The sequence below is a fragment of the Bacillus sp. SH5-2 genome, from assembly GCF_008368905.1.
In the GTDB taxonomy this organism is placed as follows: Bacteria; Bacillota; Bacilli; order Bacillales; family Bacillaceae_G; genus Bacillus_A; species Bacillus_A luti.
This window is the reverse complement of record NZ_QOSD01000005.1, coordinates 115,343-173,013: the sequence shown is the minus strand read 5'-3', so window position 1 is coordinate 173,013 and position 57,671 is coordinate 115,343. Positions and strand designations below refer to the sequence as shown.

Sequence of the window (57,671 nt, the reverse complement as noted above, 5' to 3'; positions counted from 1 at the left end):
TTGGAACATTCCAGCAGAGTGGAGCTTAGTAGGTCAAATGCCATTTGGTGAACCAAACGAACAACCAGCAGAAAGAACGTTCTTGCCTACTGAAGATGTAGTGAAATTTTATTAAGAAATAGAATATGTAACGAGAAGGAAGCTGTGCTTAAAAACAGCTTCCTTTTTTGTAGTGGTGTTAATTTATGCGCATTTAGGGAAGAAATATAAGAAATAATCCGGTGAGAAGGGAATTAGAAAAATGAATGATGAGAAAAAATATACAGTGGTAGGTACTGATGTTGAGGAAGTAAAGCGTTTAAATAAAAATTCAGGGTTAACTTATAATCAGGTAAAGGAATTATTAGCAAAGCGAATGCAAAAAAATGATTAGATTGAAATAATTAAATTTTTTATTTAGCATTTTGTCTAGAGAGTTACGGATAATATAACTCTCTTTTTCAATATAAAGAAGCTATAAATGAGCAACTTTTAGAGTGGAGGAAGCAACATGAAGAAATGGGTAAAGATAATGTTGTCTATCGCTAGAGGCATTGTCTTATTAGCGTGTGTCGGTGGATAGTATATGTATAAAAATTATTTTCCAAAGAAACCTGAGCGTATTATATATGATAAAGAAAGAGTGTTAAAACCGATACATAATCAGCTTAAAGGGATCAATATAGAAAATATAAAGATAAAAGAAAAAGAAGTTGTAAATGCAACTGTGGATGAGCTACAAAAAATGATCGAGGATGGAAAGTTATCGTATGAAGAATTAACGAGAATCTATCTTTTTAGAATACAAGAACATGATCAAAACGGAATATCATTAAATTCTATTACAGAGATCAATCCTGATGCGATAGAAGAAGCAAGAAAGCTAGATGAAGAGCGAGGAAGAAACAAAAAGTCGAACTTATACGGCATGCCTGTTATCATAAAAGATAATGTGCAAACGGCAAAAGTGATGCCGACAAGTGCAGGAACTTATGTATTAAAGAATTGGATTGCAGATGAAGATGCCACTATGGTGAAGAAGCTGATTTCAAAAGAATCTAACAATCTGAAAAGAAAAAAAGGATTCTTCCCAATTAGTAAGAAAGATTGTCTATAGAAGTTCATAAAATGTAATAGTATTACAATGAATACGTACGTTTTGTAATATGTTCAATTTCCATCCACTGAAGGGGGAGGTTAATTCTTAATGAATGAAGTGAAAAATTTTTTTCGAAGTAGAGGGTTTCAACGGTTTCTCGTTTTAATAATAGTAGCGCTTGTATTATATGGGTTAAAAAGTATGATTAATTTAATATTAATTACGTTTATACTGACATTTTTAATGGATCGGTTCCAACGTTTTATATCAAAAAAATTGAATGTGAATCGAAAAATTGTTATCGCATGTTTGTATATAATATTAGTGTCCTTTATCGGCACAACATTGTATAAATACTTACCAGTACTAACGATACAAATTTCACAATTGATTTATCAATTTAAGCTCTTTTTTCAAAATCCACCTGATAATGAAATCATTAAATATGCACTTTCAACAATTAATGGAATGGAAGTATCAAAATATATAGAACAAGGTGTAGATGTTATATATCAATCGATAGCAAACATAGGAAAGGTAAGTTTACAAATATTATTGTCTCTAATTTTAAGCTTATTTTTCTTATTAGAAAAAGAGCGTATTATTACATTTACTTCCAAGTTTAAAGATAGTAGGCTAAAGATGTTTTATGAGGAGATTGCGTATTTTGGTGAAAGATTTGCAAGATCGTTCGGTAAAGTAATTGAAGCGCAGTTTTTAATTGCGGTTGTAAACTGTATTCTTACTGTTATTGCATTAATCGTTTTAGGATTTCCACAGCTACTCGTATTAGCTGTTATGATTTTCCTACTAGGATTGATTCCGGTTGCAGGTGTGATCATTTCTTTGTTTCCGCTTTGTATCATTGCTTATAATGTAGGTGGAGTTATCTACGTAGTATACATACTTGTGTTCATTACAGTCATCCATGCTCTTGAAAGTTATTTTTTAAATCCGAAGTTCATGTCTGCGAAAACAAATTTACCGATTTTTTATACATTTATGATTCTCATCTTTTCAGAGCATTTCCTCGGAATATGGGGACTTATTATCGGGATACCAATCTTTATCTTTTTCTTAGATGTACTTGATGTAAATAATGAAGAAGCGATTAAAAAGTAATAAAAAATAACCGGTGTTTTCAAGGGACGAAAACATCGGTTATTTTTTATCTGGAAACATGTTAATTGATAGAAGATAATACAGTGAAAATGGACGGAATGCTACTGATTTAAGCGTCACTTTATTCTTTCTTAGCTGGTGGAAGTTTAATGAATGTATTGGCTATTAAGGCTATAATAACAGCAGTAAAAAGAAATAATGCGATTATGCTAATTCCCATACCTGTCCACCCACCGACAAGGAAGATACTTATCGGTATTGTTAATAAGCAAATAATAAGTAGAATGAATCCGAGGTTTTTGTCATATTTTTTAGTTGGAAACAGGGTTCTAATGATTAAAAAGAGGAAAAGTATTAAGGATGAAATAGCTAATAAAAGGATTACAATTGTCCAAGAATCATTCATCAAATCACTCCTTTCTATTATGGATAGTATTATGTTTTAGAGTGAGGATGAACAATAAAAAATATAAAAAAGCAATCCAAAGTAAATTGGATTGCTTTTTTGAATATAAGATTAAAGAACCGGAGCCATTGTTTCTTTTAATACTTGGACAGAGTGATCGAATTTTAATTCTTCGTCTTCACTTAATTCTACTTCTAAAATTTCACGAACACCACCGCGATTTAAAACAGCAGGTACGCCAATATAAACGTCTTTTTGGCCGTATTGACCTTCTAAGTATGCTGAGACCGTTAATACACTATTTTCATCGTTTAAAATTGCTTTCGTAACACGTAGGAGTGACATACCAATACCATAATAAGTTGCACCTTTTCGTTCAATAATATGGTAAGCTGCATCACGAACGTTTATGAAAATTTTGTCTAAATCTTCTTGCTTATATGTGTTGTCTCTATCAAGAAGCGTTTGTAGTTTTTGGATACCAACCGATACATGACTCCAAACTGGGAGTTCAGTATCGCCATGTTCTCCAATAATATAAGCATGAATGTTATGTGGACCAATATTGAAGTACTCACCTAACATGTAACGGAAACGAGCAGAATCAAGTGTTGTACCAGAACCGATTACGCGTTCTTTCGGTAAGCCAGATTCTTTCCAAGTTACGTAAGTTAAAATATCGACAGGATTTGTTGCGATTAAGAAAATACCATCAAACCCGCTATCCATAATGCTGCGAACGATTTGTTTAAAGATTTTAGCGTTTTTTTCAACTAAATCTAAACGTGTTTCGCCTGGCTTTTGTGGTAATCCAGCTGTAATGACTACAAGGTCAGCATCTTTACAATCTTCATAGCTGCCTTTCCATACTCTAGTTGGAGCTGGTGCAAATGGAACAGCATGACTTAAGTCCATTGCTTCCCCTTCAGCTTTTGCCTCATTTACATCGACTAAAACAAATTCTTCAGCTACGGCTTGGTTAATCATGCAGTACGCATAACTACATCCAACTGCTCCTGTTCCTACTAATACAACACGGTTAATACCTTTTTTCATTTCAAAATTCCTCGCAATTTCATTGATTTTATTATGTAAGATAATACGTCTTACTTCTATAGAGTCATATCTAGTTTATTACATTTTATAAAAGATATTCAAGTATTTGAAAATGTATCCGTGCAATTCCTTGCACAAAACATAGGAAGCAAGTTAACCGAATATAATTCAGTAAAATCCTTTATAAAAGGGGAAAAGGGTATGCTGAAGCCATTAACGATAGAAAAAATGCTTCATATCATCAATGTAGGACTCGTAAAAACGAATAGGCCCAAACACATTATAATTGCTGGTGCAGGGATTTCTGGTTTAGTCGCAGCATCCTTATTAAAAGAAGCGGGCCATACAATAACGATAATAGAAGCAAATAACCGAATAGGTGGCAGAATATATACGATTCGTGAACCATTTAGTGAAGGTTTATATTTTAATGCAGGACCGATGCGAATTCCTGAAACTCACGCATTAACTTTAGCTTTCATTCGTAAATTTAAACTACCGTTAAATCTTTTTATTAATAAAACCTCTTTAGATATCATTTATACAAATCATATTAGAACGAGATTGAGTACGTTTGAAAACGATCCAAGTATACTTAAATATCCAGTTTTAGAAAACGAAAAAGAAAAAACAGCAGAAGAGTTAATGTTAGAAGTATTAGAACCCATACTTAATTTCATTAAAAAAGATCCTAATAAAAACTGGATTATCGTTGAAAAAAAGTATAAAACATATTCACTTGGCTCATTTTTAACAGAGTATTACTCAGATGGAGCAATAGATATGATTGGGGTACTTCTTGATATGGAAGCGTATATGGGAATGTCTTTAATTGAAGTATTACGTGAAATGATCTTCTTTACTTCAACGACGAAATATTATGAGATAACTGGCGGGATGGATGCATTACCAAAAGCCTTTTTACCGCAGTTAAATGAAAATATAATTATGCAGTATAAGGTTAGGAAAATTATACAAGAAGATAACAAAGTGACGATGCAAGTAAACCATGAACAAACGTTAGAGCAATATACAGTCACAGGTGATATTGCAATTGTTACCATCCCATTTTCGGCGTTACGTTTTGTTGAGATTCAACCTTATGATTTATTTTCTTATTTTAAAAGACGGGCAATTCGTGAATTAAACTATATAGCTGCGACTAAAATTGCGATAGAGTTTAAAAGTAGATTTTGGGAAAGAGCGGGACAGTGTGGTGGGAAATCTATTACAGATTTGCCGATTCGATTTACATACTATCCAAGTTATGGGTTTCATACGCCAGGACCAGCTGTAATTTTGGCTAGTTATACGTGGGCGGATGAGGCGTTAACATGGGATAGTCTTCCGCAAAGAGAGCGTATTCGTTACGCATTAAAAAATTTAGCGGAAATATATGGTGACATCGTCTATAGTGAGTTTATTACAGGTACATCATTTAGCTGGAGTCAAAATCCGTATTCTTGCGGAGCATTTACAGCTTTTGAGCCGGGGCAAGAGCTAGAGTTATTTCCGTATATTGCGCCGCTAGCTGGCAAAGTGCATTTTGCAGGTGAGCATACGACATTAACACACGGATGGATGCAAGGAGCAATTGAATCTGGAATTAGAGTTGCGTATGAAGTAAATGAACAGTGAATCTAGTAGTTGTATTTACAAATGATTGTTCTTTTAATAAAATGATAAATATAAATCGTAATTATTACGCTTTGAATACGTTTGAAATAAAGAAATGGATGGTCGGTCGAATGAATAAAGTAGAAATTCATATATTAGGTGGTTTTTTAGGTAGTGGAAAATCAACATTATTACAAAATCTATTGTTAGCGGAGAAAAAGAAGAATAGAAAAGTTGCAGTGTTGATGAATGAGATTGGTGAATACTCAGTAGATACAGATATTATTGGAAAAGAGAATGTTTTAAGAGAGCTACTTAAAGGATGTATTTGTTGTACATTAAAAGAAGAGCTTGAAATACAGCTGCATTCGTTATATCAGCAAGAAAGACCAGATGTAATTTATATAGAAACGACAGGTGTAGCGCATCCAATTGAAGTGTTAGATGCATGTGTATCACCAATTTTAGCACCTTTCCTAGAAGTAAAATCAATTGTAGTTGTTTTAGATGCAGTAAGATGGTTAAATCGAAGTATATTAAGTGCAAACGTTCAGCAATTGTTGCATGAACAAATGAAGTTTGGTAGCCACATTTTAATTAATAAATCAGATTTACTAACAGAAGCAGATAAAAACAAAGTATTTGAAGATGTGAAAGCAATAAATAATCATGCGAAATTGTTTGAAACAAAGTATTGTAATATATCTTTAAAAGATATAGAAGAAGCTGAATTTATGAATGATGGGGAACACGAGACCTTGCATGTAAAACAGCATCTACATATACAAACGATGACATATCAATTTACGAAATCAATTGATCAAGACGAATTATATGAATGGCTTTCGAATTTATCAGATAGTATTTATCGTGTGAAAGGTTTTGTGAAATTCCATGGAGATAAATACCCACACTTATTCCAATATTCGTTCGGGGTACCAACTTTATTGGAACAAGATTTCGGTTTCCCGACTAACTTGGTAGTTATAGGGGAAGGGATAGATAAGAAGCAATTGGTTGAAGGATTAGCGAAGGTAGAAAATAATTAAGTGCTTTTTAGGTAGGCTGCAAATAATTGACTTAATAGCTTAAGTCAATTATTTGCAGTTTTTTCGTGGTGAATACTGTCATGAAACAGTAATTTCATTTGAAAAGCAGAATATATATTGATTGTATGTCCGTTTCCATTTAATAGGAAGGTGATTATAGATTTATGCCGAATGTAGAGGTTACTACAAGAGTTTTCCAATACAAATTTTGAAGTTGAAAAGTCATGATTACGGACAGGGGAATTTGGCGTGTTTGATTCTATCAGAAAGTAAAGTATGGGGAGGATCACAATGTCGACAAAAAAACGTAAATGGCTAAAAACGGTGGTTGCTGGTTGTGTTTTAGGATCGCTATTGGTAACAGCAGCTTGTTCAGGTAAGAAGACAAGTACTGAGGATGAAAAAACGATTAAGGTAGGGGTTCTTGCTTCATTAACAGGTCCATTAGAATCGTATGGAAAACAAACAGTGAACGGGTTTGAATTAGGATTAGATTATGCAACTGGTGGGACGGGAAAAGTCGAAGGGAAGAAGATTAAGTTTGTTGTAGAAGATACGGAAACGAAAGCAGATGTAGCAGTAAAAAAAGCTACGAAGTTATTAGAAGAAGAGAAAGTTGATTTTTTAGTTGGATCGTCCAGTTCAAGTGATACATTAGCAGTATTACCACTAGCTGAAGAATATGAAAAAATTATGGTTGTTGAACCGGCAGTTGCTGATAGTATTACTGGGAAGAACTGGAATAAATATATTTTTAGAACAGGAAGAAGCTCTTCGCAAGATGCGATTGCTGGAGCTGCTTCAATTGCTAAAAAAGATGTAAAGATTGCGACGTTCGCACCAGATAATGCTTTCGGTCGCGAAGGAATTGCAGCATTTAAAGCGGGAGCGAAGAAACTAGGTGCGAATATTGTAAATGAGCAATACGCAGATACGAACTCAACTGATTTCACAGCTAATATTCAAAATATCATTAGCTCAAAACCAGATTATTTATTTATCGTTTGGGCAGGTGCAAATTCGCCATGGAAACAGCTGAAAGATATGAATGTGGAAGCACAAGGTATTAAAATCTCTACTGGCGCGCCAGATATAGCAGCGTTAAAAACGATGGATGCATTAGTAGGAATGCAAGGTTTTTCTGTATACTATCATAAACTTCCTAAAAATAAAGTGAACGATTGGTTAGTTGAAGAACATAAAAAACGTTTTAATGGAGCAGTCCCCGATTTGTTTACAGCAGGAGGAATGTCAGCGGCAATTTCTATTGTGGAAGCTTTAAAGAAAACAAAAGGTGATACAGATGTAGATACGTTGATTAAGAAAATGGAAGGAATGGAATTTGATACACCGAAAGGAAAGATGAAGTTTAGAGAGAAGGACCATCAAGCAATGCAGACACTTTATTCTATCACATTGAAAAAGCAGGATGGTGTGGAGTATCCAGTCCCTGTTTTAGAGAGAGAATTAACAATGAAAGAGACAGAACCACCAGTTCAGAATAAATAGACTGAATTTTCTGTTGTTTTTGTATAAAGAGGGGATACCCTCTTTATACGTATTTCTTTCATACTCAAATCTTTAAAGGGAGGGATTTTGTGACGCATTTGTTAGAAACGAAAAATCTTAGCGTATCTTTCGGTGAACATCATGTTATTAAAGATGTAAATTTAAAAGTACAAAAGGGAAAGCTCATTTCTATTATTGGACCGAATGGTGCGGGAAAGACAACATTGTTTAATTTACTAAGTGGCCAGATTTCTCCATCAAAAGGTGCAGTGTATTTTAAGGGCCAAGATATTACAAACTTATCGATTTCAGATCGAACGCGCTTAGGAATCGGTCGTTCTTTTCAGCTTACAAATATATTCCCAGAGTTAACGGTACTTGAAAATGTTCGTTTAAGCGTTCAATCATTTGTTCAAGATTACTATAGTTTCTTTCCTAATTCCTCACGTTTGAAACAGCAAATCGGAGAGGCGCGACGGTATATAAAGACAGTACTACTTCATGAGAAAGAGAATATATTAGCGAGAGATTTAGCACATGGGGAAAAAAGAAAACTTGAGCTTGCGATGTTATTAGCCTTAAAAACGGATGTGTTACTACTTGATGAGCCGACAGCAGGTATATCAGTTGAGGAAGTACCTGCTATTTTACAAGTGATTGAAAATATTAAGAAACATCCAGAGAGCACCATTGTACTTATCGAACACAAAATGGATATGGTAATTGATTTATCAGATCATCTTATTGTTTTATTTCATGGAGAGTTATTGGCGGAAGGTTTGCCGGAAGAAATTATGCAAGATGAGCGCGTACAAAGTGCTTATTTAGGGGGACTATACAGTGGCACTATTACAGGTGAATAACATAGAGACGTATTTAGATCAATTTCATATTTTACAAGGGGTAAATCTCACTGTTGAGAAAGGGACGATTACTGTACTGTTTGGAAGAAACGGGGCAGGGAAGACTACGACATTACGATCGGTTATGGGATTTCACCGGATTGCAGGTGGTGAAATTTATTATGATAGTGCACAAGTAAATGGATTATCTACACATTTAATTTCAAGAAAAGGTATAGGTTATGTACCAGAAAATCAAGGTATTTTTCATGATTTAACAGTAGAAGAAACATTTGCTCTTGCTAGGGGAAAGGGAGAAGAGGCGGAAGAGAAAATAGATTGGATGCTCGAACTATTTCCGGATTTAAAGGAGTTTTGGAATAAAAAAAGTGGGCTTTTGAGCGGAGGACAAAAGCAAATGTTGGCCATTTCAAGAGCGTTTATTAATAGTGCTGGATTATTATTAATTGATGAACCGAGCAAAGGGTTGGCCCCAATTATGGTAGAGAAATTAATGGTAGCCATTTTGAAGATGAAAGAGAAAACCACAGTTTTACTTGTCGAACAAAATTTTATGATGGCTAGTCAAATTGGGGATTATTTTTACATTATGGATAATGGGAAAATTGTGCATAACGGTTTCATGAATGAATTACGCGAGGATAAGGAAACATGTCAAAAATATTTAGGGATTTCTTAACATTGATACGGGGGGATAGAACGTGGATGTGTTAATTAACTTATTTGTAAATGGCGTTTCGACAGGGATGCTTATATTTTTATTAGCATCTGGTCTATCACTTATTTTCGGATTAATGAGTGTATTGAACTTTGCACATGGTGGTTTATTTGCATGGGGAGCTTTTACAGGCGTTTGGCTATTTAATATGACAGGCAGTTATTTTTTAGCATTAGTTGGAGCGGTAGCTATGGGAATGTTACTTGGTTTTATTTTAGAAAGATTTCTTATCAGGCCTGTGTATGGAAATCATGTTCGGCAACTGCTCGTTACGCTCGGAGGAATGCTCGTTCTAAGTGAATGTATCAAAATATTTTGGGGACCCAATCCAATTAGTGCAAAATTACCTATATGGCTACAAGGAAGTTTTACATTCGGAGGCGTTATATTAATTAAATATCGTCTGTTCGTTATTGCAATCGGGATACTTATTTACATTGCATTACTATTATTACTCAAAAAAACAAAGATAGGTCTTATGATCCGCGCTGGTGTAATGGATAAAGAGATGGTTCAAGCGCTCGGTATTAATGTAAAAGCGATATTTTCTTTCGTCTTTTTATTAGGAGCAGGGATGGCAGCTTTGGGAGGATTCTTATTAGCACCGTATTCGGGCGTTATTTTCGCCGAGATGGGCATGCAGTATGCAATTTTAGCTTTTATAGTAGTAATTATCGGAGGGTTAGGAAGCGTCCAAGGTTCAGCTATTGCTTCTTTAATTGTCGGATTAGCTGGTGCTTTTACAGCGTATTTTATACCAGATTTATCACTTGCAATTAATATGTTAATGTTACTATTTTTCTTAATAGTGAAGCCAACTGGACTTGTTGGTGAAAAGGGGTGAAATGGTGAACGGCACATCGGACCGAATTAAAGTATACTTCGGAGTATTTATGCTCATTTGTTTAAGTGTATTTCCGTTCGTAAATGATTCACGGAGCCTGTTAATTTTATTCACTCAAATTTTCATCTTTGCTATTTTTGCAATGAGTTTTGATGTATTGCTTGGGTATACAGGAATTGTATCGTTCGGTCATTGTATGTTCTTTGGGATAGGAGCATATGGGGTAGCGCTTTTATTTGATCGACAAGGCGTATCAATAACGAACTTTTTAATTGGAATAGTAGCTGCAATTATCGTTTCAGCAATCGTTAGTTATATAATTGGTTTGCTTTCTTTACGATTGAAAAGTCATTTTTATGCAATGTTAACACTTGCTATTTCACAGTTGTTTTTCGTACTTGCCGAAAAATGGCGTGGGCTTACCCATGGAGGAGATGGTTTTACATTTGGTGTACCAGATGTATTCCGTGATCGTTTTACATTTTATTATGTAACATTCATATGTCTAATTACTATTTTCATTGTGTTGCGTCTTTTCACAAAATCATCTATTGGAAAAGTATTGAAGGCGATCTCACAAAATGAACAACGTGTTGAAGCGCTTGGGTATAAAGTTCTTCATTATAAAATAATCGCGAGTGTAGTGGCGGGAGTAGTAGCTACAATTAGCGGTGGGTTATTTGTTATCACATTGCGCTTTGTAAATACGACAGTATTTTCAATTGAAATGACATTAAATGCATTGTTGATGACAATGATTGGAGGAGTTGGAACATTAATAGGAGCCATTGCTGGAGCTGGCATAATTGAATCGCTGAAATATTATTTATCAGAACTAGCGACAGAGTATCCGATTTTTGAAAGATGGACGATTATTCTAGGTTTATTGTATATTATCGTGCTACTCGTTTTTCCGAAAGGATTGGTTGGGACGGTTAAGAAATTGAAGAGTTTTAAAAGGAATAAGAAGGAGAAAAGTACAGAAGTGGAGCAAAACGTGTGAAAAATCAATTGTATACAAAATAAAAATCCCTCTTTTATATTCGTTAAAGAGGGATTTTTATTTTGAAAAAAGTTTGTAATCAAAGTCATTTTATTAATCAAATAGTTCATCAGGGATATGCTTTCTAAAGGTTTGATTCGTAAAAAAATGAACAGCTAAATTCTCAAGGGGAACATCTTCAATTATTACTAATGTATCATTTTTAATCGGTAAAAAAGCTATTCCTTTTCCATCATTAATAAACTCTTCCATAAGCGAATAAGAGTCCAACTGTTGAAGTTGCCGCTGAGATAGATTGTTTTCTTTTAGAAATTGTATTGTCTTATTCCTAAAAGGGCACTTTTTGTCATTGCTAACGAAGAAAATTTCTTTTGAATAATCAATGGTACATTTTTCTTTCGCTTTTAATAAGCCTACAGAAATTGAGGTTGTGAACACTTTTTTAAACGATGCGTCAGGATAATCCTCATAAGTTATGACCATATCAACTTTTTGTTGCTGCAGTAATTTTTGCAAATGACTACTACTTTCTACATATATTTGATAATTTCTGAAATTCACTTTAATACGCTTACTTAAATAATTTGTCAAAATAGATTGTGACGTCGCTATTACATAAGAAGTACCGCTCGTTTTAATTTCATTTTTTGCTTCTTCTAATAGAGTTAATATTTTATTCGTGTAGTCTAATAAAATGTCACCAGAAGGTAACAGAGAAACACCTTTGTTATCCCTATGTAGTAAAGGAGTTTCTAACTCTTGTTCTAATTTTTTGATTCGCTCAGTTACGTTCGGTTGAACATACCCTAACTCTTTAGCAGCTTTACTAATAGAACCTGCACTAGCTACGGTTTTGAATATGATAAGATCATTAATTTCCATGTATCTCATCCCCTTTACGGTATCATTATAAATGATACCAAACATAATTTATACTTATTTTACGTCGGCCAGTCATCGATTTATCATTATGGATATAAGATCGAAAGTGAGTGATAATCATGATTGGAATGCAATATAAGGTCATTTTACCAAAGGATTATGACATGGAAATTATTAAAAAAAGGGTAAAGGATAATGGGTATAAAACAGATGGTTTTCAAGAATTGAATTTTAAGGCGTATTTAATTACTGAGGCAGGTAAAGATGGGAATTTCTATAACTGTTATGCCCCTTTATATATTTGGAATGGTCATGAAGGGATGAACAAGTTTATATTTGAAGGGTATTACGATAATATTTTACAATCGTTTGGGTGGCAGCAAATAAATATAGGTGTTCCTTTAGTTGTTAACCTAAATAATGATTTTAAAAAAAGTAGGTATGTTGTTGAATATGCAGGGAGTATTTCTCAAAAGGAATCATTGATTGGGAATCAATTTAACAGTTCGAATCATAATATCCAGAATACAGAAAATTGCTTGGGAAATGTGATAGTATATAATCCAGATAAATGGGGATATAGTCAGTTTCATTTTTATGAAGAGAAGCCTGAAATTGAAGAAATGAAGGATATTACAATATATGAGATAGTATATGTATCACAGTAATTATGGATTTGAAGTGAAGGTTAATTCCCCTGAAATATGATTATTCTGTTTTATAAAATATTGAAAGATAAATTATAAATCTCTTGAATTTTGATCAATCTTTGTTCGAAATTCAAGGGATTCTTTTTATGATGAAATGAATCTACGCAGTAACTCTTTAAACAAAATTTATTTTTAAGTCAACATTTTAATAAAGCCAAATTTATTAGTTCAAATAGCGACTTAGAATAGGGCCTTATGCAAGTATATGGGAGCGAGCTTAGAAGTAGAGGTATTTGTAGATTTAAATTAAACTTCATGTGTGTACCAAAAAGAAAAATTTATTTATAATAATATTAATACAAAGATGATTAAGAAGGGACAATCAAAGTGAAACCTACAATTTATGATGTTGCTGAAAAAGCAGGTGTATCAATCGCGACTGTATCCAAGGTAATTAATCAAACAGGGCGTATTAGTGAAAAAACAATAAACAAAGTAAATAAAGTAATGGATGAATTAGATTATCAGCCAAGTAGTGTAGCAGCAGCGTTAACAGGTAAAAAAACATATACGATTGGGGTACTTGTTCCAGATATCTCAAACTCCTTTTTTGCAGAAGTAGCAAGAGCTTTTGAAAATAGTGCACGAGAATCAGGGTATACACTCATTTTATGCAGTACAGACCATCAAACAACACGTGAGCATGAATATATTGATTTACTATTTAAAAAGCAAGTAGATGGTATTATTATTGCAACGGAACTAAATGATTATAAACTAGTTAAAAAAATAGTAAATCGAGATTTACCACTTGTTTTATTTACTGTAGATCATCCTTCCATCACAACTCATGTAGTGACAACTGATGATATGAGGGGAGGCTATCTAGCTGGACATTATTTAACACAGAAAGGTCATAAATCTTTAACGATTATGATGGAGAAAGATAGAAAGAGTAGCATAGGGAGACTAAGTGGTTTTAAGCAGGCTCTTATGGATTCTGGGGTTTCCTTAAATGATGATGCTATAATTAGCTGTTATTCTACAGTTGAAGATAGCAAACGTGCGAGTAAAGAATTACTTAAGTTACCTAATAGACCTACAGCAGTATTTGCTTGTACAGATCTAATTGCTATATGCCTAATGAATGAAGCAAGAAAACAAGGGCTTTCGATTCCAGAAGATTTATCAATTATCGGCTTTGATAATACTATTTATGCTGAGATTGCAGATCCTGGGTTAACAACGATTGAACAGCCGATTAAACAAATGGCATCTTGTACGTTTGAACAACTGCTAAAAACGATGGAAGTGACGGCCCATGCTAAGCAAAAAATCACAATTATTCCGCAATTAGTAGAGCGCTCCTCGGTAAAGGATATTACATGATAGCTGTTTTTAGTATCCTATTTGAAAGTAACAAAAAAGGCATCGTAACTATGTGCAGTTATGATGCCCGTCTTTCTAGTAAGAACTTATACAGAGTATTGCTCTCCACCTTCAGTATTTAAATCTTGTCTAATTTTATTTTCTTTCGGAATAGTAAGGAAATGAGTTAAAAATGCACCAAAGAAGTATAAACCAGCAAAGATCCACATAACGCCGCCTACACCTAATGGGCCGATGAATGCGGTTACAACTAATGGACCAACAAAGGCAGATAATCCTGAACCTAAATTTAAAACAGACATTGCGGCCCCTTTATTTTCAGGAGCTAAAGATGGTACTAAAGCTGTAAGAGGTACATAGCCAGCAAGCGTTGCTCCATAGCAACATGCAACAAATAATATTACCCAATAGTTATGTCCTACGAGTTGTGGTACATAATAAAGTGCGAGTGTCACAATTCCGCATCCTACTCCCCCGAACCATTTAATCGTATTGACCCAACCGAACTTGTCTCCAACAATACCAAAAATTATATTAAACACCATATTTACAAAGAATAGAGTACCCCAAATTTGAAGCCATTCAGTCATTGTAAAATTAAATTTCATCATATAAGTAGGTAGGAAAACGACAAATCCAAATTGAGCGGCCGAGTTTATAATTTTAACAATACCACCTATACCAACTTTAGGATTTTCAAATGCGATGGTAATGCCTTTTAGTAATTCGCTTGATTTGTTAGCGCTTACGGGTTGTTTTTTAAATTTGTCTTTATTTACAACAATTGAGAATAGTCCCCCGACAACAACAAAGATTAAGGCGCTCCATAAAGTAGCAACTTCCCCGATTTTAGGAACCATATAGCTAGAATAAAAGGCTCCTATAACACTTAAACCAAGCTGGAATACGAACCAGAACCATCCGACTGCCCTTGAAAGCATTTGTTGAGGAGTGCTGTAAGATACCCAAACTAAGAAAGAATAAGCAAATAGCGGATAACCAAATCCTCTGAGAGCGTAGCAAAGTAATATAACGGGATAATTCATGCTTTCAATGCCTATACCTATGAAACCAATTGAACCTAAAATGAATGATACTAATCCAAATGTCATTACTTTTCTTGGTCCCCACATTTGTACAAATACCCCTGAAAACCAAGAAGAAGCAGATACAGTAATTCCATAAATGGTAAATAAAAAAGCAGCGTGCTCTAACGTTAAACCTTTTTCAACGAGATAAGGGGATAACCATCCCTGCTCTAAACCGTCCCCGATCATAAAAACAATAATTCCTATGTATCCCCAAGTTAAATTAGAAGGGATACCAATCTTGTCCATAAATGTTTTGTTTGAACCAATTGCGTTCATTCTCCCACCACCGATTATTTTTTAGGTTAAGCGCTTAATTACTTTTGATAAAAAAAGTATACGCTTACATAAGAGGAGCGTCAACAAAATTTTTTGACAATTTACAACTTTCTTTCACAAAGGTGCAACCTATATGCTTATTAGGTACTAAAATAATCGTAAGTATGAACAGAAATTAATAACTTAAAGATGGGAATTTACTATATAAAGGGTTTAATTCTCTTTGTTATATCGGTGTTTTTTAATGGATTACTTGTAATTATTTAGATTCTCCTTTCTTATTATAAATTTTCAAACGAATTGTAGTACTGTTGTACAGGAAATTTGTAATTTGGATAAAAAAATAAAATTGTTTGAATTTTAGGATTTAGTATGTATAATGAAGAAAAGTAGGGAAAGCGCTTAACTAAAAATAATACGCTGAACCTTATAGACTTTCATTTCGTTTCTTAAATTTAAATGAAGAGGGAGAAATCATATGAATGTTTTAACGATTGGGATTATTGGTGCTGGACGAATTGGAAAATTACATGTTGATAATTTACAGCTTATGCCACAAGTGAAAATTAAGGCGGTTTCAGATGTAGTAATTAATCATTTAGAAAAATGGGCTCAAGACAAAGGGATTTCCACTTTGACAACTAGCTATCAGGATTTATTAGCAGATCCAGAAATTGATGCTGTATTTATTTGTTCACCAACAAATACTCATGCGCAAATTATTAAAGAAGCGGCTCTTGCAAAAAAACATATCTTCTGCGAAAAACCTGTTAGTTTTTCCGTAGAAGAAACATTAGAAGCATTAGAAGTGGTAAAAGAACAAGAAGTATCTCTTCAAGTAGGTTTTAACCGTCGTTTCGATCCTAACTTCAGGAAAGTGTATGATCTTATTCAACACGGAGAAGTGGGACATCCACATATTTTAAAAATTACGTCTAGAGATCCACAGCCGCCAAGTATTGAATATGTTCGCTCTTCAGGTGGATTGTTTATGGATATGATGATTCACGATTTTGATATGGCGAGGTATGTGATGAATAGTGAGGTTGTTGAAGTATTTACTTATGGAACAACATTAATTGATCCATCCATTCAGGAAGTAAATGATGTTGATACGGCAATTGTCACATTAAAATTTGCAAATGGAGCTTTAGGGGTAATTGATAATAGCCGCCAAGCTGTTTATGGATATGACCAGCGTATTGAAGTGTTTGGTGAAAAAGGAGCAGTCTCTGCGGATAATTGCTGCCCAACAACAGTACAAGTGTCAAAAACAGAAGGTGTTGTAAAAGATAAGCCGCTTTATTTCTTCTTAGAGCGTTATACGCAGGCTTACATTGAAGAAGTAACACAATTTACAAAGTCAATTATAGAAGGACAAGCTGTTATTTGCAGTGGTAATGATGGGTTACAAGCAGAACGAATTGCGAAAGCTGCGAAGGAATCTTTATTAACAGGAAAACCTGTTCAAATTGAACATAAACAGCCCGCATTAAATCAATAAAGAAAACGCTTAATTATGGGTGGTTAAAGAGTTGTGCATAGTATGGTCATCAAAAACTCTTAACCATTCCTTTACATAAAGAACGGGAGGTAGTAATAATGAATCCACTTATATTTAAAGAAGATTGCCCATTAGATCTTATCGCAGTTGGACGTTTATGCGTTGATTTAAATGCCAATGAAACACAACGTCCTATGGAAGAAACAAGAACGTTTACTAAGTATGTGGGGGGATCTCCTGCCAATATTGCGATAGGTACGGCACGTCTTGGCTTACAAACGGGATTTATCGGTAAAGTGTCCGATGACCAAATGGGCCGCTTTATTACAGGGTACCTTAAGGACAACAATATTAATACAGATCAGATCTGTATTGATCGTACTGGGGCAGTGACTGGTCTAGCTTTTACAGAAATTAAAAGTCCTGAAGATTGCAGTATTTTAATGTATCGTGACAATGTTGCAGATTTAAATCTTGATCCAACAGAAGTATCTGAGGACTATATTAAGCAATCAAAAGTACTCTTAATTTCAGGGACAGCTTTAGCAAAAAGCCCTTCTCGCGAGGCGGTATTTTTAGCGCTAGAATATGCGCGTAAGCATGATGTAGTCGTATTTTTTGATGTTGATTACCGCCCGTATACATGGCAGTCAGAAGCTGAAACGGCTGTGTATTACAATCTTGCGGCTGAAAAGTCTGATGTCATTATTGGAACGCGTGAAGAATTCGATATGATGGAAAAACTATTAAACTATGAACAATCTAATGATCAAGTTACAGCTGAAAGATGGTTTTCTCATCATGCGAAAATTGTCGTAATTAAACACGGCGGGGATGGTTCAATCGCTTATACGAGAGACGGTCAATCTCACCGAGGCGGTATCTTTAAAACAAAGGTATTAAAGACGTTCGGAGCTGGTGATTCATATGCTTCTGCATTTATTTACGGTTTAATGCAAGGGCTTGAGATTCCTCAAGCGATGCGATTAGGAGGGGCTTCGGCTTCGATTGTTATTTCCAAACATAGCTGTTCTGATGCAATGCCAACAAGGGCAGAGATTTCTGCATTCATGGAAACAGCTGAGGAAATTGTATAGAAAGTTCCAAAAACAATAATCTAGGAAGAGCGTATCTTAAGGACGCTTCTACATTAAATAAAAGGGAGAGAATTAATATGACAGTACAAACAACACAAATTGTAAAAAACTACATTGGCGGCGAATGGATAGAATCTTCTTCAACTAAGATGGAGGCTGTATATAATCCTGCAACAGGAGAGGTAATCGCTCAAGTACCACTTTCAACGAAAGAAGATGTTGAACAAGCTGTACTAGCAGCAAATAAAGCGTTCCAACTTTGGTCCAAAACAGCTGTGCCAAAACGTGCTCGTATTCTATTTAAATATCAACAATTACTAGTAGATAACTGGGAAGAGTTAGCGAAACTTATTACGATTGAAAACGGAAAAAGCTATAACGAAGCTTACGGTGAAGTTCTTCGTGGTATTGAGTGTGTGGAATTTGCAGCGGGTGCTCCTACATTAATGATGGGAAAACAGCTTCCTGATATTGCGACAGGTATTGAGTCTGGTATGTATCGTTACCCAATTGGTGTTATAGGCGGGATTACACCTTTTAACTTCCCGATGATGGTTCCATGCTGGATGTTCCCACTTGCAATTGCTTGTGGTAATACATTTGTATTAAAACCTTCAGAGCGTACACCACTTCTAGCGGCAAAATTAGCTGAATTAGCTGAAGAAGCAGGTTTACCAAAAGGTGTATTAAATATCGTAAATGGTGCACATGATGTAGTAAACGGTCTTCTTGAACATAAATTAGTGAAGGCAATTTCATTTGTAGGTTCTCAGCCAGTCGCAGAATATGTATATAAAAAAGGAACAGAAAACTTAAAACGTGTTCAAGCACTAGCTGGTGCGAAAAACCATTCTATTGTATTAAATGATGCGAATCTTGAACTAGCAACAAAGCAAATTATTAGCGCTGCATTCGGTTCAGCTGGTGAGCGTTGTATGGCTGCTTCTGTTGTAACAGTAGAAGAAGAAATTGCAGATCAATTAGTTGACAGACTAGTAGAAGAAGCAAATAAAATTGTAATTGGAAATGGACTGGATGAAGATGTGTTTTTAGGACCAGTGATTCGTGATAACCATAAAGAGCGCACAATTGGTTACATCGATTCAGGTGTGGAACAGGGAGCTACGTTAGTTCGTGATGGACGCGAGGATGCAGCTGTAAAAGGGGCTGGTTACTTCGTAGGGCCAACAATTTTTGACCATGTTACAAAAGAAATGAAAATCTGGCAAGATGAGATTTTTGCTCCTGTTTTATCAATTGTTCGTGTGAAATCATTGGATGAAGCGATTGAAATTGCGAATGAGTCTCGCTTTGCGAATGGAGCTTGCATTTATACAGATAGCGGGGCAAGTGTACGTCAATTCCGTGAAACAATTGAATCAGGTATGTTAGGTGTTAATGTTGGGGTTCCAGCGCCAATGGCATTCTTCCCGTTCTCTGGCTGGAAAGATTCTTTTTATGGTGACCTTCATGCGAATGGTACTGACGGCGTTGAGTTTTATACAAGGAAGAAAATGCTTACATCTCGTTGGGAAAAATAATGATTAAGAGAGAAGTAAAATCGCTCTAGTTGTTTGTAAGCGAAAGTAACGGAAGTATTAAAACATAAGAAGGAAGTATTAGGAGTCTAGCAAATTCCTAATACTCCTTTTTCATATGCAAAATGACTGATAGAGATGGAAAGGAGCAAATGATATGCAAACTGTTAGAATGACCACGGCGCAAGCCTTGGTGAGATTTTTGAACGAGCAGTATGTAGAGTTTGATGGAGAGCAACAAAAGTTTATTAAGGGGATATTTACAATTTTTGGTCATGGAAATGTAGTAGGCCTAGGTCAAGCTTTAGAAGAAGACGCAGGCGAATTAAAAGTATATCAAGGGAGAAACGAGCAAGGAATGGCAAATGCTGCGGTTGCTTTTGCAAAACAAAAACATAGAAAACAAATTATGGCATGTACTTCTTCTGTTGGTCCTGGATCGGCAAATATGATTACCTCTGCTGCAACGGCTTCTGCAAACAATATTCCCGTTTTACTACTTCCAGGCGATGTATTTGCAACGAGACAACCTGACCCTGTTCTTCAACAAATTGAACAAACGCATGACTTATCTATTTCTACGAATGATGCTTTTCGTGCAGTAAGTAAGTACTGGGACCGCGTAAATCGTCCTGAACAATTGATGACAGCCATGATTCATGCCATGCGTGTTTTAACGAATCCGGCAGATACAGGAGCTGTAACAATTTGTTTACCACAAGATGTTCAAGGAGAAGCTTGGGATTTTCCAAGTTATTTCTTCCAAAAACGTGTTCACCGTATTGAACGACGCCTACCTACAAAAGCCAGCTTAGCTGATGCGGTTGAAATGATTAAGAGAAAGAAAAAGCCAGTTATGATTTGCGGTGGTGGTGTAAGGTACGCAGAAGCGGCAGAAGAACTAAAACAGTTTGCCGAAACATTCCACATTCCATTTGGAGAAACACAAGCTGGAAAAAGTGCGATTGAAAGCAGTCATCCGTATAATCTTGGTGGCGTTGGGGTAACTGGAAATTTAGCAGCTAATACAATTGCAAAGGAAGCGGATCTTGTTATTGGGATCGGGACGAGATTTACTGATTTTACAACGGCATCTAAACAATTATTTCAAAATGAGGAAGTTGAGTTTTTAAACATTAACATTTCAGAATTTCATGCGAATAAGCTTGATGCATTGAAGGTTATAGCAGATGCGAAAGAAGCGCTTCTTGCTCTAATAGATGAACTGCAAGCAATTGATTATCAATCTAGTTATACAGCAGAAATCGCTGATGCAAAAGAGGCTTGGGAAACAGAATTAGTACGCCTACATAATATTCGCTTTACAGACCAAGATTTCAAACCAGAAGTTGAAGGTCATTTCGATGAGAACATAAATGAGTATGTAGACGCACTTGGTACACAATTAACACAGACTGCAGTTATTGGACAAATTAATACATTACTTGATGAAGATGCAATTATCGTAGGAGCGGCCGGAAGTCTTCCGGGTGATTTACAAAGAATGTGGGCATCGAGACAATCAAATACGTATCATATGGAGTATGGATACTCTTGCATGGGCTATGAGGTTGCGGGCGCACTTGGTGCAAAGCTAGCTGAACCATCGAAGGAAGTATATGCAATGGTAGGGGATGGTAGTTACCAAATGCTTCATTCTGAGCTCGTCACAAGCCTTCAAGAAAATAAAAAAATCAATATTTTATTGTTTGATAATTCTGGATTTGGCTGCATTAATAATTTACAAATGGGCAATGGAATGGGGAGCTTTGGAACAGAGTTTCGCTACAGAGACCAGGAAACTCGTAAATTAAACGGGGCTATTATGAAAATTGATTTTGCAGCTAGTGCGGCGGGATATGGTGTGAAAACATATCGTGTTACATCGATAGAACAATTACAGGAAGTGCTTGAAGATGCGAAAAAACAAACGGTTTCTACATTGATTGATATTAAAGTATTACCAAAAACAATGACAGATGGATATGAGTCATGGTGGCATGTAGGTGTTGCAGAAACATCTAATAGTCAAAGTGTACAAGCTGCGTACGAGAGTAAAGTAAGTAACTTGCGAAAGGCAAGATCTTATTAGAGTAGAACAAAAAGAGAGCTTTTTATCCACATGTATATTGTTCAGGAAGCTCTCTTTTTAACGAACAGATAAGAGGATTTAGTGGGATTTTATTACATTTACAAAGAGGAGAGATATGGGGATGTTCAAAGAAAACACGATTAAGCTTGGAATTGCACCAATTGCTTGGACAAATGATGATATGCCAGAACTAGGGGCAGAAAATACGTTTGAACAATGTATTAGTGAGATGGCACTAGCTGGATTTAATGGAAGTGAAGTAGGTAATAAATATCCGAGAAATACAATTGTATTGAAAAAATCTTTGGAATTAAGAAACCTGGAGATTGCTAGCGCATGGTTTAGCATGTTTTTGACAACGAAGCCGCTTGAAGAGACTATACAAGCATTTATTAAGCATAGAGATTTCTTGCATGATATGGGTGCAAAAGTCATCGTTGTTTCAGAGCAAGGACATAGTATTCAAGGCTTAATGGATGTACCGCTATTTAAAAATAAGCCTGTTTTTACAGAAGAAGAGTGGGATAAGCTTGCGGATGGGTTACATCATCTCGGTAAATTGGCTCAGGAAAAGGGGCTACATATTGTATACCACCATCATATGGGTACGGGTGTTCAAACAACGGCAGAAATTGAAAAGTTAATGGATATGACGGATCCAGAGCTTGTATCCTTGCTTTTTGATACAGGTCATCTTGTTTTTTCAGGAGAAGAACCGCTTTATATTTTGAAAAAATATTTGCCCCGTATTAAACACGTACATTTAAAAGATATTCGCCAAGAAGTAGTAGATGCCGTAAAGAAAAATGAATTAAGCTTCTTACAGGCAGTGAAGAATGGTGCATTTACAGTTCCTGGGGATGGTGTAATTGTATTTGATGAAGTGTTTACTATCCTTGCAAACTCTGATTATAAAGGGTGGTTTGTAGTAGAAGCAGAGCAAGACCCAGCTTTAGCAAATCCTTTTGAATACGCATTAAAAGCCCGGAAATTCATACAAGAAAAAGCAGGTCTTTAGTTTCCGTATTGTGAGATCATAAGTTCCAATGTCTTATAAAGAATATATAGTAGTAGGTAAAGGAGGTGTCATATGAAACCAACAATTTATAGTGTTGCGGAGGAAGCAGGTGTATCTATATCAACTGTTTCAAAGGTAATCAACCGGACTGGAAATATTAGTGAGCGTACGAGGAGAAAAGTACTTCAGGTTATGGATCAACTAAATTATCACCCAAGTGTCGTGGCATCTGCTTTAACAGGAAAACAAACAAAAATGATTGGTCTTCTCATCCCTGACATCTCCAATCCATTTTTTGCTGAAGTAGCAAGAAGTATTGAGGACCGAAGCTATGAACTAGGATTTCATGTGATGATATGTAATACGGATAATGATGCACAGAAAGAAAAGAAGTATTTATCCTTGTTAACTCGTCAAAGGATTGATGGTCTTATTGTCGCTTCAGCTTTTAGGAATGCTAGTTTACTAGAGAATATGGTAAAGCAGGATGTACCGGTTAGTTTAATCGCTTCAGAAATCTACAATCTATCCGTCAACACTGTAACTGTAGATGATTATAAAGGCGCTTATTTAGCTACTTCCTATTTACTATCCTTACAGCATAGGAAGGTTGCTATCATTACAGAGGATGCGAAAAGTAATCAGCTTCGCTTACGTGCTTTTAAAGATGTTATGAAAGAAGAGGGAATCATTGTACCCCGAGATTATGTAGTGAAAACCGAAGCGACAATTCAAAGTGGATATGAGAGTGCTAAGCAACTCTTGAAACTACAAGAAAGGCCGACTGCGATTTTTGCCTGTAATGATTTGTTGGCCATTGGTGTCATGAAGGTTGCTAAAGAAGAGGGGCTGAACATCCCTGAAGATTTATCAATTATTGGTTTTGATAATACTGTACTTTCTACTACGACAACCCCTATGTTAACGACCATTGCACAACCGATGAAGCAAATGGGTACAAGGGTAGTAGAGATGCTCGTTGAAGAGATGAAACACCCGGAACTTTGTAAGGAACGTTTGCTTCTTACCCCGGAGTTAATTATTCGGCAATCAACTTGTCCTCTTACATAAGGAGTAAAAAGACGAGACATTTGTGTTTATTTAATAAATAATATTGAAAAAGGTGAATGTGTAATGCCATTAGTTCAAATGAAAGATATTTTAATAAAGGCAAATCAAGAGAATTATGGGGTAGGGGCTTTCAGTGTCGCTAATATGGAAATGGTAATGGGAGCTATTAAAGCAGCAGAAGAATTGCGTGCTCCACTTATTCTACAAATTGCGGAAGTTCGTTTGAATCATTCGCCAATTCATCTGATTGGTCCTTTGATGGTTGCTGCGGCGAAAAAAGCGGCTGTTCCAGTAGCAGTTCACTTTGATCACGGTATGACGTTTGAGAAGATCAAAGAGACGTTAGAAATTGGTTTTAGTTCAGTTATGTTTGATGGCTCTCACTATCCGTTAGAAGAGAATATTCAAAAGACAAAAGAAATTGTAGAACTTGCGAAACAGTACGGAGCGACAGTAGAGGCTGAGATTGGCAGAGTAGGTGGTAGTGAGGACGGATCAGAAGATATTGAAATGTTGCTTACAAGCACTAAAGAAGCAAAACGATTTGCGGAAGAAACAGACGTAGATGCGCTAGCTGTTGCGATTGGAAATGCGCACGGTATGTACAATGGAGATCCTGATTTACGATTAGACCGCCTACAGGAAATTAATCAGGTAGTTCGTATTCCACTAGTATTACATGGTGGCTCTGGCATTAGTCCAGAGAATTTCAAGCAATGCATTCAGCATGGCGTTCGTAAAATTAATGTAGCAACAGCAACATTTCAGAATGTAATCACTGTGGTTAACACCGCAGCTCGGAATACTCCTTATTCAGATTACTTTACGTACCATCAGGATGTTATTGAGGCCGCATACGAAAACGTTAAAAATCATATGCGAATATTCGGAAGCGAAAACAGAGTATAACGAGAAAAGCTTTCTTCATTAATAGTTAGAAGAAACTCGAAATGTAGTTAGCTGAAAAAGGCAGAGAATGATAGAAAATATCCAATTAACAAGGGGGAGAACGTCATGTTAGGAAAATTAGGCGAATTAAAAGAAGGGTATAATGTATTAACAGAAATGAACGGTCAATGTAGTGATATGTTAATGGATATAGGTATATATAAGATGTCAAATGGAAAGGAAGAGTTGCTATTTGATAATAAGAATGAAACGGCAGTTCTTTTACTAGAAGGGGTAATACGTTTAGAGTGGGAAGGAAAGGAACAAGTTATTCAAAGGCAGTCTGTTTTTGAAGAGACCCCTTGGTGTTTACATGTTGCTAAAAATGTGAAGGTTACAATTACTGCTCTTTCAGATAGTGAAGTGCTTGTTCAAAAAACAGATAATGACCAAGAATTTGCGTCCAAGTTGTATACTCCAAATGAGTGTCAAAGTGTTGTAGCTGGAGAAGGCGTATGGGATGGAACGGCGCAGCGTGTTATTCGGACAATTTTTGACTATAATAACGCAGCATATTCTAATATGGTGGTAGGAGAAGTTATTTCTTATCCAGGACGATGGTCCAGTTATCCACCGCATCATCATGATCAGCCAGAGGTATATTATTATCGCTTTAACAAGCCGCAGGGATTCGGATGTGCAATGGTTGGTGATGATGCTTATCGCGTTGTACATAATAGCTTTATTACAATCCCGGGTGAGCTAGACCACCCACAAGCAACGGCGCCTGGATATGCGATGTATTTTTGTTGGATGATTCGACATCTTGAGAATAACCCATGGAATGATCGTATCATGGAGGAAGACCACAAGTGGTTATTAGAACCAAACGCGAAAATTTGGCCAGAAAAGGAATAGACAAAAATAAAATCAACTAAAAATCAGTGGGGTATCTCCCGCTGATTTTTAGTTGATTTTATCAAAATGTAAGACGAATTTTGAGACTTATTAAAAAACAGATAAATATAAGAGAAAAGAAAGTATAAATAATTTTAACTTGCTTTTTTATCACTTGCGTAGTAAAGTGATAGTAAGATGAACGCTAGGAAGTGATGAAACATGCGTGATAATACGATAGGATCGTTAATATGGTTACGTTTAATACGATTTACGAACCAAAGTAATCAAATGTCAAATGAGTTTTTAAAACGTTTTGATTTAACGACAGCTCAATTTGATGTACTTTTACAAATACGGACTTACCAGCCGTTAACGCAAATGGAGTTAGCTGAGAAGGTTACTGTTACACAAGGTGGTATTTCTCGAATGTTAACTCGCCTTGAAAAAGAAGGCTATATTATACGAAAACAAGATTGGAAGACGAAAACCATTAGTCTTACAGAGCAAGGGGAAGAGGCTTTAGAAAGAGCATTACCAGAGCAACTTGCATTCCAATCATCATTTTTTGATGACGTATTAAATGAAGAAGAGCAGAAAATACTATACGAGTTAATGACGAAAGTTCATAAGCATAGTGAAAAAAAAGAATTACCACAAGAGTAATTTTTTTTTAAACCATCAATTGACTAATCAAGTGATGATTAGTTAAAGAGTTAGAAAAATAAATACAACTTAATTAAAGGAGAGAGCAATTATGGAAAAATACCGTATGGATACAAGTAAAGGAATTGAGTTTGGATTATATTCAATTGGGGATCATATTTTAAATCCGCATAATGGAAAAAAATTAAGCGCAGGGGAGCGAATTCGTGAGCTTATTGAAACTGCTAAGTTAGCAGATGAGGCTGGACTTGATGTATTTGCAGTTGGTGAAAGTCATCAAACGCATTTTACAACGCAAGCTCACACAGTAATTTTAGGGGCTGTTGCACAAGCAACGAAAAATATTAAAATAGCGAGTTCTGCAACAATATTAAGTACATCAGATCCAGTCCGAGTATATGAAGATTTTGCTACAATTGATTTAATTTCTAATGGACGTGCTGAAATCGTAGCTGGTCGTGGTTCTCGTATTGGAGGTTATAGTTTACTTGGTTACGATGTAAATGATTATGAAGAGTTATTTGAAGAAAAGATGGATCTTTTACTGAAAATTAATAAAGAAGAAAATGTAACATGGAAAGGGCAGTTCAGAGCACCACTTGAACATGCGGGTATTATTCCAAGAGCAAAAAATAATAACTTACCAATTTGGCGCGCGGTTGGTGGTCCACCAGCTAGTGCCATTAAAGCAGGGAGCGCAGGTGTTCCGATGATGATAACAACGCTTGGCGGACCAGCTATTAATTTTAAAGTGTCAGTAGATGCTTATCGTGAGGCGGCTGCGCAAAGTGGATTTGATCCAGCTAGTTTACCGATTGCAACAACGAGTTTATTCTATACAGCAGAAAATTCACAAGATGCGCTAAGTGAATATTATCCTCACATTAATGCTGGAATGATTGCGTTACGTGGCGCGGGATATCCAAAGCAACAATTTACAAATGCATTAGATTACCGTGACGCGTTAATGATTGGTAGCCCGCAGCAAATCATTGAAAAAATGCTTTATCAATATGAATTATTTGGACAACAACGTTTTATGGCACAAATTGATTTCGGTGGTGTACCATTTGAAAAAATTGAGAAAAATATCGAATTAATTGCTACTAAAATTTTACCAGCTGTTAGAAAGCATACAGCAAAATGATTTAAAAATACCGAGAATCTAACTGATTCTCGGTATTTTTTTATGTAATTGTTTAGGTTGAAAAAATGACAAAAAAATGAATTTTCAGTTTAGGGAGAAGGGAGTTGGATTCTATTTTTGAATAACAAAATGATAGGAATGAATTTTGAAAATACATTTTTCCCTTGACAAAAATCTTATATTTTCCCTAGTTGTTTTCAAGGACATTTTTTCGGATGAAAGTCAAGTGTATAAAGAGAAAAATGATATTTGTATTGATGTAAAAGTAAGTCTCACATTCAAAAAATACATTTTATTAATGAAAAAAACTTATTCAAAAAAATACCAAAAGACATATTTCAGACAAAATGATGTCAATAATACGTCAAAAATCATCTGAATTTATTATGTAAGTATATTATACAATTCGATTAACGAATCAAAACACTACAGAAATAGTGAAAAGGTAAAAAATAGCATTGCAATAGTTTGAAAAACTGAAATTTCGCATTTTTCGACAATACATACAAGATGTTTTTGTCTTTTCGTATTTCTTAATAATTGAGTTTTTTAAGATTGCTCAATTAATTATTATAAAAACTATGAAGGAAGTGATTTTAGTATGGAAACGCTCGAATTGGCACGAATACAGTTCGCATCAACAACGATTTTCCATTACTTTTTTGTTCCACTGTCAATTGGTTTAGCTTTTATTATTGCGATAATGCAAACATTGTATGTGGTAAAAGGACAAGAAATATATAAGAAGATGGCGAAGTTTTGGACGCAATTATTCCTTATTAACTTTGCAGTAGGTGTAGTAACAGGTATTTTACAAGAGTTTCAGTTTGGTATGAACTGGTCAACATATTCACGTTTCGTAGGTGATGTATTTGGTCCATCACTTGCAATTGAAGGATTGCTGGCATTTTTCATTGAGTCTACATTCCTAGGTTTATGGGTATTCGGTGAGGATAAATTACCGAAGCGAATTCACTTATTGTGTATTTGGCTCCTTTCAATTGGAACAATGTTATCAGCATTTTGGATTTTAACTGCAAGTGCATTTATGCAGTCACCTGTAGGATATGAAATGGCAGCTGATGGGCGTGCGCAAATGAATGATTTCTTAGCAATTATTCAAAACCCGCAACTATGGGTGCAATTCCCACATACAATTACAGCGGCAATTGCAACAGGGGCATTCTTTATTGCAGGTGTAAGTGCATGGAAAATTACAAAAGGACAAGAAACTGTAGTATTTAAAAAATCTTTCCGCATTTCTATCATTGTTGGAACGATTACAACGGCGCTTGTATTATTCTTCGGTCATGCACAAGCGCAACAATTAATTAAGACACATCCAATGAAAATGGCAGCAGCTGAAGCGCTATGGAATACGAGTGAGGATCCAGCGCCATTTACAGTATTTGCGAAAATTGATACAGAGAAGAAAGAAAATTCCTTTGAAATTCAAATCCCTTATATGCTAAGTCTATTGTCGTATGATAAGTTTAGCGGTCAAGTTGAAGGGATGAATCAAATTCAAAAACAATATGAAGAAAAATATGGGCCTGGAGATTACATTCCGCCGGTTCATACAATGTTTTGGAGTTTTAGAGCGATGGTTATGAGTGGAACATTTATGCTTCTTCTAGGAGCTTACGGATGGTTCTTATCAAGGAAAGATCGCTTAGCTGAAAAAACGTGGTATTTAAAATTAATGGTGTACGCAATTTCTCTTCCGTTCATCGGTAATACAGTAGGATGGATTATGACTGAAATGGGTCGTCAGCCTTGGGTAGTATTTGGTGTAATGAAAACAGAAGATGCTGTATCACCAAATGTAACATTTGGTGAAGTATTATTCTCACTTATTTCATTCACATCAATGTATTTAATTATGGGTGGAATTTGTGTGTACTTATTCGTTCGTACTATTAAGGGACATACGAATAAGAAAACGAAAAAGGATTATCAAAGCCATGATCCATTTGATAAGGAGGAAGAGTATGTTATCTCTTAATGAGTTGTGGTTTTTAGTTATTGCAATCTTATTTGTTGGATTCTTCGTACTGGAAGGCTTCGATTTTGGTGTAGGAATGGTTTCGAGGTTTTTAGGAAAGAATGATTTTGAAAAACGAGTTTACTTAAATACAATAGGACCGTTCTGGCACGCGAATGAAGTATGGCTTGTTTGTGCTGGTGGAGCTATGTTTGCGGCATTTCCGCACTGGTACGCAACTTTGTTTAGTGGTTTTTATATTCCGTTTGTATTTATGCTTCTTGCCTTAATTTTAAGAGGAGTTTCCTTTAAATTCCGTGCGAAAATAGATAATCATAAATGGAAGAGTGCGTGGGATTGGGGGATGTTTATTGGAAGTATGTTACCTCCAATCCTCTGGGGAGTTGCAATTGCAAACTTTATGGTCGGTGTACCTATTGATGAGAGTAAAAATGTTGTAGGTGGATTCCTGCAATTACTTCATCCATTTGCGTTACTGGGAGGAGTAATGTTCCTTCTACTATGTATTGTTCATGGATTACAATTCCTTACAATACGTACAACGGGTAAATTGAGAGAACGTGCACGAATTGCTGCAATAAAAATTGCGCCATTTTCATTAATTACACTTCTTATTTTTGCTGGTATTGGGTTATGGAAAACCGATATTTTCACTGCCCATGGAAAAGAATGGATTATGGTCCCGATTGGAGCTTTTGTAGCACTATTAGTGTCCACTTTATTAAATAAAAGAAGAAGAGATGGTTGGGCTTTCTTTATGACAAGTTTAACAATCATTTTACTAAGTGCGAGTGTATTTATCGGTATGTTCCCACGTGTTATGATTAGCTCTTTAGGAGCAATGAATGATTTAACGATTTATAATGCAGCATCAGGGGCTTATGCATTAAAACTTATGACTTACTTTGCGATTGCTATTTTGCCTTTCGTTATCGGAAGTCAAATATGGAGTTATTATGTATTTAGACAACCTGTTAAGTCAGACAACGATTTGGAGTACTAATGAAAAGAAAAAGAGGACTTCCGTCTTATCCCGGTAGCCGTATTTTATATGTAGCGTTAACGATTATTAGTATTTTAGAAGCTTTTAGCATTATTGCACAAACAATCTTTTTAGCACGAGCTATTACGTTTTTATTTCATGGAGAGACAGTACAAACAGTGTTCAGTGAAATTGTTTATTTTGGTATCTCGTTTGCAGCGCGTCAAATATTTGTTCGAACATCACAAATATTAGTGGAACATTTCGCTGAAAAAACAGGGGCGTTATTAAGAAAACAGTTAATAGAGGCATATTTCACATTAGGTCCACGGTATGTTCAAACTGTCGGAACAGGTCATCTGGTTACCTTATCGATTGAAGGGATTGAGAAATTTAAAACATATATTGAATTAACAATTCCTAAAATGATTAGAAGTAGTACCGTTCCAGCCCTAATTGTTTTATATGTTTTTACGCTTGATATTGAGTCTGGAATCATTTTAGTTGTAACGATTCCTATCGTGATTATATTTATGATTCTTCTAGGATTAGCAGCACAGAAAATGGCTGATAGTCAATATGAGACATATCGTGTACTTTCTAATCATTTTGTAGATACGTTAAAAGGATTAGAAACATTAAAGTATTTAGGGAAAAGTAAACAGCACGAAGGAAAGATTGAAAAAGTAAGTAAAAGATATAGAAAAGCAACGATGCGAACTTTGCGAGTTGCTTTTCTTTCTTCTTTTGCATTAGATTTCTTTACAAGTTTATCAATCGCATTTGTGGCAGTAGGATTAGGAATTCGTTTAATAGACGGAACGATTCTGTTACTACCTGCTCTTACCATATTAATTTTAGCTCCGGAATATTTTCTTCCCATTAAGCAAGTTGGAGCGAATTATCATGCTACATTAGATGGACAACTGGCTATGGAGCAAATTGAAGGGATTTTACAGCGACAAAAGGCAATAGAAATGAAGGAATCAAATGTAGAGATTACATGGGATGCTTCGAGTAGCTTAAAGTTACAAGCTATAAAAGTAAATAACGATGAATCTGATAAGGCTATATTAGAAGGAATCGATTTTACTTGGGAAGGTAACGGTGCTATTGGTGTTATTGGAGAAAGTGGGGCAGGGAAATCTACTATGATTGATGTGTTGGCTGGATTTTTAGCTCCAACTGAAGGAAGTATGATAGTAAATGGTGCAAACATAGACGAATCTACTCGTGAAGATTGGCAAAAAAACATTGCTTATATTCCGCAGCAGCCTTATATTTTTCCGCTTTCATTAAAAGATAACATTTGTTTCTATGAAACAAATACAACTGATGAAGAAGTTGAAAGAGTTATTAATGAAGTCGGTCTCCGTTCGCTTGTTGCATCACTTCCAAATGGGATGCACGAAAGAATTGGAGAAGGTGGACGTATGCTTAGTGGGGGACAAGAACAACGTGTTGCAATGGCGCGTGCACTTTTAAGTAAAAAGCCAGTTATTTTATTAGACGAACCCACGGCGCATCTTGATATTGAAACTGAATTTGAAATAAAGCAATCGATGCTACGTCTGTTCAAAGGTAAATTAGTATTTCTTGCAACACATCGTCTGCATTGGATGAAAGAGATGGATCACATTCTTATTTTAAATAAAGGGAAGATTGAAGAAAGTGGAACATATGAAGAACTATTAGAGAATGAGACATTACATTTTCGTAGGAAAGAGAGGGAGTAGGGATGAGTAGCTGGATTAAACCTTATATAAAGCAAAATAAAGGTAGAATGACTTTGACTATATTCCTGGGGCTTCTTGGAGTTAGTTCAGGTGCGATGTTACTATTCATTTCAGGTTATTTAATTTCTAAATCTGCTCTCAGACCAGAAAATGTAATGGCTGTATATGTTCCTATCGTTGCGACACGTGCGTTTAGTATAGGGCAAGCTGTGTTCCATTATATAGAGCGTTTAGTCGGACATGATGTCGTACTACGTATATTAGAAAAAATGAGAACGAAACTATATAGAATAGTAGAACCACAGGCGTTATTTTTCCGTTCGCGATTTCAAACAGGTGATATGTTAGGGGTGCTATCCGAAGATATAGAGCATTTGCAAAACCTATATTTACGTACAATATTCCCTAGCATATTAGCGCTAGTTGTTTATAGCATCTTCGTACTTGTTATCGGTGCTTTTGACTTCGTGTTTGCACTTATTGCAGGTTGTATGTTAGCTATTATCGTTTTTCTTCTTCCATTTGTATCATTATTTTTGATGAAGCGACATCATGTTACTTTGAAGCAAGGAAGAAACCGCTTGTATCAACAATTAACAGATGCTGTTTTTGGATTATCAGATTGGCAGGCAAGTGGTAGAAAAGATGAATTCATTGATAAGTATGTAGAGAAAAATGCTCAGTTATTAAAAACGGAAAAAAGAATGAAGCGCTGGAATCATATTCGGGACAGTATTATTCAATTAGTAGTAGGGATTGTAGTCATTTCAATGATCATATGGACTGGAAATGAGGCGGCGAGTGAACAGATTGCTCCTACCGTTATTGCGGCTTTCGTCTTAATGACGTTATCTGTCACAAACGCGTTAATTCCTCTTTCGGATGCTATTGATCGAATTCCATCATATGTAGAATCTGCTCATCGTCTAAATCAAGTAGAAGGTAATGGTGTTTTACAGGATGAAAAGGAATTACATGGGGATAAAGATTATGTTACACCAAACCATATAGACATTGAATTAAATCATGTATCGTATAGTTACCCAGATAGTAATGAAGTTGTATTGAAAGACGTATCATTACAAATAAAAGCAGGAAAGAAAATAGCCATTTTAGGAAGAAGTGGCACAGGAAAATCTACTTTATTAAAATTGTTAACAGGGGCGTTAAGTCCAGTGAATGGCCAAGTTTTATTGAATGGTGAACAAGCTCATACGAATCTTCTATCCAAATCCATTTCTGTATTAAATCAAAAGCCGCATTTGTTCGATACGACAATTGGGAATAATGTACGAATCGGTAAACCAGAGGCGGCTGATGAAGAGATATGGAAAGCTTTAGAGAAAGCACAATTAGCTGCGCATATTACTTCTCTTCCAGATGGATTACAAACTAAAATGCATGAAATGGGGAAGAGGTTTTCTGGTGGGGAAAGGCAAAGGGTTGCTTTTGCTAGAACGCTTATGCAGGAAACTCCAGTCATTGTCCTTGATGAACCGACTATCGGTTTAGATCCAAAAACAGAATTGTCTTTAATTGAAACAATGTTTTCTGCAACGGAAGAAAAGACGGTTATTTGGATTACCCATCATCTTGTAGGAATAGAACATGTAGACGAAGTTATATTCCTTGATCGTGGTCAAATCGTAATGCAAGGTAGTCATGAACAACTTCTTAAAGAAAACGAAAAGTATCGTAAGCTTTATGAACTTGATAAAGGTATTTAAACATGTAATGAAAAACACAAATTCTTGATAGCCCGAGGTTTGTGTTTTTTTTGTAAGATCCAAATCGTTTCACTGAAGATAGTGTTTAAAACCTATCTGTTTAAGGCAATACTGAGCCATAGTGAATACATAGTTGGAAGGCGTGATTATATGTTTGAAGAGGATGGAATTGTTTTAATTATGGAACCAGCTGATGAGCGGAATCTGAGGAGATTTATTTTTACGGTGCCAAAGTCAGTGTACGAAAAGAAGGGGCTTTCATTACACTATGGAACAGCTATAGGACAAGGGTATATGGACATAATTGAAGATATTATTAGCGTACATATAGAAATAGATGTTGTAACGATAATAGGGCATGTGAGAGGGTAGATAGTTATTTGAAAAAGGTAATAAGCAATTTAGCTAGAAGTTTATGAAGTGAAGCGAAAAGAACAGTTAATTATAAGGAGAAGGGAGTCTGGAATGAAAATAAAATCTATTTTATTCGTATTTATAGTTTTGGTTGGTTTAATGGGATGTTCGATAGTAGAAGAAGGCAAGAGTTCATTAGATTATGCTCAAAAAGCAACAGAGTATGTGAATGAAGTAAGTGCTTTTGCAAATGAAGCACCAGCTTTAGCTGAAAAGGCTATTAATGATGGCGAAGCTCGAAAAGAATTGGAAGCGAAGTTGAATGAAATTAAGCAAGATATACCTGCTTTCAATGAATTAACACCGCCAGATGTAGCGAAGGATCTTCATGAGCAAATTGTGGGCTATAATGAGAAGTTAAGTGCATTGATTGATACATCTATGAAAAAGATAGAGGAAGGAAAAATGGATGTAGAGCAATTTAAAAACTCTGAGCTTATGCAGACGATAGATCAAGTGCGGGATTTGAAAGATAAGATACAAAATTTAGGACAATAATAAAAAGCTCTGTTTTTAATAAACAGAGCTTTTTAATGTTTTCTAAAGGAAAAGCTCACTATATTTTCTTCCTATAATATAAGTGTTGTTAGACGTTCCATTTTTCTAAAATATGTATTGTCTTATTGGTTGCATCCATTTCTACTTTAATACCGATAGGCATGGTGATCATTGGATGGGTATGATAACAATCAAAGTCAGCTAAAAAAGGAATCTTTTGATTTTGTAGTACTTCTAATAGTATTTCGTAAGGTTTTCGATTTGTGCCGCAATCATCAAATTGCTCATGTTTTCCAAGGATGATACCTGAAACTTTATCAAATACGCCGTTAATCTTAAGTAAGGAAAAGCTTCTTTCAATAGTAGCTGCATCTTTTGAGCTATCTTCAATAAATAGAATATCTCCTTCTTGAATATGAGGCATATAGGGGCTACCCCAAATTCCTTGTATTGTATTTAGGTTCCCGCCAATAATGCGCCCGGTAGCGCGTCCATTTGTTACAGAAATCCAATTATTTGGCCTCAGTTCTTTTTCGTTCGTCTTCTCTTCCCAATTTATACATTCATCCGACCAAAATGATGGTTGTTTTATTTTGTAAGGGAGGGGACAATCGTTTAGTAATGTTTCTGAGAAATATTTGTATGTGTCATCTACAAAAGGTTCAAATTCTCCAAATGAAGGAACAAGTGCAGGACCATAAAATGTAGGAATTTCGGTTTTTGCATAGATGCCTAGTAATAAAGCGGTTGCGTCTGAATAACCAATCATTATTTTAGGGTTATTTTGAAAAGCGTCATAATCAATATAAGGTAATAATGAATTAGAATTCATGCCACCAATTGTTGACATAATGCAAGAGACATTAGGATTTCTTATCAAGTCATTTAGTTCCTCAGCACGCTCCTGTATACTGCCAGAACGATAGTAATCATGTCGGCCTGTTAGGGAACCCTCTAATATACGAAATCCTTTCTGTTGTAAGTAAGATTTTGCTCGTTCAAATCTTTTGGGTGAAGTGTAGGTAACTGGTGAAGAGGGCGAGTATATGCCAATGGTGTCTCCATATTTTAATGATTTTGGAAGTATCATTTGTGTGAATCCTTTCTATTATATAGTGTTTTTGGTCCCTTTATATAATTGAATTTTCTTATATTTCATTATTTTAATTGTAGCATAGTTAGAAAAATAAAATACATTGAAATAATAATTGATACAGCTGAATAAATATACTTTTTATCTTGACGATATAAAGTAATTGTTGTTAAGGTTAAAGTTGAGTGTATAAAAGGTTTACAAAAGGAGTTTTAAAATGAAGCAGTTAAAATGGGGAAGAATAGCAATCCTATTAGTAGTAATTTTGGGTATATGTTGGTTCTTTTTCCAAGGAACTCAAAAGAGTGGGGATAGCGTAGATGCTCAACCTTTACAGGTAGCTGAATTACCTAAAATAGGGCTATCTGATAAGGAAGTTCCGCAAAAGTATATTCCGCCGGAAATTAATGCGAAAGCAGCTATTGTTATTGATGCGAGTGATGGAGATATTATTTATCAAAATAACGAGAATGAGGCTTTTGCGCCAGCTAGTATGTCTAAGATGATGACAGCATATCTTTTATTAGAGAGTGTACATAATGGGAAAGTTCGCTGGGAAGATCCTGTGAAAATGAGTGCGAAAGCGGCACAAACAGAGGGTGCAAGAATTCCAGTACAAGTTAATGACACGTTAACTGTAAAAGACTTGTTTCATGCGTTAATGATTGAGTCAGCTAACAATTCGGCAGTGGCTTTAGCGGAGCATATGGCAAAGACGGAGAAAGATTTTGTTCAGCTCATGAATGCGAAAGCGAGACAGTTGGAAATGTCGGAACATGCTAAATTTGCAAATGCTTCAGGGTTACAAGAGCCTGATGGAAGTGAAACGAAGATGACGGCTGCTGATGTAGCAAAATTAGCGTATAATCTTATAAAAGATTATCCTGAAATATTAGAAGTAACGCATTTAAGACAAAGTCAACTAACATTTAATAATACTACAGTTACAAGTACAAATGAAATGTTAAATGAAAATAATAAAAGTTTATATATAGAAGGAATGGACGGGCTAAAAACAGGATTTACAGATAGTGCAGGGTATTGTTTTACAGGGACTGCAAAACAAGGTGATACTCGAATTATTACAGTCGTGATGGGGACATCAGGTAAAACAAAACGTTTTACAGAGACGAATAAGTTAATGTCGTATGCATTTGGATTAGTTAATTAAGTAAAATATCATTGTAGATCGCTACATAAGAAAGACTGCTTGTTGTTACCTATTTTAAATAATAACAAGCAGTCTTTTTATTTTAATTGCCAAAAGGGAAAATGTGCTAAATGTAAGTGTTATCGTTTGAGTTTGTGTCTTAGTATTGATATTATAAAGTTATGAACTTATTAATAATAAGTTTAAGGGGCGTAATATGATATACATATGAAATGGCCTCAAATGAAAATTGGAGGGAATTATGATGGCAAAAGATTTTTACTCAGCAATTGAAGACAGAAGATCTATTTACGCAATAAGCAAAGAGCAAGTAGTTTCTGATGAAAAAATTCAAGAAGTGATTTATCATGCTGTAAAACATACACCTTCAGCTTTTAACTCTCAAAGTGCTCGTGTTGTTGTTTTGTTAGGAGAACAACATGATAAATTATGGGATATTACGAAAGAAACGTTACGAAAAATTGTACCTGAAAATAACTTTGCAGCTACTGAAGAAAAAATGAATGCATTTAAAAGTGGTTATGGAACGGTTTTATTCTTTGAAGATAGTCAAGTAGTGGAAGAACTTCAACAAAACTTTGCATTATATAAAGAAAATTTCCCGATTTGGTCTCAGCAATCTTCAGGCATGCTACAATTTGCGATTTGGACAGCTTTAGAGATTGAAGGATTTGGTGCAACATTGCAACATTATAACCCGTTAATTGATGAAGAAGTGAGAAAAGAATGGGATATTCCAGAAAATTGGAAGTTAACTGCGCAAATGCCATTTGGTAAACCAGTAGCACTTGCTGGTCAAAAAGAATTCCAACCATTAGAAACTCGTGTGAAAATTTATAAATAATGTAGAAATTATAAAAGGTGAACAGGAATATAACCCGTTCACCTTTTTATACGTAATAAGGATCTTTTTGTTCTGCATTTTTCATCTGATTTTTTAATTTGTTTTTAAGCGTTTCAATAGTTGATATTTTTTGTAAAGTTATAAATGAAGCGAATTGAATAACAGCATAGTACAGTTCTATATTTTTATTTATAGGGTCATCTATTATATTTTTCACAAATGCACCTCCCCTTTTTATTCAAATAAGAATTTCATTAAAAAAATCAATCTGCTAAAATTTCATTTTATTTAGATATATAATACTAGAATTATCCTGAAAATTCCATAGTTAGAAAAAGAGAGCAGTTGGTAGGTATGTGTTTTTGTTAAAATAGAAATGAGATTTTGTGAACTAAATCTTACAATTCGTCAAATTATTTCAAAATTGTAGATAGTATAGGGAATTAGTTTTCTAAAAATATTATACTATTGATAAATAAAGTCTTTTTTGTCATGATAAGAATACACTTCATGTAAACAACTTTATAAGGAAACACATACTTTGTTTTGTATTAGATTACTAGAATTTTTTGTAGTGGATAGAAAATAGAAATTCTATATTAAGATATTAAATGAAATGTCGAATTTTAATGAGATACATAAGAAATTTGAAAAAAAACGTTGCAAAAACAGTATGTTTAATGGTAAAGTTCACATGAAGTTCACACGGAATTCACTTCATTCATTTAAAATGAACTACGTGTGAAAAATAAAACTCTTGTTAAAAAATGGAACTTGATGAATATTTTACTTTGATAATATTGTAAAGTATTAAGTTTATAAGTTTTTTTAAGAGGATAGTAGGGAAAGGAAGTAAAGACAACTTATGAAAAAAGTAATTGCAGGTTTAGCAGCAGCTTCAGTAGCAGGTGTTGCAGTTCCAGGTATGGATTCTGCTCATGCACAAGTTTCAAACGAGGCGCTAAAAGAAATTAATGGACAAACTCAAACACAAACTCAAACGACTGTAACTGAAACAAAAACGGTAGAAACAAAAACGGATTTAAAATACACAGTAACTGCTGATGTATTAAATGTTCGTTCAGGTGCTGGTACAGGACATAACGTTATTTCTAAAGTGAAATCGGGTCAAGTACTACAAGTAATTGGACAAGAAAATGGTTGGTTCAAAGTTAATGTAAACGGTCAAACTGGTTATGTAAGTGGTGACTTCGTAACGACTGGTGGCAAAACAGGAACTACTGTTCAACAAGGAACAGGTACTTACACAGTAAACGTTTCTTCACTTAACGTACGTACAGGCCCAAGTACATCTCATACAGTATTAGGTTCTGTAAATAAAGGTAAAACAGTACAAGTTGTAGGTGAAGTACAAGATTGGTTTAAAATCAACTTCAATGGTGGAACTGGATACGTAAGCAAAGACTTCGTAACAAAAGGCGGTTCTGCTGTATCTAACCAAACACAACAACCAACTACAAACAACAATACTACTACAGTTCAAACTGGTGGTTCTTATGTTGTTAACACTGGTGCTTTAAAAGTACGTACAGGCCCAGCTACATACAACGCTGTAATCGGTGGCGTAACAAACGGTACAGTATTAAACGTTACTGGCGCTGAAAATGGTTGGTACAAAATTAACCATAACGGCCGCACAGGTTACGTAAGTGCAGACTTCGTTAAGTTTGTAAAAGGCGGAGTAAACAACGTTACAAATAACAATAACGTTACAAATAACGTTCAACAACCAGGTAAAGACGTACAAAAACCAACAACAGGTGGAGATACATCTTCAATCGCTGGATTCGCTAGATCATTAAATGGTTCACCATACAGAACTGCTGGTACAACACCTGCTGGTTTTGACTGCAGTGGATTCATTCACTACGTATTAAATCAAACTGGTCATAAAGGCGCTCGTCAAACAGTTGCTGGATACTGGAGCTCTAAAACAAAAACTAGCAATCCACAACCAGGTGATTTAGTATACTTCCAAAATACTTATAAATCAGGTCCTTCTCACATGGGTGTTTACTTAGGAAACGGTCAGTTCATTAGTGCAGAAACTGATGCAACTGGTGTACGTATTAGTTCAGTAAGCAACTCTTACTGGAGCAAGCACCTATTAGGTTACACAAAAGCATACTAAGAAAAAGTAGTTTATATACTTTTCGTATAGAGAAAAGGCTTTCCAGGGAAACTTGGGAAGCCTTTTTATAGTTGAATAAATCGGGAATGTAGTAGTTTTTACTGTAACTTCCCATTTAAAAATCGAGCGTATAGGTCATGAAAGTAGTTGGGACGGAATAAGTTTGCTGCATGTCCTGCTAACGGTATTTCTTTATATAGAACGTTAGGGAGAATAGACTTTAAATCAAAAAGACAAGATTTATAGAGATGATCATGTTCGCCCATTACCCATAGAATAGGGTGGGGAAGTGATTTTAATTTAGATTTTAAATCGAATTCTAAACGGTGTCGTAATGATTGGGCAATAATTGACGAGTGTAATTGCAATCCGAAACGGTAATAAATATTTCTTGAAATGACTGCGAACGGATTTGCCTTTAGTATGCCGCTTGGAAAAATGGTATTTGCGTATTGAGAGAGCCATTTAGAGTAATCGTCTCCTCGCTTCTCCCAAAACTTTTGAAATACGTTATATAAAAGGGAAGGGTTATTATAATGTCCACCAATATGACAAATGCTCAAAACTTTTTCTGGGTGCATTTGTGCAAAAATAGTAGAGATATAACAGCCGTAGCTTAAAGCGCAAATATGAGCTTTTTGAATGCCTTCTTTTTCGTATAAATTCAATAATTGATCAACGAGACGCTGTAATGAAAATTCGATAGCTTCTCCTTTATCATCGCCGTGACCTAATAAGTCATAAGTAATAATGTTGTAAGAGGCGGAAAATCGTTTATGCTCTTTTTTGAAAGCGCGACGATTGCCGACTAAACCATGAATAAAAATAATTGTTTCCTTTTCGGAATGTATATTTGTTTGCAAAAAGGATACTCCTTTCAATAACGGGAGATTTATATAGTATTGTAAATTAGTTATCTATAATTCACATAGAACAATATTAAGTACCAGGTAATAATATCAGATGTTTATATCTGTTGTAAAGATGAGTTTTTATGTATATTTTGTAAAAACAGAAAAAGTGTGTTTACATTCAGTTTACATTTGTATTGTATTCTATTTTTAGAAAGAACAGTTTTGTTTAGCGCGAGGAGATGAAAAGGAATGGAAGTTAGAAATGAAGTAAAGAAAAAAGGGAATTGGAGGCAGTTTTTACGCCTTATTCAAGATACAAACCCTCCGAAAGGGATTCTTGTTTTTGCATTATTAATGAGTTTACTTTCTACGGGAGCGAGTTTATTTATTCCGATGTTAACAAAAGGATTAGTAGATAATTTTTCGCTTTCTTCAATTAGTACAGGGCAAATTGTTGGGTTAGTCGTATTCTTTATTATGCAAACCATTGCTGCAGGATTGTCTATATATTTATTAAATTATATTGGACAGAAGATTGTAGCTGGACTAAGAGAACGTTTATGGAAAAAGGTTCTTGTTTTACCGGTATCTTATTATGATCAAAATAGAACAGGTGATACGATTAGTCGTATGACAAATGATACAGGTGTTGTGAAAACATTAATTTCTGAGCACTTGTCAAACTTATTAACAGGCGGTATTTCCATTGTTGGATCATTAATTGTATTATTTGTTTTAGATTGGAAAATGACAGCTTTACTTTTAACGGTTATTCCGTTGTCTGTACTAATTTTAGTACCACTTGGACGAAAAATGTATAAGATTTCAAAAGCACTTCAAGATGAAACAGCATCTTTTACAAGTGTGTTAACGCAAGTACTATCGGAAATTCGTTTAGTGAAATCTTCAAATACAGAAAAAAGAGAATATGAAACAGGTAATACAGGAATACAAAAGTTATTGCAATTTGGTTTAAAAGAAGGAAAAGTGCAAGCGTTAATTTCACCAGTTATGTCGTTTGTTTTAATGGCATTACTTGTTATCATCGTAGGCTATGGTGGAATGCGAGTTTCTAGTGGTGCATTAACAACGGGTGAACTTGTAGCGTTTATTTTATATTTAGTTCAAATTATTATGCCGATGAGCCAATTATCTATGTTCTTTACACAATTCCAAAAGGCAATTGGTGCAACGGAAAGAATTAATACGATATTAGAATATGAAGTAGAAGACCATGAAACTGGTGTGAAAGTTACAAATGCTAAACAACCAATTGTTCTTGAAAATGTACATTTCGAGTATAACGAAGAAGAGCAAGTCTTAAAAAATATTGATTTCACAATTGAATCAGGAAAAGTAACAGCGATTGTAGGGCCAAGTGGTAGCGGGAAAACGACGTTATTCTCACTATTAGAACGTTTTTATGAGCCGACTAGCGGTGTCATTAAATTAGGGAAAGACTCGATTACGAACTATTCATTACAGTCATGGCGACGTCAAATTGGTTACGTTTCACAAGATAGTCCATTAATTGATGGAACGATTCGTGATAACATTTGTTACGGTGTTGAGGGTGAAGTGACGGATGAAGAAATTGAAACAGTAGCAGCGATGGCATATGTTGATGCATTTATTCATGATTTACCAAACGGATATGCAACAGAAGTTGGAGAACGTGGTGTGAAGCTTTCCGGAGGACAAAGACAGCGAATTGCCATTGCCCGAGCATTACTTCGAAATCCACAAATTCTTATGTTAGATGAGGCAACTTCAAGTTTAGATAGTAAATCAGAGTCTGTCGTTCAAAAGGCATTAAATAACTTAATGAAAGGCAGAACAACGTTAGTTATTGCACATAGGCTTTCTACAGTTGTAGATGCAGATAAAATTATCTTTATTGAAAAAGGGAATCTTACAGGAAGTGGTACGCACGATGAATTATTACGTACACATGACATGTATCGTGAGTTTGCAACGCAACAATTGAAAATTAAAGAGGGCGCATTATAAAATGAATAATCAGTGGGGTTTGTACTCCGCTGATTATTCATTTTTAAAAGTTTTATTAAGGATGCTAATTAGAAAGGAGATGGTTCCTTTGATACCTAAAATTTTAATAGTAGACGATGATCCGCATATTAGAGAACTCGTTTCTGTATTTTTAGAGCGAGAAGGTTTTCAAACATATGAGGCAATTGATGGATTAGATGCTCTTCGGAAAATAGACGAAGTGAAAGTTGATATGGTTATTCTTGATATCATGATGCCGAATATGGATGGATTTAATGTATGTTTTGAATTAAGAAAATACTATGATATCCCGATTCTTATGCTAACTGCCAAAGGGGAAACATCTCAAAAAGTAAAAGGTTTTCATCTTGGAACAGATGATTATCTCGTAAAACCATTTGACCCTATAGAACTAGTAGTGAGAGTAAAGGCGTTACTGAAACGTTACCAAATTACAGTATCGCAATCGATTCAAGTTGGAAATGTATTATTAAATCGGAAAACATTTGAAGTTACAGCTGGAGAACAAACGGTTACGTTACCGCTAAAAGAATTTGAATTGCTCTTTACATTAGGATCTAAAGCAGGAAGAACTTGTTCGAGAGAGCAATTAATAGAAGACGTATGGGGATATGATTTTGAAGGGAATGAACGTACATTAGACGTTCATATTAATCGGTTACGTGAGAAGTTTCAAGAAGAGAAGTCAAAGTTTAGTATTAAAACGATAAGAGGACTAGGTTATCGCTTAGAGGTAAGCAAATGAGAAAAAGAGAACGAATGAGTAAATTCAAGATGTTGAAAGTAACGGGAGCGGTAATAGCGCTCTTTTCTTTTCTCACTATCATTTGGTCTACCGCATTTTATGTAGCATCTAGTATATTAGATGCCCTTAAAATAAACGTATCGCCGTTTGTTACTTTTTTAATTAGTGATATGGTTGGCTTTGTATTTATTGTTCTTATTTGGATATTGATCGGAGTATTAATGAGACCGAAGCGAGAGGCAATGATTTGGACTATTATTGAACCGATACAAAAAATTGCAAAAGGAGACTTCTCCGTAAAAATACGAAATGAAGAAAAGTATGATGGAGAAATTGGTGTACTCGTAAAAAGTATAAATGATATGACAGATGAATTGAATGCGATGGAGAAAATGAGACAAGAATTTGTATCGAATGTTTCTCATGAAATACAGTCACCATTAACTTCTATAAAAGGGTTTGCTAGAGCACTACAAGACGATAATCTTTCCGAGGAAAAAAGAAAGCATTATCTTACCATTATTGAAACGGAAACGACGAGATTATCTAAACTAAGTCAAAATTTACTGAAGCTAACTCTTTTAGAATCAGAAGAGTATACACCTGAAAAAGTGAACTATCGATTAGATCAACAATTGAAGCAAATTGTGTTAAATAGTGAACCGCTTTGGGATGAAAAAGAAATTGAATTAGACCTTGATTTAGAAAAAGTGCATATAACTGCCGATCAAGAAAGTATGAGTCAAGTGTGGATTAATTTAATTCATAATAGTATTAAATTTACTCCAAGTGGTGGCACGATTACAATCCAGTTAAAAGAATACGAGACATTAGTGGAAGTGCGTATTCGTGATTCGGGAATTGGGATATCAGAAGAACAGAAACAACATATTTTTGAGCGTTTTTATAAAGCGGATTCTTCACGAAATCGTGCTTATGGAGGAAGTGGCTTAGGTTTAGCTATCGTAAAAAAGGTACTCGATCTTCACCAAGGAGAAATAAAAGTCGAGAGTGAGGAAGGGAATGGGACGGAATTTATTGTTTGTATTCCGAATTATGAAGAGGAATAGTGTTAGAAGGGAATCCTTCTAACACTATTTCTCTTTAAAAATACATTTCCCATTACTGCAACTATATTGATAAGCATTTCCTTCGTTATTCATACGGTATGAGTAGTCTGATTCTGTATCTTTCTTAAAGTCAATATATGCTTCTGCACCATTTTTATCATCATCGATATCAACGAATTGAACATGGCGTATAGAATAATCTTTCTTTTCACTTAAACCTCTTTCCTGCAAGTTTGTATGAATCCCTTTTATTAATTGATCGAACAGTGACCAATTTAAATTAAGATGCTCAAATGATTCAGTATGTCTTCCTAAAATGCCATTGTCTTGTATTATTTTTTGATTATCATCGTATTTATAAGAGTATGTAAAATAGGGTTCGTCTTTATATACAACAGATGCATAATAGCCGATATTATAAAGGGGAGTATATTTCCCGGTGATACTTTGTATCTCTTCTTGTTTATACCCTTTTATAGTATGAAGGTAATCACTGGTATCTTTTTCTATAACTTTATAGTTTAGAGGATTACCAAATATAAAGTATATCCCAAAAAATATGATGCATAGTCCAGCTACAGCTAGTGATAAGAACCATTTTTTTCTTTTCATATTCATACACTCTCCTACGATAGATTTATGTTTATTTTACATGAATGATGTTAAAACATGTGAGATTATAAAAAATATAGTTACCTACAAGTAACCTACGCACATGAAAGTGCATCATTGCCTTTTTACATAAACATAGATACAATTTTAATATAATACATAAATGAGATGATTAAGGAGTGTTATACTTGGCAGAATTATTACAAGGCAAAAATGCTTTAATTACAGGAGCAGGTAGAGGGATTGGTCGTGCTGTAGCGATCGCATTAGCAAAAGAAGGCGTAAATGTAGGTCTATTAGCTCGTTCAGAAGAAAACTTAAAAGCTGTAGCGAAAGAAGTAGAAGCGGAAGGCGTAAAAGCTGTTATTGCGACTGCTGATGTATCTTCATATGAAGAAGTGACGACTGCAATTGAGACATTAAAAAACGGTTTAGGATCTATCGATATTTTAATTAATAACGCTGGTATTTCTAAATTCGGTAAGTTTTTAGAATTAGACGTTGCTGATTGGGAAAAAATCATTCAAGTAAACTTAATGGGTGTATACTATGCAACTCGTGCAGCTTTACCGGGCATGATTGAACAACAATCTGGTGATATCATTAACATTTCATCTACAGCAGGACAAAAAGGTGCACCTGTAACAAGTGCATATAGTGCTTCTAAATTTGGTGTCCTTGGCTTAACAGAATCGTTAGCGATGGAAGTTCGCAAACATAACATTCGTGTAACAGCTTTAACTCCAAGTACAGTAGCAACTGATATGGCTGTAGATTTAGGATTAACTGATGGAAACCCAGATAAAGTAATGCAAGCAGAAGATATTGCAGAGTTTATCGTAGCGCAGCTGAAATTAAATAAACGTACATTTATTAAATCAGCAGGACTTTGGTCTACTAATCCATAGGAATTAAATTTATATTTAAAAGAAGGGATATCTATTCTGTAAGGGGTAGATATCCCTTCTTTATATTTGTGTATGAAACAGAATTTTCGGTATAATCAAAAGTGAATGGTAGAAAAGCATTGAGAAATTGAAGGGGATGGTATTTTCATGAGTATGATCGAGAAGTGGACGGCTGTTGATCAATATATGAGTGATGTATTAATACCGAGAGATTCTACATTAGAAGAAGTTCTTCAACAAAATGCTGCAGCTAATTTACCAGCACATGATGTATCACCGACGCAAGGGAAGTTTTTACAATTATTAGTACAAATTCAAGGAGCTCGAAATATTTTAGAGATTGGTACTCTAGGTGGGTATAGTACGATATGGCTTGCAAGGGCATTGCCATCTGGAGGCCGGATTGTTACATTGGAAGCGAGTGAAAAACATGCTGAAATTGCACGTAGCAATATTGAGCGTGCTAATTTGAATGATAGAATTGAAGTGCGAACAGGATTAGCTTTAGATTCTTTGCAACAAATCGAGAATGAGAAGTATGAACCATTTGATTTTATCTTTATAGATGCTGATAAACAAAATAACCCTGCTTATTTTGAATGGGCACTGGAACTATCACGCCCTGGGACTGTAATTATTGGAGATAACGTAGTGCGTGAAGGAGAAGTTATTGACAGTACTAGTAACGATCCTCGGGTACAAGGGATACGCCGTTTCTATGAATTAATAGCAACTGAACCACGTGTAAGTGCTACGGCGCTTCAAACTGTCGGAAGTAAAGGGTATGATGGATTTATAATGGCAGTCGTAAAAGAGTGATGTGAGGAGGTAAAAGGGATGAAAAAGAAATTTCAAAAATTATAACATGTATTGTGTAAGACACAGTTAGCTCGTGGACCTCCAACATACATAAAAATAAAAGTTTATATAAAAAATTGGAGGTTAGGAATAGATGAGAACTGAAAAAGAAATGCTAGACTTAATTATTAATACAGCAAAAGAGGATGAAAGAATTCGTACTGTCATCATGAATGGATCACGTGTAAATCCAAATGTGAAAAAAGATTGTTTTCAAGACTACGATATTATGTATATTGTAAAAGATATACGCTCTTTTACGTCTAATCATAATTGGATTCGTAGATTTGGAGAAATAATGATTGTACAAATGCCGGAAGAAATGTCATTAGTTCCAGCAGACGAAGACGGGAAATTTCCGTATTTAATGCAGTTCATGGATGGGAATCGAATCGATTTAACGTTAGTTCCGGTTGATTTGATACAAACATTCGTTGGGCAAGATAGTTTAAGTAAACTACTTCTTGATAAAGATGATTGTATGGATGAATTTCCGCCGGCAAGCGATAAGGATTACTTAATAAAAAAGCCTACAGAAAAAGAGTTTTTAGATTGCTGTAATGAGTTTTGGTGGTGTAGTACAAATGTGGCAAAAGGATTATGGAGAGAGGAACTTTCTTATGTGAAAGGGATGCTTGATGGCCCAGTGCGAGATATGTTAATCGTAATGCTAGAATGGCATATTGGTATGAAAACAGACTTTACAGTTAATACAGGGAAGTTTGGGAAGCATTTCGAACAGTATTTTGAAAAAGATATGTGGGAGCAATTTAAAAGGACATTTTCTAATGCAGAATATGAAAACATATGGGAGTCATTCTTTGTCATGGGTGATTTATTTAGGGAAGTGGCGAACGAAATCGCTAACACATATGAATATCAATATCCGCAAGGTGATGATGACAAAGTAACGAGTTATTTAAAACATGTGAAAGATTTGCCGAAAGATAGTACATCGATTTATTAATAATATTAAGCAGTAAGACTGTCCGGATTACGGACAGTCTTATTTTTGTTTATGAATAGGAATTTCTCTGACAAAGTGCAGAGGAATCACATATGAAATTTTAGGGAGGTTTTTATCATGTATTATTTTTATTCGCCAGAAATGTTCGTTCCATTTCAATGGGGGTTAGAGCGGAATGTTTCGTATGCCTATGTGCCATATAACTCATTTTATTATGCAGACTATATAAGCTCATTGCCATACGTATATATCCCTCAAAATTATAAAGTACAAATGGAAGCAGATGAGCGTGGGTCGTGGACACCATTTTCATGGGTCGAAAAATATGCGTATGCATTTTCAGGACCGTACAATAAAGCGGAAGTCGCTCTTACATTTGATGATGGACCAGATTTAGTATTTACGCCAAAAATTTTAGATAAGTTAAAACACCATAATGTGAAAGCGACTTTTTTCTTGCTTGGTGAAAATGCAGAAAAGTTTCCTAATGTAGTAAAGCGCATTGCAAATGAAGGGCATGTAATTGGTAATCATACGTACAGTCATCCGAATTTAGCGAAAGTAAATGAGGCCGAGTACCGTAATCAAATTATAAAAACGGAAGAAATATTAAAACGTTTAGCCGGCTATGCTCCTAAATTTATACGTCCACCGTATGGTGAAATACTTGAAAATCAATTGAATTGGGCAACTGAGCAAAATTTTATGATTGTACAGTGGAGTGTTGATACAGTTGATTGGAAAGGTGTAAGTGCCGATACGATTACAAATAATGTGTTAGGGAATTCATTTCCAGGTAGTGTCATACTGCAGCATTCAACTCCAGGTGGGCATTTACAAGGATCTGTAGAGGCACTAGACAAAATCATTCCGCAGTTAAAAACGAAAGGGGCACGTTTTGTAACACTTCCAAGCATGTTTCAGACATCGAAAGAAAGAAACTGAATGTGTTATAAATTGGAAAAAATAGGGTTGTATCGTATGATGAGGGTGTAAGTTAGGGGGGATATAATTGATCTATGCATTCGTAAACATAGGAATGAGCATATTGATTGGTGTTATATTTATACTTGCTGCACTTATTCTTCAAAAAAATCCACCAACGGATATTAACGCAGCATATGGTTACCGTACGAAACGATCTATGAAAAATAAGGAACTATGGGATGCGGGTAATAGGTATAGTGCAGAAGTGATAAAACAAAATGGTTTCATCATGATGTTAATCGGAAGTGTTATTAGTATACTGTTTAGATATCCTCATACAACAGCAGTGATTATGGCGGTCATGGTATTGTTAATCATTCACTTATTTATACGAGTAGAGAAGGAATTAAAGACACTTGAACAATGATGATAAGTAAAATAGGACTCTCAGTCAATGATAGATAGGAGTCCTATTATATTTACAAACTATTATTTTTTAGTAGTTCTTTTCCTTGTTCAACAACAAATTCATAGTACGCAATATCATATGGATAAATATCTTCAAATGTTATCGTTATCGGATTATTGTTTAAAACAGAAATAGCTGTAAAAGATGAAATCTCTCTTTTTAATAGTTGCAGAAAAGAAGTTGCATGTACTTTCATCACATCATCTACTTCTTCACCTGGTGCGAATGGAAGTGTATTGATGACGTTGTGAAAATACATATGACAAAACTCGCGATCCGTAAGATTTGAAATTTCATAATCTATTGTAAAGATTCCTTTGTATGCTAAATCAGTCATTTGAAAGGAAAGCCCTAATTCTTCTTCAATTTCACGAAGACCACCAATTTTTACATCTTCATCATGCATAATATGTCCAGCTGAAGTAATATCCCATATACTTGGAGCTTCTTTTTTATTTTTAGAGCGTAATTGGAAATATAAGAACATATCTTCACCATCTTTTTCTACAAACCAACAATGAAATGTTTCGTGCCAATCACCATCACGGTGCACTTCATCACGTAATTTCTTCCCAAGTGTATTTCTTTCAGAATCAAATATCGTTAACCACTCTTTCATTTTAATTCCCCTTTCTGCAAATTTTATTATACAATAATTGTATTGAATTTTGGGAAAATAAAGAAAAAAGGAGTGATTATAAGTGGGGGTAGAAAGTAAAGAAATAAAGTCGATTATTGCAACAGAGGAAGAATTACGAGGTATATTGGGGCAACCAAGTGAACGAGCGTTAAAAAAAGTTATTTCATCATTAGACCATCATTGCATAGATTTTCTGTCCAAATCTCCTTTTCTAGTATTATCTACTGCAAATAAATTAGGAGATTGTGATGCTTCGCCGAGAGGAGATGCGCCTGGATTTGTATACGTATTAAATAATAATAAAATTATCATTCCAGAAAGACCAGGCAATCGTCGTATAGACTCCATTTTAAATATTATTTCCAATCCACGTGTAGGATTAATCTTTTTTATCCCAGGTCTTGGGGAGACACTCAGAATAAATGGTCGAGCGTATATAACAAACGACGAAGAAATTTTGCAAGAAATGCAGGCAAATGGACGCAATCCGCTACTTGGAATTGTTGTTGAAATAGAAGAGTGTTATATTCATTGTGCAAAAGCTTTTATTCGTTCTAAAATGTGGAATCCAGAATCTTGGTTAAATAAAATAGAGTTACCTTCAGCAACAAAAATGTTATTGGAGCATGCGAAAGTGAATGCTTCAGAAGAAGATGTTGCACGTTCTTTAGAAGAAAGTTATAGGGAAAGATTGTATTAAAAAATTATTTTTTAAATATAGTGTTGAAGTATGAAATTCTAAACGTTTTAGAGTGAGGCTGTAATATGAATATTGTTAGTTTGTATGTGATGAATAGATATGTAAGAGTAGAAATCTGTATTAGATAATTTGTTATTTTAAAATATAATAATTCATACTTTTAAAAATAGTGAAGAAAAATAGGCTTGCTTTTTAAAAATTTCATAACTATAATAAATTAACAAATAGACATGAACGAAAAAGTAACGATAAGGACATGAAATCATTTTTACGGTTTACAGAGAGGGAAGTCAAGGGTGTGAGCTTCCTAACACGAGAAATGGTTTTACCACCTTTGAACTTCAATAGTGAACGAGTAATCTAGTAATTATTGACGGTATCAGCCGTTATCTGAACTTGAGCAATCTAGGAGGAAATACGTCTCTAGATTGGAACAAGGGTGGAACCACGAAAACACATTCGTCCCTTTCCTAGGGATGAGTGTGTTTTTTTATGGATTTACAGATTGAAAATTTAAAATAATTAAAAAAATAGTATTGATTTTGTTTTTTATGCGAGTATAATGAGTTAACAAATAAACATGAACGAAAAAAGTAACGATAAGGACACGAAATCATTTTTACGGTTTGCAGAGAGGGAAGTCAAGGGTGTGAGCTTCCTAACACGAGAAATGATTTTACCACCTTTGAACTTCAATAGTGAACGAGTAATCTAGTAATTATTGACGGTATCAGCCGTTATCTGAACTTGAGCAATCTAGGAGGAAATATGTCTCTAGGTTGGAACAAGGGTGGAACCACGAAGACACATTCGTCCCTTTCCTAGGGATGAGTGTGTTTTTTTATTACTTTGAAGGGAGGTGCTGTAACATGAAACGATTTGTATGTACGGAAATAACCACCACCTGCATGATTAAAAAGCAGAGCAAGGTGATTGATGGGGATAAATAATAAAATTGTAGGAGGAGATTAGAAGATGAATAACGTTATTAATGTTGGGGTGTTAGGATTAGGTACGGTCGGAAGTGGTGTTGTCCATATTTTGAAAGAACATTATAAAAAAATTGCACTTGATACAGGGTATGAAGTGAAGGTAAAGACAGTCGTTGTACGTGATTTAGAAAAAGAACGTGATGTTTGCATCGATGGAATCGTAGTAACAAGTCATGTCGATGAAGTTCTAAATGATTCAAATATTGATATTGTAGTAGAGGTAATGGGCGGAATTGAAGAAGCAAAACAGCATATTGTTAAGGCTTTACGAAATAAGAAACATGTTGTAACAGCAAATAAAGATTTAATGGCTGTATACGGTGCAGAGCTTCTCAAATTAGCGAACGAAAATAATTGTGATCTATGTTATGAAGCAAGTGTAGCGGGCGGTATTCCAGTGTTAAGAGGATTAACAGACGGATTAGCCTCAGATCAAATTGAAAAAATAATGGGAATTGTAAATGGAACAACAAATTACATGTTAACAAAGATGAGTCAAAATGGATGGTCGTATGAAGAGGCTTTACAAGAGGCGCAAAAATTAGGATTTGCAGAATCAGATCCGACAGCAGATGTAGATGGACTAGATGCGGCGAGAAAGGTAGCCATTCTTGCAAACTTAGGTTTTTCGATGAATGTTTCTTTAGATGATGTGCAAGTAAGAGGGATTCGAAAGGTTGAAAAAGAAGATTTACAAATGGCTGAAAAGTTAGGGTTTACTATGAAATTAATTGGGAAAGCGGAGAAACAAGGACCAGCCATTCATTTAAGTGTAGAACCGACGCTTTTACCAAGTCATCATCCATTATCGAATGTAAATAATGAATTTAATGCAGTATATGTTCATGGTCAAGCGGTAGGAGAAGTAATGTTTTATGGACCTGGAGCTGGAAAGTTGCCAACTGGTTCTGCTGTAGTAAGTGATATTATTTCAATCGTTAAAAATATGAATCAAGTTCCGAAAAATAAAAGTGCATTAAAAGAACCAGTGCCGTATGAATTACAAGGAGATGAAGAAGTCGTTTCGAAATATTTCTTACGTATTTCATTACGAGATGAACCTGGGATGTTACAAAAGATAACAGAATGTTTCGTTAATTACTCTGTAAGTTTAAAAGAAGTTATACAATTACCTTTAAATCGCGAACTTGCAGAAGTCGTTGTTGTGACACATCAAACTTCAAAGTATCAATTCGAACGAGTGTTAGGAGCGATAGAAGATGTCGCAAGTGAAATAAACAGTTACTACATTATTGAGGAGGAAAAACAATATGTATAAGGGATTATTAAAACAATATGCTTCTTATTTACCGGTGAATGAAAATACACCTGATGTGAGCTTAATGGAAGGGAATACACCTCTTATTCCATTATTAAATATATCAAAACAATTAGGGATTCAGTTATACGGGAAGTATGAAGGAGCGAATCCGACAGGCTCTTTTAAAGATCGTGGTATGGTAATGGCCGTTGCTAAGGCGAAAGAAGAAGGTTCGGAGGCAATCATTTGTGCATCAACAGGTAATACATCAGCATCGGCTGCAGCATATGCGGCACGCCTCGGAATGAAATGCATTATTGTAATCCCAGAAGGAAAGATTGCGCATGGAAAATTAGCACAAGCGGTCGCTTATGGAGCGGAAATTATTTCAATAGAAGGGAATTTCGATGATGCACTAAAGGCTGTAAGAAATATTGCTGCAGAAGAGCCAATCACATTAGTTAACTCGGTAAATCCTTATCGAATTGAAGGGCAAAAAACAGCAGCGTTTGAAATTTGTGATCAGTTGCAAAGCGCGCCAGATGTTTTAGCGATCCCTGTTGGGAATGCAGGAAATATTACAGCGTACTGGAAAGGCTTCTGTGAATATGAGAAAGAAAAAGGCTATAAGAAGCCAAGAATTCACGGATTTGAAGCGGAAGGAGCAGCTGCTATTGTTAAAGGACACGTCATTGAAGAACCTGAAACAATTGCAACAGCGATTCGCATCGGTAACCCAGCAAGTTGGTCGTATGCAGTAGAGGCTGCTGAGCAATCTCACGGGGAAATAGATATGGTATCAGATGAGGAAATATTACATGCATATAGATTATTAGCAAAATCGGAAGGGGTTTTCGCTGAGCCAGGATCCAATGCTTCATTAGCGGGTGTAATTAAACATGTTCAATCTGGAAAAATCAAAAAAGGAGAAACAGTTGTTGCAGTTTTAACTGGAAATGGTTTGAAAGATCCTGATATCGCTATTTCTTCTAATAAATTAGACATTGCAAACGTTTCAAATAATATAGAACAAATTAAAGAGCATATAAAAGGGGTGATTATGTCGTGATACCATTAAGCGTTCGTGTTCCTGCTAGTACAGCGAATGTTGGACCTGGATTTGATTCAGTAGGAATAGCATTATCATTATATTTAGAGGTCATTGTAAAGGGGACAGCTGATAAATGGCAAGTCATCCATTCATTTGAAGATTCAATTCCGACAGACGACAAAAATTTAATTGTTAGTACGGCATGTAAAGTGTGTCCTTCTTTGTCACCATATATAATAGAAGTTACTAGCAATATTCCGCTAACAAGAGGTTTAGGAAGTAGTGCATCAGCGATTGTAGCGGGAATAGAGCTTGCGAATCAACTAGGCAATTTGAACTTAACAACTGATCAAAAAGTTCAAATTGCTACAAATTTTGAAGGACATCCTGATAATGTTGCTGCTTCTATATTAGGAGGAACTGTAATCGGAGCACTTGATGGAAAGAATGTTTCGATTGTAAGAATTGAAAGTAAGGAATTAGGCGTAATTTCTCTTATTCCAAATGAAGAGCTAAATACAGATGAAAGCCGATCTGTATTACCAGATGTATTCCCGTTTCATGAAGCTGTTAAGGCTAGTGCGATAAGTAATGTATTAGTAGCTGCCTTATGTCAAAAGAAATGGGAAGTTGTAGGGGAAATGATGGAGAGGGATCATTTTCACGAGCCGTATCGTTTAGAACTTGTACCGTTATTACCATCTATTCGTAAATGTGCAAAAGAATTCGGTGCATACGGCACAGCGCTTAGCGGGGCAGGACCATCCATTTTTATATTAACGCCGTATGAGAAACGTCAAGAAATTGCTGAGCAATTAGCAAGAGTATTTTCAGCTATGAAAGTATGTGAGCTTGAAATCGATCATACAGGGATTACTGTAAATAAGGAAGACCATATTGAATTATAAAGAGAGCTAGCATCGCTAGCTCTCTTTATGTTGTAAATGTTTTTTGAATAGGCATATAAAATGAAAAATAATATTGTATAATTTAGTAAATAGTTCATTATTTTGGAGGTGATTATATGAGTAAAGAGTCACCAGAAGAAAAAAGAGAACGCATAAGGCAAAGTGAATTGAACAATAACCCTACCGGTACTTTACAGGATGGGCTCAATAGAGCGGAATCAGGTAGCCCTGTCGATATGACAGGTGGTATGAATTGGAGAAGTACAGGGGTAATCATTTTAGTGCTACTTTTAGGCTACATTATATACACGTATTTCTTCGGCTAAGGAATGCTTGTTAAAACTTTGATTTATTTCGTTTCATAATTTGTGAGAATGAAAAAACGCGGTTATTGTATTACATATACTTTAAGCGGAAGCAGGCTTTAGTTGTTCATATACACTTGTTTTTAATACACGCAATAGAGCTAGCGTATGTTAGCTCTATTATTTTTTGCCATATTCCTGTAACAAAGCACCTGTATATTCAGTGGTGGAGGTGCAGAAGATGGAAAAAATGATAGCGATATGTCTTCTTACAACGATGTCATTTTCGACTTTAGTCGGGTGTGATATAAAAGGTAGTAATGCTGTACAAGAGTCTAAAATAAAGAAAGCGACGTATAAAGATTTTACGTACGATGTAAATCCAGAGACGTTCACGTTAACTGTAGAACATGATGGTGTAAAAGAACAGGCGTCACAACCCCTGCCGAAAATGAAAGTATCGAATGTGAAAAAAGAAAAGAATCGCACATCTTGGGAATATCCAGATGAAAAAGTAAAGGTGAGTTTAGAAAAGAAAAAAGACCACTTAAGTATTGAAGTGGAATCGACCGGTGCAGAAAGTTTCACATGGCCAAAAATACAAGCTGAAAATTATACACTCCCGTTATGGGAAGGGAAGCAAATTCCGAGTAATGATGAGAATTGGAAGAAGTTTTTAAAGGATGATGCATATTCATTTGCTGAATCATTTTCTATGAAGTTTTTCGCGTTAAATGGTTTGAAATATTCAATTGTATATATTGCGAACAATATGTTTAATAATGAGGTGAAATTTCATTCGGATCCGAAAATCGGGTTTGATTTTACACATGAATTCCCGAGTATAAATAAAAATAAAACATATGGTTTTCAATTATATGTGACAAACAATGATGCGGTAAGTATTGCTAAACTGTATAAGGATAACATTGTTAGAACAGGTGAATTTAAAACATTACAAGAAAAGGCTAGAAAAAATAAAGAGATTGAAAAACTTTATGGTGCAGCTCATTTTTATTTTTGGAATCAAAATGGTTTGTCTGACAGTAACGTAAATTGGCCAAAAATAAGAGAGCAAATAAATAGTCCTCTATTTAGTCATATAAAAGAGCTCATTCAAAAGAATAGTTCGGAGCCTGGAGAACTGAATGTATTTGAGCAAGTAAGTAAACAAGATTTCATTGATAAGTATCAAAAAAATGTTATTTCGCGTTATGTAAACGAAGTATTATCAATGAAGGAATTGTATAAAGAGGATATTTTTCCGAAGATTGACCAAAAGGCTAGTGAGTTATTAAAAAAAGGTGTAGATCACTTATCGAAGGCGGAACTGTATAGCTTAAATAAGCATTTATTAAAGTCAGTACTCGGTGATTCAGTAGAAGATGTAAGTAAATGGGGAACCTCAGATGGAACGGATATTATAAATGAAATGAAAGAAGCAGGAATAGACAAAGCGTGGATTGGCTTACCGAACTGGGAACAAGGGTTTATGCAACCTAATTTTGTTACAGAGGCGAAGGATGCGGGATATTTAGTTGGTCCGTATGATTCTTATCATTCTATTCACGAAAAAGGTGATAAAAATTGGAATACTGCTTCCTTTACTGATCCATCGTTATATGAAGGGGGTACTGTAACGAAGAAAAATGGAGAAAAAGTACAAGGGTTTCTAGGGAGAGGTCGAAAATTAAATCCGACTTTATCGCTGCCTAGTGTAAAAGAACGAATGAACGATATATTGCAAAATGGTCCTAAATATAATTCGTGGTTTATAGATTGTGATGCGACGGGCGAAATTTACGATGACTATTCGGCAAAACATATAACGACACAACAACAAGATTTAAAAGCAAGGTTACAACGAATGGATTATATTGCGCATGAAAAAGGGATGGTAGTTGGATCAGAGGGTGGAAATGATTTTGCAAGTAGTACGATTGCGTTTGCTCATGGAATTGAAACGCCTGTAATTAAATGGGACGATGAAGATATGAGAAAAAATAAAACGAGTCCGTATTATGTCGGAGGATATTGGTCGCCAAATCAAAATGTTCCAGAAAAATATGCGAAGCAAGTGCCGTTAAAAGACGAGTATAAACAAGTGTATTTAAATCCAGTTTATTCAGTACCACTATATAAATTAGTATACAACGATTCGGTAATTACAACGCATCACTGGGAATGGGGGAGTTTGAAAGTAAAAGATGAAGTAGAAAATCGTATGCTATATGAATTATTATATAATGTTCCTCCGTTGTATCATGTAGATGAAGTAGA

General features: G+C 35.1%; 54 protein-coding genes, 1 pseudogene and 2 other annotated features (2 of these 57 running past the window's edge). Of the genes and pseudogenes, 46 read left to right on the top strand and 9 right to left on the bottom strand.

Features of this window, described 5'->3' with window-relative positions; translation table 11 throughout:
• From DN410_RS04955 to DN410_RS04945, 4 genes and pseudogenes are all read left to right on the top strand, one after another.
• Positions 1-115: the end of a nitroreductase family protein gene (locus DN410_RS04955; RefSeq protein ID WP_149175596.1), read on the top strand. It extends 488 nt beyond the left edge of the window; the window shows 115 of its 603 coding nt (coding positions 489-603); its start codon lies off the left edge, out of view; its stop codon occupies positions 113-115.
• 126 nt (positions 116-241) lie between these two features.
• On the top strand, positions 242-373 hold the full coding sequence (locus tag DN410_RS28335; RefSeq protein ID WP_255446670.1) for a hypothetical protein: 132 nt from the start codon (positions 242-244) through the stop codon (positions 371-373).
• Positions 374-490: 117 nt separating this feature from the next.
• Positions 491-1,024, top strand: a pseudogene (locus DN410_RS04950) (amidase family protein); the annotation flags it as partial.
• A 162-nt stretch (positions 1,025-1,186) separates the two neighbouring features.
• The gene (locus DN410_RS04945; RefSeq protein ID WP_149175595.1) at positions 1,187-2,200 is read left to right on the top strand and encodes an AI-2E family transporter; all 1,014 of its coding nucleotides are present in this window, start codon (positions 1,187-1,189) and stop codon (positions 2,198-2,200) included.
• A gap of 121 nt (positions 2,201-2,321) precedes the next feature.
• Here DN410_RS04945 and DN410_RS04940 read toward each other — a convergent pair whose 3' ends face one another.
• Together DN410_RS04940 and DN410_RS04935 are read right to left on the bottom strand one after the other, a co-directional pair.
• A complete protein-coding gene (locus DN410_RS04940; protein WP_149175594.1) occupies positions 2,322-2,606 on the bottom strand; it encodes a YesK family protein in 285 nt (94 codons plus the stop codon).
• 111 nt (positions 2,607-2,717) lie between these two features.
• Complete coding sequence (locus tag DN410_RS04935) at positions 2,718-3,662, bottom strand: L-lactate dehydrogenase (protein WP_149175593.1); 945 nt, start codon at positions 3,660-3,662, stop codon at positions 2,718-2,720.
• 201 nt (positions 3,663-3,863) lie between these two features.
• Here DN410_RS04935 and DN410_RS04930 point away from each other — a divergent pair, with 201 nt between their 5' ends.
• The 7 genes from DN410_RS04930 (at position 3,864) to DN410_RS04900 (ending at position 11,265) form a co-directional block, all read left to right on the top strand.
• Positions 3,864-5,300: a flavin monoamine oxidase family protein gene (locus DN410_RS04930; RefSeq protein WP_149175592.1), complete on the top strand. Its 1,437-nt coding sequence runs from the start codon at positions 3,864-3,866 to the stop codon at positions 5,298-5,300.
• Between the two features lie 110 nt (positions 5,301-5,410).
• A complete protein-coding gene (locus DN410_RS04925; protein WP_179958581.1) occupies positions 5,411-6,328 on the top strand; it encodes a CobW family GTP-binding protein in 918 nt (305 codons plus the stop codon).
• A 291-nt stretch (positions 6,329-6,619) separates the two neighbouring features.
• Positions 6,620-7,837, top strand: a complete 1,218-nt coding sequence (locus DN410_RS04920) for a substrate-binding domain-containing protein (protein WP_149175591.1) — start codon at positions 6,620-6,622, stop codon at positions 7,835-7,837.
• A gap of 89 nt (positions 7,838-7,926) precedes the next feature.
• Positions 7,927-8,700 (top strand): ABC transporter ATP-binding protein, encoded by a 774-nt coding sequence (locus tag DN410_RS04915; RefSeq protein WP_149175590.1) that lies wholly within the window; start codon positions 7,927-7,929, stop codon positions 8,698-8,700.
• Positions 8,678-9,379, top strand: a complete 702-nt coding sequence (locus DN410_RS04910; RefSeq protein ID WP_149175589.1) for a branched-chain amino acid ABC transporter ATP-binding protein — start codon at positions 8,678-8,680, stop codon at positions 9,377-9,379. Before DN410_RS04915 ends, DN410_RS04910 begins: the two co-directional genes overlap by 23 nt.
• Before the next feature lie 22 nt (positions 9,380-9,401).
• Complete coding sequence (locus DN410_RS04905) at positions 9,402-10,262, top strand: branched-chain amino acid ABC transporter permease (protein WP_149175588.1); 861 nt, start codon at positions 9,402-9,404, stop codon at positions 10,260-10,262.
• A gap of 49 nt (positions 10,263-10,311) precedes the next feature.
• A complete protein-coding gene (locus DN410_RS04900; RefSeq protein ID WP_149175608.1) occupies positions 10,312-11,265 on the top strand; it encodes a branched-chain amino acid ABC transporter permease in 954 nt (317 codons plus the stop codon).
• Between the two features lie 93 nt (positions 11,266-11,358).
• Here DN410_RS04900 and DN410_RS04895 read toward each other — a convergent pair whose 3' ends face one another.
• Entirely contained in the window at positions 11,359-12,147 is a 789-nt protein-coding gene (locus DN410_RS04895; protein WP_149175587.1) for a LysR family transcriptional regulator, read from the bottom strand.
• 119 nt (positions 12,148-12,266) lie between these two features.
• Between DN410_RS04895 and DN410_RS04890 the strand changes: the two genes are divergently transcribed.
• Together DN410_RS04890 and DN410_RS04885 are read left to right on the top strand one after the other, a co-directional pair.
• Positions 12,267-12,815, top strand: coding sequence for a DUF4865 family protein (locus tag DN410_RS04890; RefSeq protein ID WP_149175586.1), 549 nt, complete (start codon positions 12,267-12,269; stop codon positions 12,813-12,815).
• Between the two features lie 369 nt (positions 12,816-13,184).
• Complete coding sequence (locus DN410_RS04885) at positions 13,185-14,186, top strand: LacI family DNA-binding transcriptional regulator (protein WP_071712491.1); 1,002 nt, start codon at positions 13,185-13,187, stop codon at positions 14,184-14,186.
• A gap of 86 nt (positions 14,187-14,272) precedes the next feature.
• On the opposite strand, the gene DN410_RS04880 is transcribed toward DN410_RS04885, so the two are convergent.
• Positions 14,273-15,553: an MFS transporter gene (locus tag DN410_RS04880; RefSeq protein ID WP_149175585.1), complete on the bottom strand. Its 1,281-nt coding sequence runs from the start codon at positions 15,551-15,553 to the stop codon at positions 14,273-14,275.
• A 478-nt stretch (positions 15,554-16,031) separates the two neighbouring features.
• Here DN410_RS04880 and iolG point away from each other — a divergent pair, with 478 nt between their 5' ends.
• The 16 genes from iolG to DN410_RS04800 all read left to right on the top strand — a co-directional run bounded on the left by iolG (position 16,032) and on the right by DN410_RS04800 (position 34,833).
• Positions 16,032-17,057 (top strand): inositol 2-dehydrogenase, encoded by a 1,026-nt coding sequence (iolG, locus tag DN410_RS04875; RefSeq protein ID WP_149175584.1) that lies wholly within the window; start codon positions 16,032-16,034, stop codon positions 17,055-17,057.
• Between the two features lie 98 nt (positions 17,058-17,155).
• The gene (iolC, locus tag DN410_RS04870; protein WP_149175583.1) at positions 17,156-18,154 is read left to right on the top strand and encodes a 5-dehydro-2-deoxygluconokinase; all 999 of its coding nucleotides are present in this window, start codon (positions 17,156-17,158) and stop codon (positions 18,152-18,154) included.
• Between the two features lie 77 nt (positions 18,155-18,231).
• Positions 18,232-19,695, top strand: a complete 1,464-nt coding sequence (locus DN410_RS04865; protein ID WP_149175582.1) for a CoA-acylating methylmalonate-semialdehyde dehydrogenase — start codon at positions 18,232-18,234, stop codon at positions 19,693-19,695.
• Between the two features lie 154 nt (positions 19,696-19,849).
• Complete coding sequence (iolD, locus tag DN410_RS04860; protein ID WP_149175581.1) at positions 19,850-21,784, top strand: 3D-(3,5/4)-trihydroxycyclohexane-1,2-dione acylhydrolase (decyclizing); 1,935 nt, start codon at positions 19,850-19,852, stop codon at positions 21,782-21,784.
• Positions 21,785-21,905: 121 nt separating this feature from the next.
• Positions 21,906-22,802, top strand: a complete 897-nt coding sequence (gene iolE / locus DN410_RS04855; RefSeq protein ID WP_149175580.1) for a myo-inosose-2 dehydratase — start codon at positions 21,906-21,908, stop codon at positions 22,800-22,802.
• Between the two features lie 72 nt (positions 22,803-22,874).
• The gene (locus DN410_RS04850) at positions 22,875-23,873 is read left to right on the top strand and encodes a LacI family DNA-binding transcriptional regulator (protein WP_149175579.1); all 999 of its coding nucleotides are present in this window, start codon (positions 22,875-22,877) and stop codon (positions 23,871-23,873) included.
• A 63-nt stretch (positions 23,874-23,936) separates the two neighbouring features.
• Positions 23,937-24,782 carry a class II fructose-bisphosphate aldolase gene (locus DN410_RS04845; protein WP_149175578.1) on the top strand — a complete coding sequence of 282 codons (846 nt, stop codon included), beginning with the start codon at positions 23,937-23,939 and terminating at the stop codon, positions 24,780-24,782.
• Positions 24,783-24,887: 105 nt separating this feature from the next.
• Positions 24,888-25,679, top strand: coding sequence for a 5-deoxy-glucuronate isomerase (locus DN410_RS04840; protein ID WP_149175577.1), 792 nt, complete (start codon positions 24,888-24,890; stop codon positions 25,677-25,679).
• Between the two features lie 201 nt (positions 25,680-25,880).
• On the top strand, positions 25,881-26,324 hold the full coding sequence (locus DN410_RS04835) for a MarR family winged helix-turn-helix transcriptional regulator (protein WP_149175576.1): 444 nt from the start codon (positions 25,881-25,883) through the stop codon (positions 26,322-26,324).
• 91 nt (positions 26,325-26,415) lie between these two features.
• Positions 26,416-27,471, top strand: coding sequence for an LLM class flavin-dependent oxidoreductase (locus tag DN410_RS04830; protein ID WP_149175575.1), 1,056 nt, complete (start codon positions 26,416-26,418; stop codon positions 27,469-27,471).
• A gap of 601 nt (positions 27,472-28,072) precedes the next feature.
• A complete protein-coding gene (gene cydA, locus DN410_RS04825; RefSeq protein ID WP_149175574.1) occupies positions 28,073-29,476 on the top strand; it encodes a cytochrome ubiquinol oxidase subunit I in 1,404 nt (467 codons plus the stop codon).
• Positions 29,463-30,479: a cytochrome d ubiquinol oxidase subunit II gene (gene cydB, locus DN410_RS04820; RefSeq protein WP_149175573.1), complete on the top strand. Its 1,017-nt coding sequence runs from the start codon at positions 29,463-29,465 to the stop codon at positions 30,477-30,479. The genes cydA and cydB overlap by 14 nt, the downstream gene beginning before the upstream one ends.
• Positions 30,479-32,194: a thiol reductant ABC exporter subunit CydD gene (cydD, locus tag DN410_RS04815; RefSeq protein ID WP_149175572.1), complete on the top strand. Its 1,716-nt coding sequence runs from the start codon at positions 30,479-30,481 to the stop codon at positions 32,192-32,194. The genes cydB and cydD overlap by 1 nt, the downstream gene beginning before the upstream one ends.
• 2 nt (positions 32,195-32,196) lie before the next feature.
• Positions 32,197-33,921: a thiol reductant ABC exporter subunit CydC gene (gene cydC / locus DN410_RS04810; RefSeq protein ID WP_149175571.1), complete on the top strand. Its 1,725-nt coding sequence runs from the start codon at positions 32,197-32,199 to the stop codon at positions 33,919-33,921.
• 150 nt (positions 33,922-34,071) lie between these two features.
• Entirely contained in the window at positions 34,072-34,293 is a 222-nt protein-coding gene (locus tag DN410_RS04805; protein ID WP_149175570.1) for a hypothetical protein, read from the top strand.
• 93 nt (positions 34,294-34,386) lie between these two features.
• Entirely contained in the window at positions 34,387-34,833 is a 447-nt protein-coding gene (locus DN410_RS04800; RefSeq protein ID WP_149175569.1) for a DUF6376 family protein, read from the top strand.
• A gap of 88 nt (positions 34,834-34,921) precedes the next feature.
• On the opposite strand, the gene DN410_RS04795 is transcribed toward DN410_RS04800, so the two are convergent.
• A complete protein-coding gene (locus DN410_RS04795) occupies positions 34,922-35,923 on the bottom strand; it encodes a S66 family peptidase (protein WP_149175568.1) in 1,002 nt (333 codons plus the stop codon).
• 220 nt (positions 35,924-36,143) lie between these two features.
• On the opposite strand from DN410_RS04795, the gene DN410_RS04790 reads away from it, so the two are divergent.
• The gene (locus tag DN410_RS04790) at positions 36,144-37,097 is read left to right on the top strand and encodes a D-alanyl-D-alanine carboxypeptidase family protein (RefSeq protein ID WP_149175567.1); all 954 of its coding nucleotides are present in this window, start codon (positions 36,144-36,146) and stop codon (positions 37,095-37,097) included.
• A gap of 241 nt (positions 37,098-37,338) precedes the next feature.
• Positions 37,339-37,941: a nitroreductase family protein gene (locus tag DN410_RS04785; RefSeq protein WP_179958578.1), complete on the top strand. Its 603-nt coding sequence runs from the start codon at positions 37,339-37,341 to the stop codon at positions 37,939-37,941.
• 46 nt (positions 37,942-37,987) lie between these two features.
• Here DN410_RS04785 and DN410_RS04780 read toward each other — a convergent pair whose 3' ends face one another.
• A complete protein-coding gene (locus tag DN410_RS04780) occupies positions 37,988-38,179 on the bottom strand; it encodes a DNA mismatch repair protein MutT (protein WP_149175565.1) in 192 nt (63 codons plus the stop codon).
• 627 nt (positions 38,180-38,806) lie between these two features.
• Between DN410_RS04780 and entFM the strand changes: the two genes are divergently transcribed.
• Positions 38,807-40,093, top strand: a complete 1,287-nt coding sequence (gene entFM / locus DN410_RS04775) for an enterotoxin EntFM (RefSeq protein ID WP_149175564.1) — start codon at positions 38,807-38,809, stop codon at positions 40,091-40,093.
• Positions 40,094-40,191: 98 nt separating this feature from the next.
• Here entFM and DN410_RS04770 read toward each other — a convergent pair whose 3' ends face one another.
• Entirely contained in the window at positions 40,192-40,956 is a 765-nt protein-coding gene (locus tag DN410_RS04770; RefSeq protein WP_001194292.1) for an alpha/beta fold hydrolase, read from the bottom strand.
• 240 nt (positions 40,957-41,196) lie between these two features.
• On the opposite strand from DN410_RS04770, the gene DN410_RS04765 reads away from it, so the two are divergent.
• The 3 genes from DN410_RS04765 to hitS all read left to right on the top strand — a co-directional run bounded on the left by DN410_RS04765 (position 41,197) and on the right by hitS (position 44,793).
• On the top strand, positions 41,197-42,957 hold the full coding sequence (locus DN410_RS04765; RefSeq protein WP_149175563.1) for an ABC transporter ATP-binding protein: 1,761 nt from the start codon (positions 41,197-41,199) through the stop codon (positions 42,955-42,957).
• 88 nt (positions 42,958-43,045) lie between these two features.
• On the top strand, positions 43,046-43,723 hold the full coding sequence (hitR, locus tag DN410_RS04760; protein WP_218947463.1) for an envelope stress response regulator transcription factor HitR: 678 nt from the start codon (positions 43,046-43,048) through the stop codon (positions 43,721-43,723).
• Entirely contained in the window at positions 43,720-44,793 is a 1,074-nt protein-coding gene (hitS, locus tag DN410_RS04755) for an envelope stress sensor histidine kinase HitS (RefSeq protein WP_149175562.1), read from the top strand. Before hitR ends, hitS begins: the two co-directional genes overlap by 4 nt.
• 24 nt (positions 44,794-44,817) lie before the next feature.
• Here hitS and DN410_RS04750 read toward each other — a convergent pair whose 3' ends face one another.
• The gene (locus DN410_RS04750) at positions 44,818-45,405 is read right to left on the bottom strand and encodes a DUF3139 domain-containing protein (RefSeq protein WP_149175561.1); all 588 of its coding nucleotides are present in this window, start codon (positions 45,403-45,405) and stop codon (positions 44,818-44,820) included.
• Positions 45,406-45,593: 188 nt separating this feature from the next.
• Here DN410_RS04750 and DN410_RS04745 point away from each other — a divergent pair, with 188 nt between their 5' ends.
• The 5 genes from DN410_RS04745 to DN410_RS04725 all read left to right on the top strand — a co-directional run bounded on the left by DN410_RS04745 (position 45,594) and on the right by DN410_RS04725 (position 49,492).
• A complete protein-coding gene (locus DN410_RS04745) occupies positions 45,594-46,313 on the top strand; it encodes a 3-ketoacyl-ACP reductase (protein ID WP_059303920.1) in 720 nt (239 codons plus the stop codon).
• 147 nt (positions 46,314-46,460) lie between these two features.
• A complete protein-coding gene (locus DN410_RS04740; RefSeq protein ID WP_149175560.1) occupies positions 46,461-47,132 on the top strand; it encodes an O-methyltransferase in 672 nt (223 codons plus the stop codon).
• A 133-nt stretch (positions 47,133-47,265) separates the two neighbouring features.
• Positions 47,266-48,138, top strand: coding sequence for an aminoglycoside 6-adenylyltransferase (locus DN410_RS04735; RefSeq protein WP_149175559.1), 873 nt, complete (start codon positions 47,266-47,268; stop codon positions 48,136-48,138).
• Positions 48,139-48,255: 117 nt separating this feature from the next.
• On the top strand, positions 48,256-49,083 hold the full coding sequence (locus DN410_RS04730) for a peptidoglycan-N-acetylglucosamine deacetylase (RefSeq protein ID WP_149175558.1): 828 nt from the start codon (positions 48,256-48,258) through the stop codon (positions 49,081-49,083).
• Positions 49,084-49,153: 70 nt separating this feature from the next.
• Complete coding sequence (locus DN410_RS04725) at positions 49,154-49,492, top strand: SdpI family protein (RefSeq protein WP_304519877.1); 339 nt, start codon at positions 49,154-49,156, stop codon at positions 49,490-49,492.
• Between the two features lie 52 nt (positions 49,493-49,544).
• Here DN410_RS04725 and DN410_RS04720 read toward each other — a convergent pair whose 3' ends face one another.
• Positions 49,545-50,153, bottom strand: coding sequence for an NUDIX hydrolase (locus DN410_RS04720; RefSeq protein WP_149175556.1), 609 nt, complete (start codon positions 50,151-50,153; stop codon positions 49,545-49,547).
• Positions 50,154-50,235: 82 nt separating this feature from the next.
• On the opposite strand from DN410_RS04720, the gene DN410_RS04715 reads away from it, so the two are divergent.
• The 6 genes from DN410_RS04715 to DN410_RS04690 form a co-directional block, all read left to right on the top strand.
• Complete coding sequence (locus tag DN410_RS04715) at positions 50,236-50,874, top strand: pyridoxamine 5'-phosphate oxidase family protein (protein WP_149175555.1); 639 nt, start codon at positions 50,236-50,238, stop codon at positions 50,872-50,874.
• Positions 50,875-51,110: 236 nt separating this feature from the next.
• Positions 51,111-51,344 (top strand) — a binding site (T-box leader).
• A 117-nt stretch (positions 51,345-51,461) separates the two neighbouring features.
• Positions 51,462-51,695: a binding site (T-box leader), on the top strand.
• Between the two features lie 154 nt (positions 51,696-51,849).
• Positions 51,850-53,145, top strand: a complete 1,296-nt coding sequence (locus DN410_RS04710; RefSeq protein ID WP_149175554.1) for a homoserine dehydrogenase — start codon at positions 51,850-51,852, stop codon at positions 53,143-53,145.
• Positions 53,138-54,196: a threonine synthase gene (thrC, locus tag DN410_RS04705; protein WP_149175553.1), complete on the top strand. Its 1,059-nt coding sequence runs from the start codon at positions 53,138-53,140 to the stop codon at positions 54,194-54,196. The genes DN410_RS04710 and thrC overlap by 8 nt, the downstream gene beginning before the upstream one ends.
• Complete coding sequence (gene thrB / locus DN410_RS04700) at positions 54,193-55,086, top strand: homoserine kinase (protein ID WP_149175552.1); 894 nt, start codon at positions 54,193-54,195, stop codon at positions 55,084-55,086. Before thrC ends, thrB begins: the two co-directional genes overlap by 4 nt.
• Before the next feature lie 116 nt (positions 55,087-55,202).
• Positions 55,203-55,412 (top strand): DUF6366 family protein, encoded by a 210-nt coding sequence (locus DN410_RS04695; RefSeq protein WP_149175551.1) that lies wholly within the window; start codon positions 55,203-55,205, stop codon positions 55,410-55,412.
• Positions 55,413-55,632: 220 nt separating this feature from the next.
• A protein-coding gene (locus tag DN410_RS04690) for a glycoside hydrolase (protein WP_149175550.1) crosses the window boundary here: on the top strand, positions 55,633-57,671 show its 5' portion. 259 nt of this gene lie beyond the right edge of the window; the window shows 2,039 of its 2,298 coding nt (coding positions 1-2,039); it begins with the start codon at positions 55,633-55,635; its stop codon lies off the right edge, out of view.

Excerpts from the sequence above, each read along its gene's own strand:
- DN410_RS28335 (WP_255446670.1), top strand. The coding sequence starts at position 242 with ATGAATGATGAGAAAAAATATACAGTGGTAGGTACTGATGTTGAGGAA.
- DN410_RS04945 (WP_149175595.1), top strand. The coding sequence starts at position 1,187 with ATGAATGAAGTGAAAAATTTTTTTCGAAGTAGAGGGTTTCAACGGTTT.
- DN410_RS04940 (WP_149175594.1), bottom strand. The coding sequence starts at position 2,606 with ATGAATGATTCTTGGACAATTGTAATCCTTTTATTAGCTATTTCATCC.
- DN410_RS04935 (WP_149175593.1), bottom strand. The coding sequence starts at position 3,662 with ATGAAAAAAGGTATTAACCGTGTTGTATTAGTAGGAACAGGAGCAGTT.
- DN410_RS04930 (WP_149175592.1), top strand. The coding sequence starts at position 3,864 with ATGCTGAAGCCATTAACGATAGAAAAAATGCTTCATATCATCAATGTA.
- DN410_RS04925 (WP_179958581.1), top strand. The coding sequence starts at position 5,411 with ATGAATAAAGTAGAAATTCATATATTAGGTGGTTTTTTAGGTAGTGGA.
- DN410_RS04920 (WP_149175591.1), top strand. The coding sequence starts at position 6,620 with ATGTCGACAAAAAAACGTAAATGGCTAAAAACGGTGGTTGCTGGTTGT.
- DN410_RS04900 (WP_149175608.1), top strand. The coding sequence starts at position 10,312 with ATGCTCATTTGTTTAAGTGTATTTCCGTTCGTAAATGATTCACGGAGC.
- DN410_RS04895 (WP_149175587.1), bottom strand. The coding sequence starts at position 12,147 with ATGGAAATTAATGATCTTATCATATTCAAAACCGTAGCTAGTGCAGGT.
- DN410_RS04890 (WP_149175586.1), top strand. The coding sequence starts at position 12,267 with ATGATTGGAATGCAATATAAGGTCATTTTACCAAAGGATTATGACATG.
- DN410_RS04880 (WP_149175585.1), bottom strand. The coding sequence starts at position 15,553 with ATGAACGCAATTGGTTCAAACAAAACATTTATGGACAAGATTGGTATC.
- iolG (WP_149175584.1), top strand. The coding sequence starts at position 16,032 with ATGAATGTTTTAACGATTGGGATTATTGGTGCTGGACGAATTGGAAAA.
- iolC (WP_149175583.1), top strand. The coding sequence starts at position 17,156 with ATGAATCCACTTATATTTAAAGAAGATTGCCCATTAGATCTTATCGCA.
- DN410_RS04865 (WP_149175582.1), top strand. The coding sequence starts at position 18,232 with ATGACAGTACAAACAACACAAATTGTAAAAAACTACATTGGCGGCGAA.
- iolD (WP_149175581.1), top strand. The coding sequence starts at position 19,850 with ATGCAAACTGTTAGAATGACCACGGCGCAAGCCTTGGTGAGATTTTTG.
- iolE (WP_149175580.1), top strand. The coding sequence starts at position 21,906 with ATGTTCAAAGAAAACACGATTAAGCTTGGAATTGCACCAATTGCTTGG.
- DN410_RS04850 (WP_149175579.1), top strand. The coding sequence starts at position 22,875 with ATGAAACCAACAATTTATAGTGTTGCGGAGGAAGCAGGTGTATCTATA.
- DN410_RS04845 (WP_149175578.1), top strand. The coding sequence starts at position 23,937 with ATGCCATTAGTTCAAATGAAAGATATTTTAATAAAGGCAAATCAAGAG.
- DN410_RS04840 (WP_149175577.1), top strand. The coding sequence starts at position 24,888 with ATGTTAGGAAAATTAGGCGAATTAAAAGAAGGGTATAATGTATTAACA.
- DN410_RS04835 (WP_149175576.1), top strand. The coding sequence starts at position 25,881 with ATGCGTGATAATACGATAGGATCGTTAATATGGTTACGTTTAATACGA.
- DN410_RS04830 (WP_149175575.1), top strand. The coding sequence starts at position 26,416 with ATGGAAAAATACCGTATGGATACAAGTAAAGGAATTGAGTTTGGATTA.
- cydA (WP_149175574.1), top strand. The coding sequence starts at position 28,073 with ATGGAAACGCTCGAATTGGCACGAATACAGTTCGCATCAACAACGATT.
- cydB (WP_149175573.1), top strand. The coding sequence starts at position 29,463 with ATGTTATCTCTTAATGAGTTGTGGTTTTTAGTTATTGCAATCTTATTT.
- cydD (WP_149175572.1), top strand. The coding sequence starts at position 30,479 with ATGAAAAGAAAAAGAGGACTTCCGTCTTATCCCGGTAGCCGTATTTTA.
- cydC (WP_149175571.1), top strand. The coding sequence starts at position 32,197 with ATGAGTAGCTGGATTAAACCTTATATAAAGCAAAATAAAGGTAGAATG.
- DN410_RS04805 (WP_149175570.1), top strand. The coding sequence starts at position 34,072 with ATGTTTGAAGAGGATGGAATTGTTTTAATTATGGAACCAGCTGATGAG.
- DN410_RS04800 (WP_149175569.1), top strand. The coding sequence starts at position 34,387 with ATGAAAATAAAATCTATTTTATTCGTATTTATAGTTTTGGTTGGTTTA.
- DN410_RS04795 (WP_149175568.1), bottom strand. The coding sequence starts at position 35,923 with ATGATACTTCCAAAATCATTAAAATATGGAGACACCATTGGCATATAC.
- DN410_RS04790 (WP_149175567.1), top strand. The coding sequence starts at position 36,144 with ATGAAGCAGTTAAAATGGGGAAGAATAGCAATCCTATTAGTAGTAATT.
- DN410_RS04785 (WP_179958578.1), top strand. The coding sequence starts at position 37,339 with ATGATGGCAAAAGATTTTTACTCAGCAATTGAAGACAGAAGATCTATT.
- entFM (WP_149175564.1), top strand. The coding sequence starts at position 38,807 with ATGAAAAAAGTAATTGCAGGTTTAGCAGCAGCTTCAGTAGCAGGTGTT.
- DN410_RS04765 (WP_149175563.1), top strand. The coding sequence starts at position 41,197 with ATGGAAGTTAGAAATGAAGTAAAGAAAAAAGGGAATTGGAGGCAGTTT.
- hitS (WP_149175562.1), top strand. The coding sequence starts at position 43,720 with ATGAGAAAAAGAGAACGAATGAGTAAATTCAAGATGTTGAAAGTAACG.
- DN410_RS04750 (WP_149175561.1), bottom strand. The coding sequence starts at position 45,405 with ATGAAAAGAAAAAAATGGTTCTTATCACTAGCTGTAGCTGGACTATGC.
- DN410_RS04740 (WP_149175560.1), top strand. The coding sequence starts at position 46,461 with ATGAGTATGATCGAGAAGTGGACGGCTGTTGATCAATATATGAGTGAT.
- DN410_RS04735 (WP_149175559.1), top strand. The coding sequence starts at position 47,266 with ATGAGAACTGAAAAAGAAATGCTAGACTTAATTATTAATACAGCAAAA.
- DN410_RS04730 (WP_149175558.1), top strand. The coding sequence starts at position 48,256 with ATGTATTATTTTTATTCGCCAGAAATGTTCGTTCCATTTCAATGGGGG.
- DN410_RS04720 (WP_149175556.1), bottom strand. The coding sequence starts at position 50,153 with ATGAAAGAGTGGTTAACGATATTTGATTCTGAAAGAAATACACTTGGG.
- DN410_RS04710 (WP_149175554.1), top strand. The coding sequence starts at position 51,850 with ATGAATAACGTTATTAATGTTGGGGTGTTAGGATTAGGTACGGTCGGA.
- thrC (WP_149175553.1), top strand. The coding sequence starts at position 53,138 with ATGTATAAGGGATTATTAAAACAATATGCTTCTTATTTACCGGTGAAT.
- DN410_RS04695 (WP_149175551.1), top strand. The coding sequence starts at position 55,203 with ATGAGTAAAGAGTCACCAGAAGAAAAAAGAGAACGCATAAGGCAAAGT.